General features: G+C 60.7%; 53 protein-coding genes, 1 pseudogene and 1 riboswitch (1 of these 55 only partly in view). Of the genes and pseudogenes, 29 read left to right on the plus strand and 25 right to left on the minus strand.

What is annotated here, in order from left to right; translation table 11 throughout:
* Positions 1-314 precede the first annotated feature (314 nt).
* The gene (locus BMY45_RS23965) at positions 315-620 is read left to right on the plus strand and encodes a hypothetical protein (RefSeq protein ID WP_092402426.1); all 306 of its coding nucleotides are present in this window, start codon (positions 315-317) and stop codon (positions 618-620) included.
* Positions 621-756: 136 nt separating this feature from the next.
* Here the strand turns inward: BMY45_RS23965 and BMY45_RS23970 are convergent, their stop codons facing one another.
* On the minus strand, positions 757-1,128 hold the full coding sequence (locus BMY45_RS23970) for a PH domain-containing protein (protein ID WP_092402428.1): 372 nt from the start codon (positions 1,126-1,128) through the stop codon (positions 757-759).
* 447 nt (positions 1,129-1,575) lie between these two features.
* Here BMY45_RS23970 and dctP point away from each other — a divergent pair, with 447 nt between their 5' ends.
* The 5 genes from dctP (at position 1,576) to BMY45_RS23995 (ending at position 7,800) form a co-directional block, all read left to right on the plus strand.
* A complete protein-coding gene (dctP, locus tag BMY45_RS23975) occupies positions 1,576-2,571 on the plus strand; it encodes a C4-dicarboxylate TRAP substrate-binding protein DctP (RefSeq protein WP_092402430.1) in 996 nt (331 codons plus the stop codon).
* A 66-nt stretch (positions 2,572-2,637) separates the two neighbouring features.
* Positions 2,638-3,270: a TRAP transporter small permease gene (locus BMY45_RS23980; RefSeq protein ID WP_092402432.1), complete on the plus strand. Its 633-nt coding sequence runs from the start codon at positions 2,638-2,640 to the stop codon at positions 3,268-3,270.
* A complete protein-coding gene (gene dctM / locus BMY45_RS23985) occupies positions 3,267-4,550 on the plus strand; it encodes a C4-dicarboxylate TRAP transporter large permease protein DctM (protein WP_092402434.1) in 1,284 nt (427 codons plus the stop codon). The genes BMY45_RS23980 and dctM overlap by 4 nt, the downstream gene beginning before the upstream one ends.
* A gap of 106 nt (positions 4,551-4,656) precedes the next feature.
* On the plus strand, positions 4,657-5,652 hold the full coding sequence (locus BMY45_RS23990) for a TRAP transporter substrate-binding protein (protein WP_092402436.1): 996 nt from the start codon (positions 4,657-4,659) through the stop codon (positions 5,650-5,652).
* A 240-nt stretch (positions 5,653-5,892) separates the two neighbouring features.
* Positions 5,893-7,800 (plus strand): alkaline phosphatase D family protein, encoded by a 1,908-nt coding sequence (locus tag BMY45_RS23995; protein WP_092402438.1) that lies wholly within the window; start codon positions 5,893-5,895, stop codon positions 7,798-7,800.
* Positions 7,801-7,943: 143 nt separating this feature from the next.
* On the opposite strand, the gene BMY45_RS24000 is transcribed toward BMY45_RS23995, so the two are convergent.
* From BMY45_RS24000 to BMY45_RS24020, 5 genes are all read right to left on the minus strand, one after another.
* Positions 7,944-8,444 (minus strand): methylated-DNA--[protein]-cysteine S-methyltransferase, encoded by a 501-nt coding sequence (locus tag BMY45_RS24000; protein ID WP_092402440.1) that lies wholly within the window; start codon positions 8,442-8,444, stop codon positions 7,944-7,946.
* Positions 8,445-8,628: 184 nt separating this feature from the next.
* Positions 8,629-11,358 carry a winged helix-turn-helix domain-containing protein gene (locus BMY45_RS24005; protein WP_092402442.1) on the minus strand — a complete coding sequence of 910 codons (2,730 nt, stop codon included), beginning with the start codon at positions 11,356-11,358 and terminating at the stop codon, positions 8,629-8,631.
* Positions 11,359-11,769: 411 nt separating this feature from the next.
* Positions 11,770-13,134 (minus strand): DUF1329 domain-containing protein, encoded by a 1,365-nt coding sequence (locus tag BMY45_RS24010; protein WP_092402444.1) that lies wholly within the window; start codon positions 13,132-13,134, stop codon positions 11,770-11,772.
* A 25-nt stretch (positions 13,135-13,159) separates the two neighbouring features.
* On the minus strand, positions 13,160-15,025 hold the full coding sequence (locus BMY45_RS24015) for a DUF1302 domain-containing protein (RefSeq protein ID WP_092402446.1): 1,866 nt from the start codon (positions 15,023-15,025) through the stop codon (positions 13,160-13,162).
* 335 nt (positions 15,026-15,360) lie between these two features.
* Positions 15,361-17,043: a fatty acid--CoA ligase gene (locus BMY45_RS24020; protein ID WP_092402448.1), complete on the minus strand. Its 1,683-nt coding sequence runs from the start codon at positions 17,041-17,043 to the stop codon at positions 15,361-15,363.
* A 269-nt stretch (positions 17,044-17,312) separates the two neighbouring features.
* Between BMY45_RS24020 and BMY45_RS24025 the strand changes: the two genes are divergently transcribed.
* Both BMY45_RS24025 and BMY45_RS24030 read left to right on the plus strand, forming a co-directional pair.
* Positions 17,313-18,227 carry a glycosyltransferase family 2 protein gene (locus BMY45_RS24025; RefSeq protein ID WP_092402450.1) on the plus strand — a complete coding sequence of 305 codons (915 nt, stop codon included), beginning with the start codon at positions 17,313-17,315 and terminating at the stop codon, positions 18,225-18,227.
* A complete protein-coding gene (locus BMY45_RS24030) occupies positions 18,224-18,841 on the plus strand; it encodes a CatB-related O-acetyltransferase (RefSeq protein ID WP_092402452.1) in 618 nt (205 codons plus the stop codon). Before BMY45_RS24025 ends, BMY45_RS24030 begins: the two co-directional genes overlap by 4 nt.
* 41 nt (positions 18,842-18,882) lie before the next feature.
* Here the strand turns inward: BMY45_RS24030 and BMY45_RS24035 are convergent, their stop codons facing one another.
* Entirely contained in the window at positions 18,883-19,512 is a 630-nt protein-coding gene (locus BMY45_RS24035) for a LysE family translocator (protein ID WP_092402454.1), read from the minus strand.
* A 277-nt stretch (positions 19,513-19,789) separates the two neighbouring features.
* Here BMY45_RS24035 and BMY45_RS24040 point away from each other — a divergent pair, with 277 nt between their 5' ends.
* The 3 genes from BMY45_RS24040 to BMY45_RS24050 all read left to right on the plus strand — a co-directional run bounded on the left by BMY45_RS24040 (position 19,790) and on the right by BMY45_RS24050 (position 22,634).
* Complete coding sequence (locus tag BMY45_RS24040; protein ID WP_092402456.1) at positions 19,790-20,755, plus strand: 2-hydroxyacid dehydrogenase; 966 nt, start codon at positions 19,790-19,792, stop codon at positions 20,753-20,755.
* A gap of 33 nt (positions 20,756-20,788) precedes the next feature.
* Complete coding sequence (locus BMY45_RS24045; protein ID WP_092402458.1) at positions 20,789-21,787, plus strand: class I SAM-dependent methyltransferase; 999 nt, start codon at positions 20,789-20,791, stop codon at positions 21,785-21,787.
* 51 nt (positions 21,788-21,838) lie between these two features.
* Positions 21,839-21,959, plus strand: a riboswitch (yybP-ykoY riboswitch).
* 90 nt (positions 21,960-22,049) lie between these two features.
* A complete protein-coding gene (locus BMY45_RS24050; protein WP_092402460.1) occupies positions 22,050-22,634 on the plus strand; it encodes a TMEM165/GDT1 family protein in 585 nt (194 codons plus the stop codon).
* A gap of 131 nt (positions 22,635-22,765) precedes the next feature.
* On the opposite strand, the gene BMY45_RS24055 is transcribed toward BMY45_RS24050, so the two are convergent.
* Complete coding sequence (locus BMY45_RS24055; protein ID WP_047229426.1) at positions 22,766-23,581, minus strand: M48 family metallopeptidase; 816 nt, start codon at positions 23,579-23,581, stop codon at positions 22,766-22,768.
* A 1,302-nt stretch (positions 23,582-24,883) separates the two neighbouring features.
* Between BMY45_RS24055 and BMY45_RS28700 the strand changes: the two are divergent.
* Together BMY45_RS28700 and BMY45_RS28705 are read left to right on the plus strand one after the other, a co-directional pair.
* Positions 24,884-25,078, plus strand: a pseudogene (locus tag BMY45_RS28700) (HAMP domain-containing protein); the annotation flags it as partial.
* A 114-nt stretch (positions 25,079-25,192) separates the two neighbouring features.
* Positions 25,193-25,936 carry a methyl-accepting chemotaxis protein gene (locus BMY45_RS28705; RefSeq protein WP_371913974.1) on the plus strand — a complete coding sequence of 248 codons (744 nt, stop codon included), beginning with the start codon at positions 25,193-25,195 and terminating at the stop codon, positions 25,934-25,936.
* Between the two features lie 106 nt (positions 25,937-26,042).
* Here the strand turns inward: BMY45_RS28705 and BMY45_RS24065 are convergent, their stop codons facing one another.
* The 3 genes from BMY45_RS24065 to BMY45_RS24075 are packed head-to-tail and all read right to left on the minus strand — an operon-like array spanning position 26,043 to position 27,157.
* On the minus strand, positions 26,043-26,666 hold the full coding sequence (locus BMY45_RS24065; RefSeq protein WP_092402464.1) for an SOS response-associated peptidase: 624 nt from the start codon (positions 26,664-26,666) through the stop codon (positions 26,043-26,045).
* Positions 26,667-26,701: 35 nt separating this feature from the next.
* Positions 26,702-26,962 carry a putative signal transducing protein gene (locus BMY45_RS24070; protein WP_092402466.1) on the minus strand — a complete coding sequence of 87 codons (261 nt, stop codon included), beginning with the start codon at positions 26,960-26,962 and terminating at the stop codon, positions 26,702-26,704.
* A gap of 12 nt (positions 26,963-26,974) precedes the next feature.
* Positions 26,975-27,157 carry a CPXCG motif-containing cysteine-rich protein gene (locus tag BMY45_RS24075; protein ID WP_092402468.1) on the minus strand — a complete coding sequence of 61 codons (183 nt, stop codon included), beginning with the start codon at positions 27,155-27,157 and terminating at the stop codon, positions 26,975-26,977.
* Positions 27,158-27,297: 140 nt separating this feature from the next.
* On the opposite strand from BMY45_RS24075, the gene BMY45_RS24080 reads away from it, so the two are divergent.
* Positions 27,298-28,464 carry a 1-acyl-sn-glycerol-3-phosphate acyltransferase gene (locus BMY45_RS24080; RefSeq protein WP_092402471.1) on the plus strand — a complete coding sequence of 389 codons (1,167 nt, stop codon included), beginning with the start codon at positions 27,298-27,300 and terminating at the stop codon, positions 28,462-28,464.
* A gap of 206 nt (positions 28,465-28,670) precedes the next feature.
* Here BMY45_RS24080 and BMY45_RS24085 read toward each other — a convergent pair whose 3' ends face one another.
* A complete protein-coding gene (locus BMY45_RS24085) occupies positions 28,671-28,952 on the minus strand; it encodes a hypothetical protein (protein ID WP_092402473.1) in 282 nt (93 codons plus the stop codon).
* A 361-nt stretch (positions 28,953-29,313) separates the two neighbouring features.
* On the opposite strand from BMY45_RS24085, the gene BMY45_RS24090 reads away from it, so the two are divergent.
* Positions 29,314-29,520 (plus strand): hypothetical protein, encoded by a 207-nt coding sequence (locus BMY45_RS24090; protein WP_047229420.1) that lies wholly within the window; start codon positions 29,314-29,316, stop codon positions 29,518-29,520.
* A gap of 169 nt (positions 29,521-29,689) precedes the next feature.
* Here the strand turns inward: BMY45_RS24090 and BMY45_RS24095 are convergent, their stop codons facing one another.
* Positions 29,690-30,274, minus strand: coding sequence for a YajG family lipoprotein (locus BMY45_RS24095; RefSeq protein WP_047229419.1), 585 nt, complete (start codon positions 30,272-30,274; stop codon positions 29,690-29,692).
* Between the two features lie 205 nt (positions 30,275-30,479).
* On the opposite strand from BMY45_RS24095, the gene BMY45_RS24100 reads away from it, so the two are divergent.
* Positions 30,480-30,713, plus strand: a complete 234-nt coding sequence (locus BMY45_RS24100) for a hypothetical protein (RefSeq protein WP_092402475.1) — start codon at positions 30,480-30,482, stop codon at positions 30,711-30,713.
* A gap of 739 nt (positions 30,714-31,452) precedes the next feature.
* Complete coding sequence (gene mqo, locus BMY45_RS24105) at positions 31,453-32,961, plus strand: malate dehydrogenase (quinone) (RefSeq protein ID WP_092402477.1); 1,509 nt, start codon at positions 31,453-31,455, stop codon at positions 32,959-32,961.
* A gap of 135 nt (positions 32,962-33,096) precedes the next feature.
* Here the strand turns inward: mqo and BMY45_RS24110 are convergent, their stop codons facing one another.
* Complete coding sequence (locus BMY45_RS24110) at positions 33,097-33,384, minus strand: PA4642 family protein (RefSeq protein ID WP_047229416.1); 288 nt, start codon at positions 33,382-33,384, stop codon at positions 33,097-33,099.
* A 62-nt stretch (positions 33,385-33,446) separates the two neighbouring features.
* Positions 33,447-33,932, minus strand: a complete 486-nt coding sequence (locus BMY45_RS24115) for a hypothetical protein (RefSeq protein ID WP_092402479.1) — start codon at positions 33,930-33,932, stop codon at positions 33,447-33,449.
* A gap of 319 nt (positions 33,933-34,251) precedes the next feature.
* On the opposite strand from BMY45_RS24115, the gene dauA reads away from it, so the two are divergent.
* Positions 34,252-35,991: a C4-dicarboxylic acid transporter DauA gene (gene dauA / locus BMY45_RS24120; RefSeq protein WP_092402481.1), complete on the plus strand. Its 1,740-nt coding sequence runs from the start codon at positions 34,252-34,254 to the stop codon at positions 35,989-35,991.
* Between the two features lie 139 nt (positions 35,992-36,130).
* Here dauA and BMY45_RS24125 read toward each other — a convergent pair whose 3' ends face one another.
* Positions 36,131-36,604: a WbuC family cupin fold metalloprotein gene (locus BMY45_RS24125; RefSeq protein WP_092402483.1), complete on the minus strand. Its 474-nt coding sequence runs from the start codon at positions 36,602-36,604 to the stop codon at positions 36,131-36,133.
* Positions 36,605-36,607: 3 nt separating this feature from the next.
* Positions 36,608-37,165: a hypoxanthine-guanine phosphoribosyltransferase gene (locus BMY45_RS24130; protein WP_047229412.1), complete on the minus strand. Its 558-nt coding sequence runs from the start codon at positions 37,163-37,165 to the stop codon at positions 36,608-36,610.
* Between the two features lie 175 nt (positions 37,166-37,340).
* On the opposite strand from BMY45_RS24130, the gene upp reads away from it, so the two are divergent.
* Together upp and BMY45_RS24140 are read left to right on the plus strand one after the other, a co-directional pair.
* Positions 37,341-37,979: a uracil phosphoribosyltransferase gene (upp, locus tag BMY45_RS24135; protein WP_030138594.1), complete on the plus strand. Its 639-nt coding sequence runs from the start codon at positions 37,341-37,343 to the stop codon at positions 37,977-37,979.
* A 2-nt stretch (positions 37,980-37,981) separates the two neighbouring features.
* Positions 37,982-39,256 carry a uracil-xanthine permease family protein gene (locus BMY45_RS24140; RefSeq protein WP_092402485.1) on the plus strand — a complete coding sequence of 425 codons (1,275 nt, stop codon included), beginning with the start codon at positions 37,982-37,984 and terminating at the stop codon, positions 39,254-39,256.
* Positions 39,257-39,373: 117 nt separating this feature from the next.
* On the opposite strand, the gene hemH is transcribed toward BMY45_RS24140, so the two are convergent.
* On the minus strand, positions 39,374-40,399 hold the full coding sequence (gene hemH, locus BMY45_RS24145) for a ferrochelatase (protein WP_092402487.1): 1,026 nt from the start codon (positions 40,397-40,399) through the stop codon (positions 39,374-39,376).
* A 13-nt stretch (positions 40,400-40,412) separates the two neighbouring features.
* Positions 40,413-41,312: a TIGR01777 family oxidoreductase gene (locus tag BMY45_RS24150; RefSeq protein WP_092402489.1), complete on the minus strand. Its 900-nt coding sequence runs from the start codon at positions 41,310-41,312 to the stop codon at positions 40,413-40,415.
* A 197-nt stretch (positions 41,313-41,509) separates the two neighbouring features.
* On the opposite strand from BMY45_RS24150, the gene BMY45_RS24155 reads away from it, so the two are divergent.
* From BMY45_RS24155 to BMY45_RS24180, 6 genes are all read left to right on the plus strand, one after another.
* Entirely contained in the window at positions 41,510-42,496 is a 987-nt protein-coding gene (locus tag BMY45_RS24155; protein WP_092402491.1) for an NAD(P)/FAD-dependent oxidoreductase, read from the plus strand.
* Between the two features lie 171 nt (positions 42,497-42,667).
* Entirely contained in the window at positions 42,668-43,630 is a 963-nt protein-coding gene (locus tag BMY45_RS24160; protein WP_092402493.1) for a YbgA family protein, read from the plus strand.
* The gene (locus tag BMY45_RS24165) at positions 43,630-44,568 is read left to right on the plus strand and encodes a MerR family transcriptional regulator (protein ID WP_092402495.1); all 939 of its coding nucleotides are present in this window, start codon (positions 43,630-43,632) and stop codon (positions 44,566-44,568) included. The genes BMY45_RS24160 and BMY45_RS24165 overlap by 1 nt, the downstream gene beginning before the upstream one ends.
* Positions 44,569-46,014 (plus strand): deoxyribodipyrimidine photo-lyase, encoded by a 1,446-nt coding sequence (gene phrB / locus BMY45_RS24170; RefSeq protein WP_092402497.1) that lies wholly within the window; start codon positions 44,569-44,571, stop codon positions 46,012-46,014. It begins immediately after the preceding gene.
* A 147-nt stretch (positions 46,015-46,161) separates the two neighbouring features.
* Entirely contained in the window at positions 46,162-46,935 is a 774-nt protein-coding gene (locus BMY45_RS24175; RefSeq protein ID WP_092402499.1) for an SDR family oxidoreductase, read from the plus strand.
* A 28-nt stretch (positions 46,936-46,963) separates the two neighbouring features.
* Positions 46,964-47,269: a YkgJ family cysteine cluster protein gene (locus BMY45_RS24180; RefSeq protein WP_092402501.1), complete on the plus strand. Its 306-nt coding sequence runs from the start codon at positions 46,964-46,966 to the stop codon at positions 47,267-47,269.
* Between the two features lie 117 nt (positions 47,270-47,386).
* Here the strand turns inward: BMY45_RS24180 and BMY45_RS24185 are convergent, their stop codons facing one another.
* The 6 genes from BMY45_RS24185 to hemA form a co-directional block, all read right to left on the minus strand.
* A complete protein-coding gene (locus BMY45_RS24185) occupies positions 47,387-47,905 on the minus strand; it encodes an acyloxyacyl hydrolase (protein WP_092402503.1) in 519 nt (172 codons plus the stop codon).
* Positions 47,906-48,018: 113 nt separating this feature from the next.
* On the minus strand, positions 48,019-48,810 hold the full coding sequence (murI, locus tag BMY45_RS24190; protein ID WP_092402506.1) for a glutamate racemase: 792 nt from the start codon (positions 48,808-48,810) through the stop codon (positions 48,019-48,021).
* Complete coding sequence (locus tag BMY45_RS24195; protein WP_092402507.1) at positions 48,803-49,561, minus strand: molybdopterin-synthase adenylyltransferase MoeB; 759 nt, start codon at positions 49,559-49,561, stop codon at positions 48,803-48,805. Before BMY45_RS24195 ends, murI begins: the two co-directional genes overlap by 8 nt.
* Positions 49,555-50,385, minus strand: coding sequence for a peptide chain release factor N(5)-glutamine methyltransferase (gene prmC, locus BMY45_RS24200; protein WP_092402509.1), 831 nt, complete (start codon positions 50,383-50,385; stop codon positions 49,555-49,557). Before prmC ends, BMY45_RS24195 begins: the two co-directional genes overlap by 7 nt.
* Before the next feature lie 14 nt (positions 50,386-50,399).
* Positions 50,400-51,482, minus strand: a complete 1,083-nt coding sequence (gene prfA, locus BMY45_RS24205) for a peptide chain release factor 1 (RefSeq protein ID WP_047229398.1) — start codon at positions 51,480-51,482, stop codon at positions 50,400-50,402.
* Positions 51,479-52,768 carry a glutamyl-tRNA reductase gene (hemA, locus tag BMY45_RS24210; protein WP_092402511.1) on the minus strand — a complete coding sequence of 430 codons (1,290 nt, stop codon included), beginning with the start codon at positions 52,766-52,768 and terminating at the stop codon, positions 51,479-51,481. Before hemA ends, prfA begins: the two co-directional genes overlap by 4 nt.
* A 172-nt stretch (positions 52,769-52,940) precedes the next feature.
* On the opposite strand from hemA, the gene BMY45_RS24215 reads away from it, so the two are divergent.
* The 3 genes in view from BMY45_RS24215 to ispE are tightly spaced (at most 4 nt apart) and all read left to right on the plus strand, a layout consistent with a single transcriptional unit that may run on beyond the window.
* Positions 52,941-54,665: a tetratricopeptide repeat protein gene (locus BMY45_RS24215; RefSeq protein WP_092402513.1), complete on the plus strand. Its 1,725-nt coding sequence runs from the start codon at positions 52,941-52,943 to the stop codon at positions 54,663-54,665.
* A 4-nt stretch (positions 54,666-54,669) separates the two neighbouring features.
* Positions 54,670-55,287 carry a lipoprotein insertase outer membrane protein LolB gene (lolB, locus tag BMY45_RS24220; RefSeq protein WP_092402514.1) on the plus strand — a complete coding sequence of 206 codons (618 nt, stop codon included), beginning with the start codon at positions 54,670-54,672 and terminating at the stop codon, positions 55,285-55,287.
* A gap of 1 nt (position 55,288) precedes the next feature.
* Positions 55,289-55,758: the 5' portion of a 4-(cytidine 5'-diphospho)-2-C-methyl-D-erythritol kinase gene (gene ispE, locus BMY45_RS24225; RefSeq protein ID WP_092402516.1), read on the plus strand. It continues 382 nt past the right edge of the window; the window shows 470 of its 852 coding nt (coding positions 1-470); its start codon is at positions 55,289-55,291; its stop codon lies beyond the right edge, outside the window.

Consider the following 55,758-nt stretch of genomic DNA (forward strand, 5'->3'; position numbering starts at 1 on the left):
GGGTCTGTGGCTGGCATAGAATCTGTGAACACCGCGATCAAAAACTGTGGGAGCGGGCTTGCTCGCGATAGCGGTCTGTCTACTGGCATTGATGTTGGATGGGCCGCCATCATCGCGAGCAGGCTCGCTCCCACAGGGGATGTGTGGTGGGCTTTCGCTTATAGCGTTCCGATACAAAATCCGGATTCACTTACTTCAATCAGGTCTTGGCGACTGTCAGATATGACAGTGGTCCTCACTGCGGCTCACTTCTAACCTGATCCAGCCTCGCAAGTACGCGAAGCCAATCTTCGATGACCCGCAAGGAGTTCATGATGAACACTAAATACAGCCGCACCCAACCGACCCTGCTGACTCTTTCCCTATTATTGAGCGGCATGACTTTTCAAGCTTTCGCAGCGCAGGGCGAGCCTTGCAACGCGGACAAAGTCGCGCAAGCCAAGGAGTTGAAACCAGGGGGGATGAGTGAAACGGCTCTGTCCGAAGAAGACTACGTAAAGCAGCTGAACCTGGAAGCGGTCAGGGTCACCGGAGTGGCCATGAGCAAAGACACTAAAGATTTCCGTCTCACCGTCGTGACCGACGCAAACAAGAAAGTGATCAATATGTTCTGCGACTGAACGTCCTGAATGGCCCACCACAGACCGCTCATTGGAGTGGTCTGTGTAAGTCACCCCGCCTATGGGCGAATGATCCAGTGCTCAACTCTCCAACTTCACCCTCCGAGTTTTCGTATTCATCCTGGGTCTGCTGACATCAGGTCAGGAGGTGTCTGGAGATCAGTTTGGAGATTTCAACAATGCCCGTCTTGCCGGTGAATTCGAACTTCACCTTCCCCAGGGATGAAAAGTAAATCTCCAGTTCCGAATCCAGGTCGAAGGTGCCGGAGGTTTCTACCGAGTAGGCCACGATGTTTTTATAAGGCAGAGAGGTGAAGTCCTTTTTGCTGCCGGTGATGCCTTGCACGTTCACCGCGATGATGCGTTTGTTGGTGAAGACTACGCCGTCGCGCATGGACTTATAGGCGTCGATGACCTGTTCGCCCTCCAGCAGCAGGGCTGTTACGCGTTCGGCGTACTCGTCGTTTTGCTTGAGCTTGAAGAAGCCTTTGTTGTTGAAGTCGATCATCCGTAAATCCTTATGGGGTTGAACAGCGTTCCAGGCTTCCTGGGCCCATGTAGAGACGGGCGTAGGGATTCTGGCGCAGCTCGGGATGCCGTCACAAGGCCGCGGCCGGCCATTTCGTCCGCTCACCCGGCTAAATCCCCCGCCATCAGGTTCGAGGCAAGCGAACAGGCCAGTAGCCATTATTTCGCTTTTATGGTTTCCTGACCCTCGTTACGGTTGCAGGCTGAAACCTTTCGCCCTGTTTCGGTCCCGATGGTTGTCGCCCCAGCCCTGGAAGGCTCTAACGCACCCTTTTGAGGCGTTAGCCAATACTCGCGATTTTTCCCGTACTGACCGTCACAATCCCCCGGCAAACTGTTTTTCTGCCTAGACTTGCAACTGTCCGCCGTGCGCTGTGTTTTGAATGAGCCCGCACGATAAATACAAAAACAAAGAGGAAACCCCACAATGTTCAAACCTATCTGGAAAGCGCTCGCCTGTACGCTGGCTCTCAGTGCGTTGAGCACGGCCATGGCGGCGGATCCTGTCGTCATCAAGTTCTCCCACGTAGTCGCCGAACAAACGCCCAAGGGCCAGGGCGCGCTGCTGTTCAAGAAGCTCGTGGAAGAGCGTCTGCCAGGCAAAGTGAAGGTTGAGGTGTACCCCAACTCCTCGCTGTTCGGCGATGGCAAGGAAATGGAAGCGCTGCTGCTGGGTGACGTGCAGATGATTGCGCCGTCGCTGGCCAAGTTCGAGCACTACACCAAGTCTGTGCAACTGTTCGACTTGCCGTTTCTGTTCGATGACATCTCCGCCGTGGACCGCTTCCAGCTGAGCCCTGAAGGCCAGAAGCTGCTCAAGTCCATGGAAAGCAAGAACATCACCGGCCTGGCCTATTGGCACAACGGCATGAAGCAGTTGTCGGCCAACAAGCCGCTGCGTGAACCCAAGGATGCCCGTGGTCTGAAGTTCCGTGTGCAGGCCTCGGCCGTGCTGGAAGAACAGTTCAAGGCGGTGAACGCCAACCCGCGCAAAATGAGTTTCGCCGAGGTGTACCAAGGCCTGCAGACTGGCGTGGTCAACGGTGCGGAAAACCCGTACTCGAACATCTACAGCCAGAAAATGCATGAAGTGCAGAAGTACATCACCGAGTCCAACCACGGTGTACTCGACTACATGCTGATCACCAACACCAAGTTCTGGAACGGCCTGGAACCAGAGGTTCGTACTGAACTGGACAAGATCATCAAGGAAGTCACGGCTCAGGTGAACAAGGAAGCCGAGCAACTGAACCAGGACGCCAAGCAGAAGATCGTCGATGCCAAGACCACCGAGATCATCACCCTCACGCCTGAAGAACGCGGCGAGTGGCGCGACAAGATGAAGCCGGTGTGGAAGAAGTTTGAAGGTGACATCGGTGCTGATCTGATCAAAGCCGCCGAAGCCTCCAACAAGGCTCAGTAATGGGTTGGCCGGTGCTGCCGCCTTGGCAGCGCCGGCCTGTCGTCCCCCCTGCAGGAGATGTCATCCATGAACGCCCTTCGGCGCATCTGGGAACACTTCGAGGAAGGTTTCATTGCCTTTCTTCTGGCCGCCATGACGCTGGTTACTTTCGTCTACGTGGTACTCAACAACCTCTACACCGTTTTCTACAGCCTCGGCGACAACTGGCCTGCCGCCAGCACGCCGGCGTTCGCCATTGGCGACAGCATCATGGGCATGGCCCAGGCCATGACCTGGAGCAGCTCGTTGACCAAGGCTCTGTTTGGCTGGCTGATCTTTTTTGGTTTGTCGTACGGCGTGCGCACGGCCGGGCACATCGGCGTGGATGCGCTGGTGAAACTGGCGAGCAAGCCGGTACAACGCATTATCGGCGTCATCGCTTGCCTGTGCTGCCTGACCTACGCCGGGCTGCTGGCCGTTGCCAGTTTTGAGTGGATCAACACCCTGATGATCGCTGAGATCGGCGCAGAGGACCTGGGCCACTTCGGCATCATGCAATGGCACATCGGCCTGATCGTGCCGGTGGGTTTTGCGTTGGTGTTTATCCGTTTCGCGGAAATTCTCGTGCGCATCCTGATGAATCGTCAGACCGGCCTGGGCCTGGCCGATGAAGCAGCCGAAGCCATCAAACTGACCGAACACGAGGAAGACAAGCCATGACCATTGCCTTCCTGTTCATCGCGCTGTTCGTGCTGATGTTTATCGGCGTGCCCATCGCCATTTCGTTGGGACTGGCCGGGTCGCTGACGATCATTTACTTCAGCCCGGACTCGGTGCGCTCCCTGGCGATCAAGCTGTTCGAAACCTCTGAACACTACACGCTGCTGGCGATTCCGTTCTTCCTGCTGGCCGGTGCGTTCATGACCACTGGCGGTGTGGCGCGACGGTTGATCGACTTTGCCAACGCTTGCGTCGGCCACATCCGTGGCGGTCTGGCGATTGCCGCAGTGCTGGCGTGCATGCTGTTTGCAGCGTTGTCAGGTTCAAGCCCCGCGACGGTAGCGGCTGTTGGCTCCATTGCCATTGCCGGTATGGTGCGCTCGGGTTATCCACAGTCGTTCGGCGCCGGCATCGTCTGCAACGCCGGCACCCTGGGCATCCTGATTCCGCCGTCGATCGTGATGGTGGTGTACGCCGCCGCGACCGAAACCTCGGTGGGCAAGCTGTTCATGGCCGGGGTAATCCCTGGCGTGTTGCTGGGGCTATCGTTGATGGTGGCGATCTACATCGTTGCCGTGAAGAAAAACCTGCCGGCACTGCCTCGGGCGACGTTCCGTGAATGGCTGTCCACGGCGCGCAAAGCCCTCTGGGGTCTGCTGCTGATGGTGATCATCCTCGGCGGGATTTACTCCGGGATGTTCACCCCCACTGAAGCGGCTGCCGTTGCGGCGGTGTATTCGGCATTCATCGCACTGTTCGTCTACAAGGACCTCACGTTCCGTGAGACGCCCAAGGTGCTGCTCGAATCGGCCAAGCTGAGCATCATGCTGATGTTCATCATCGCCAACGCCATGCTGTTCGCCCATGTGCTGACCACCGAGCAACTGCCGCAGCAAATCACCGCTTGGGTGATCGAGGCCGGGCTGACGCCGGTGACCTTCCTGCTGGTGGTGAACATCGTGCTGCTGATTGCCGGTGCGTTCATGGAGCCTTCGGCGATCATCCTGATCCTGGCGCCGATCCTGTTCCCTATCGCCATGCAACTGGGCATCGACCCGATCCACCTGGGCATCATCATGGTGGTGAACCTGGAGATTGGTTTGATCACGCCTCCGGTGGGGCTGAACCTGTTCGTCACCTCGGCGGTGACCGGCATGTCGCTGCCCGCGACCATCCGCGCAGCCATGCCATGGCTGATGATCCTGCTGACATTCCTGATGCTGATTACCTATGTGCCATGGATCTCGCTGGCCTTGCCGAACTGGCTGGGGATGAACTAGCCCGGTCAAGACATGCGCAGTGGCGAGGGCATTTGCTCCCTCGCCACTGCGCTGTCGGGCTAAGCCTGCGTGTCGCACCGTCGACCAATAAAAGGGAAGCCTCACCATGCTAAAACCTCTTTGCAAAGCGCTCGTCTGTACCTTGAGCTTCAGCCTGCTGGGCTCAGCCATGGCGGCTGAACCGATCGTGATCAAGTTTTCCCATGTTGTGGCCGAGCAAACGCCCAAGGGCCAGGGCGCGTTGATGTTCAAGAAACTGGCGGATGAACGATTGCCAGGCCGGGTGAAGGTCGAGGTGTATCCCAACTCCACGTTGTTTGGCGATGACAAGGAGATGGAAGCGCTGCTGCTGGGTGACGTGCAGATCATTGCGCGCTCGCTGGCCAAGTTCGATCAGTACACCCGATCCGTGCAACTGTTCGACTTGCCGTTTCTGTTCAACGACATTGCTGCAGTGGACCGCTTCCAGCAGAGCCCGGAAGGCCAGAAACTGCTCAAATCCATGGAAAGCAAAAACATCACGGGGCTGGCTTATTGGCACAACGGCATGAAGCAGTTGTCGGCCAACAAACCCCTGCGTGTCCCCGAAGATGCCCGTGGCCTGAAGTTTCGGGTACAGAGCTCGGCCGTGCTGGAAGAACAATTCAAGGCGGTGGGCGCCAAGCCCCAACCGATGATTTTCTCTGTGGTGTACCAGGGCCTGCGCACCGGCTTGGTCAACGGTACGGAAAACACCTACTCAAACTTCTACAACCAGAAACAGCATCAAGTGCAGAAGTACATCACCGAATCCAACCACGGCATTCTCGACTACATGTTGATCGCCTCGTCCGACTTCTGGAATGGCCTGCCGCCGGATATCCGTACCGAACTGGACAAGATCGTGACCGAGGCCACCGCCTATGCAAACAGTGAGGCGGACCGACTGAACCAGCAGGACAAGCAGTTTATCCTCGACGCCGGGACCACCGAGATCATCAGCCTCACGCCCCAGCAGCGCAACGCCTGGCGCGACAGTATGAAACCGGTGTGGGCCAAGTTCGAAAAAGAAATCGGCCCCGACCTGATCAAAGCCGCAGAAGCGTCCAACCAGGCGCAGTGATGCAACAAAGCCCAGTGAACCCCGTGGCGAGGGAGCTTGCTCCCGCTGGGGTGCGAAGCCCCCCCAAAAAATCTGACTTTGCGGTGTGTCAGGTTAAAGGTTGGGGCTGCTGCGCAGCCCAGCGGGAGCAAGCTCCCTCGCCACAAGAGCTGGAGTACATCGCCTTTTCAGCGAATCCCAGCTACGCAGCGCATTGCGTTATGATCCCCGCCTCCATCGGAGCCAGAGCTTTACCCGCGAATGTTGCCGTCCTCATCTGACATCTCCCCTGCCCTGCCCCCTGTCCTGGTCGGCCCGCTGCTGCGGCGGCTGGAGCCGACGCGGCTGGTGATGTGGCTGGTGGGTACACGCCCCCTCACGTTGACCCTGCGTGTAGACGGTCTGGGCGATCTCACCCTGGACGCCCCGCGTTGCACCGTTGTGCCGGTGGGGCAGCAGGCTTTTGTGCACCTGATCGATGTACGACTCGACACCGCCCTGCCCCAGGACGTGGCGATTGACTACGACCTGCTGATGGACGGCGCCCCCATTGCCGAATGGGCGCCCCATCTGTTGTATGGCCAGGCGCAGTGTCCGAACTTCGTCCTGCATTCGCGTATCGATCAATTGGTCCATGGCTCCTGCCGCAAACCCCACTACCCGACCAACGACGGCTTGCTCTGCGTCGACCGGCTGTTGGCACAAGCCCCGCAGCAGCGACCGGCGTTGTTGATGATGAGCGGTGATCAGGTCTACGCCGATGACGTCGCCGGGCCGACACTGCGGGCGATTCATGCGTTGATCGAACGGCTGGGGCTGTTCGAGGAATGCCTGGACGGCGCGGTGGTGGAAGACAGCGCCAAGCTCTATGAACACCCGGCCAGTTACTACCACCGCGCCGATTTATTACCAGCGCTGGACAGCAACGAAACCCTGCGCGAACGGTTTTTCGGCGGGGCCCGCAAGCCGATATTCACCAGCAGCAGCGCCGACAATCATCTGGTGACCTTCGCTGAAGTCATGGCGATGTACCTGTTGGTGTGGTCACCTGTGCCGTGGACGCTGATCGACCCGCAACCACCGCAACTGACCGCCGAGCGGCGCCAGCGCTACGACCTGGAACAGCAGCGCATCGAGGGGTTCAAGACAGGTCTTGGGGGCGTGGCGCGGGTGTTTGCACACCTGTCGTGCCTGATGATTTTCGACGATCACGACATCACCGATGACTGGAATTTATCCGCGCAGTGGGAAGAAACGGCCTACGGCCACCCGTTCTCCAAGCGCATCATCGGCAACGCACTGATCGCCTACATGCTCTGCCAGGGCTGGGGCAACAACCCGGACGCGTTCGATGACGTAATCCAGCAAACCCTGGCCCTGAGCGACACCGCCCGGGACCGCTACCTGGACAGCGGCCCGCAGGACAAACTGATCGACACACTGCTGGGTTTCCAGCAATGGCACTATGTGCTGCCGACCACCCCGGCCCTGGTGGTGCTCGACACCCGCACCCGCCGCTGGCGCAGCGAGCGCAACCTCAAGCAGCCTTCGGGACTGCTCGATTGGGAAGCCTTGAGCGAACTTCAGCAGGAACTGCTGGATCATCCCTCGGCGATCATCGTTTCACCGGCGCCGATCTTCGGTGTGAAGTTGATCGAAACCGTGCAGCGGGTGTTCAGTTGGTGCGGTTATCCGCTGCTGGTGGACGCGGAAAACTGGATGGCCCATCGCGGCGCGGCGCAAGTGATCCTGAATATTTTCCGGCACTCGCGTACACCCGGCAATTACGTGGTGCTGTCCGGGGATGTGCATTATTCCTTCGTCTATGAGGTGCTGATCCCACACCGCAAGGGCGGCCCGCGCATCTGGCAGATCACCAGCAGCGGCATCAAGAATGAGTTCCCGCCGGCGCTGCTGGAATGGTTCGATCGCCTGAACCGTTGGCTCTACTCGCCCCGCTCGCCCCTGAACTGGTTCACCAAGCGCCGCAGCATGCGCATCATTCCTCACACCCCGGAACACGCCGAGGCTGGAGAGCGGTTGTGGAACTCGGCGGGGATCGGGCAGGTGTTCTTCAATGAACAGGGGCAGCCGACGCAGATATTCCAGCACAACGCCAACGGCAAACCGCCGACGCGCATGCTGGCGCCGCAAGAGCCTTCGGCCTGAACCGAGTGGGCACTGCACAGAATTTGTGGGAGCGAGCCTGCTCGCGATGGCTCATGTACAGCCAGCATTTTTGCAAGCTGACACTCCGCTATCGCGAGCAGGCTCGCTCCCACAGGGTTTAGTGGCGCTCCACATTTAAGCACTCAAAACACCAACTGCAGCGTCTGCTGACCTTCCAGGCTCAGGAGGAACTGTTTGGCCGCAAGGCCGCCCGCAAAGCCAGTGAGGCTGCCGGAGGTGCCGATGACGCGGTGGCAGGGGGCGATGATGGAGATAGGGTTGCGGCCGTTGGCGGCGCCTACCGCCCGCACAGCCGTGGGCTGGCCGATCTGGATGGCGATGTCGCGGTAACTGCGGGTTTCACCGAAGGGAATCGTCAGCAGTGCCTGCCAGACCCGGACCTGGAATTCGGTGCCGGCAAAGTCCAGTTCCAGATCAAAGTGCCTGCGCTGGCCGGAGAAATATTCCATGAGCTGGCGTTCGGTTTCCTTGAGGATCGGGTGCTGACTGTCCTCTTCCAAAGGGCCAAGGCGCACGCGGTTGAGACCCCCGTTTTCCCAGAGGATGGCCGCCAACTTTGTATCCCGGGCGACGAGGATCAACTCGCCCACGGGGGATGGGATGGTTTTGTACAGGGGTAACATCAGGTATTGACCTCTGACTGGCTTTTTGTGGCGAGGGGATTTATCCCCGCTGGGCTGCGTAGCAGCCCTAAGACCTGCCGCCTCGATGTGTCAGACTGATTGGTTAACTGCTTTGGGGCTGCTGCGCACCCCAGCGGGGATAAATCCCCTCGCCACAGGGACCTCATGTCATGCCACTTTACCTCTAGCCCAACAACCCCAACACCTTCGCTCGCGCAACGGCCTGGGTGCGGCGCTCCACGCCAAGCTTACTGTTGATGTGGCTGGCGTGGGTCTTGACCGTGTGCAGCGAGATGAACAACTGCTCGCTGATTTCCTGGTTCGAACAGCCTTGGGCAATCAATTGCAGTACCGCACGCTCGCGACTGCTGAGGGTTTCGACGGGGGCCGATGAATCGGCAGCCACCGTCGACGGCAGGCGCTCGAGCAGGTTCTGGCGCAAGGGACTGGGTGGTGCGCGCAACAGTTGCTCGCGCAGCCACTCCCGATGTTCGCCCAGCAACCATTCGAACGGCTGCAGCACACCGCCAGCGGCGGCTTCGAGGGCTTGGGCCAGGGTACTGCGGGCTTCGGGTTCGCGACCGACGCTCAGCAGCAAGGCGACCTTCTGGTTGAGCGCCATCACACTGAGCATCTGCCGGCCGGTTTGCTGGCCGTGTTCAAGCAAGGCATTGAGCCGTCCTTCGGCCAACATGGGCTGGCCCCGGATGGACTCCAGCACCGCCTGTTGCAGTTCGACATGCAGCGGCAGTTGCGGGTGGAATTCCGGCGGCGCGGCGGCCCGTTCACCGGTGTAGGTCTGCCCCAACCGCGCCAGCCAGGCTTCGGCCAGGTCGGTACGGCCCTGAGCCAGCCAGAGTTCGCATTTGACCAGGGTGATCATCGCCAGGTAATAAATCGGCGGCACATCCCAGATATGCATCAGGCGTTCAGCTTCGGCCAGTTCGGCAAAGGCCCGGGCGAATTCGCGAGCGTGGCCTTCAATCCGCGCGATCACGCAGTGGCCGATCAACACACTGATGTCGCGGCACGCCCGCGCTTCGGTGAGACCGGCCTGTAAGCGCGCCAATCCGGCCTGGGGCTGCATGCGCAAGGTCAGCAGGAACCCTTCGTACAGAATCAATCGCGCCCGCACGGCATACAGCCGTTGCGGCGAGAGCGCGTGCAAACGTTGCAGGCCTTGATGCACTTCATCGAGCGCCCGCAGGATCTCCCCTCGCGCTTGCAAAACCCGAGCCCGGTCGTAATGGGCCAGGGCCTCGAACAACGGGTTACCAACGCGCTGCGCCAGCTCCAGGGAGTCACGGTTCAAGGCCCGGGCGCGCCACAGGTCACCGTCGGCAATCGCCAGGTTCGACAGCGTGGACAGGCACATCAGACGTTGGCCATAACGCTTCTGCGGCAGGCTCTCCAGGGCTTCGGTGCAGTAACGCACCGTGGCCTCGCGATCGCCACGGCCACGGGCAATGATCCCGCTCAGGGCCAGCCATTGGGCAAGCATGGATTTTTGCGCGGTGGCCGAAGGCGCCGGCAGGAACCGGCTCAGGTGGGCGGCCAGTTCTTCAGCGGCGTCCAACTGGCAGGCCAGCCCCAGCGCCCAGCTGTACAGCACGATCAAACGCGGTGTGCTGATGAGCAGGCTGTCGGGCAAGTCCATTTTCCAGCGCAGCAACATGCCGACGTTCTGCTCGGCCAGCAATTGCTCCTCCGAGAGGTTCTGCACCAGGTTCGCCGCCACATCCAGATGCCCGGCCCGCAGCGCCTGTTCCACGGCCTCGTCGATCAGGCCCTGGGCATTGAACCAGCGGCAGGCCCGCAAGTGCAGGGTCGCAGCCGGCACCATGGCCGGCGCACTGGGACGGCTGCGCAGCAAATCGGAAAACAGATGGTGGTAACGGTACCAGTGGCCATGCTCGTCCAGCGGCACCAGGAACACCTGGTGCGCCGCCAGATACTCCAGGATTTCGGCGCTGTCATGGGCTTCGCGCACGGCATCACACAGTTCGCTGCAGAAACGCTCCTGGGATGCGGTGTCATAGAGAAACGCCTGCACTTCGGCGGGCAGACAGTCGATGACTTCCTCAAGCAGGTAATCGCGAATCAGCCCTTCGCCGCCATGCAGAGCCTGGGGCATGCGGCCCTCAGTCCCGGCCTCGGAAGCGGCCAGCAACCAAAAGCGCAGCCCGGCCACCCAGCCTTCACTGCGCTGGATCAGGCTCTCCAGGGCTTCCCCGCGCAACGAACTGCTGTGGTGCTGCAGCAGGGTCTGGGCTTCTTCATGAGTCAGGCGCAAGTCCTGTTCGTTCAGTTCGAGCAATTGGCGTGACAGACGCAGACGCGCCAGATGCCAGTCCGGGCGCTGTCGACTGGTGACCAGCACCAGCAAACCTTCGGGCAGATGATTAAGGAAAAATTGCAGGCAACGGTCCAGCACCGGGCTTTGGGCCAAGTGGTAGTCGTCGAGCACCAGCAGCAAGGGTGTATCCGGCGACAGATGCGCGGACAGTTCATCCAGCAGGCCGTCGAGCCACTCTTCGAATGCGAAAGGTTGGTGGCGCTGGCGCATTTTCAGCAGCCCCAACGCCCGACCTCCCAACTGCGGGAAGAACGCCTGGAGCCCTTCGAGCAGCCGCTCCAGAAAGCGTCCCGGGTCGTTGTCCCTGGCACTGAGCCCCAGCCAGAGGCTTTGCCAATGGGCCGGCAGGCTCTGGCAGAACTCCACCGCCAGTGAACTTTTGCCGAACCCGGCCGGGGCGCTCACCAACAGCAAGCGGCCTCCCAACCCCGCACTCAAACGCTCGCACAACCGCGGCCGCACGACGTGACCATCGGGCAAGGGCGGGCGGTAGAAACGCCCGTCCTGAACCGCGACGGCAGTGCGGGCAGAACCCGGAAGTGAAGACAGATCAGTCATGGCCGGCTCTTGTTGGAGTGCGGGTGGCGGCGTTGCCGATGTCCGCAGACTAGCGGTAAACGAAGAGGTATTGAAGGGAGCTGCTACAAATGGCTACAAAAAGGCTACAAGCCGACCGACTCGAAGAATTCAGGCAGCCACCGCTCTTGTGGCGAGGGAGCTTGCTCCCGCCGCGCTTTGTAGGAGCTGGCGAAGCCTGCGATCTTTTGATCTTTCGCTTGGGATTTAAGCGTCAGGGAAAAGATCGCAGCCTCGTTGCACTCGACAGCTCCTACACAGCTCCTACACAGCTCCTAGAAGGCTCATTCAGCGGGAGCAAGCTTCCTCGCCACAGGGGATTTGTGTTGGTCAAAAAAAACGCCCCGAACCAGTCGGGGCGTTTTTCGAGGATGCGGCCTCGGGTGAAGCTGTTTAGCGGATACCCTCCTGGCGCAATGCGTTGGGAGTGAACTCGGCGGTGCTGGCAGTGAAGCCGAAGTCATAGGCCGATTTCTCTTCGTTCTTCATGCCCAGCGCCAGATAGCGGCCGGACTGCAGATCGTAGAGGGTTTCCAGGGCATACCACGGCACTTGCTTGTCGTAGTAGTTCTCGGCATGGGCCTCGGCAACGCGCCACAGTTGGCCACGACCGTCGTAATGGTCGATCACCGCGGCTTGCCAGGTGTCTTCGTCGATGTAGAAGTCACGCTTGGCGTAGATGTGGCGTTGGCCTTCCTTCAGGGTCGCGGTCACATGCCAGACACGACGCAGCTCGTAGCGAGCCAGGTCCTGGTTGATATGGCCGGCCTTGATGATGTCGGCGTACTTGAGCTGAGGCGAATCGATCTTGTAGCTGTTGGAGGCAATGTACAGTTCTTTCTTGCCCACCAGTTTCCAGTCGTAGCGATCCGGCGCACCGTTGTACATGTCCAGGTTGTCGGAGGTACGCAGGCCGTCGGCGGCGGTGCCCGGGCCGTCATAGGAGACCTGTGGCGCACGGCGCACACGGCGCTGGCCGGCGTTGTAGACCCACGCAGAACGCGGTTCCTTCACCTGGTCGAGGGTTTCGTGCACCAGCAGTACACCACCGGCCAGACGCGCCGGCGCGGTGACTTGCTGCTTGAAGTAGAACAGGATGTTGCCAGGGTTGGCCGGATCGAAATCCTTCATTTTGTCGCGGAACACGAACTGGTCCCGGAAGTACACCAGGCTGTAGGAGCCGTTTGGCTGCGGCGTGGCCTGGGTCACCAGGCGGGTCACGCTGCCGCCGCGATAGCGGGTGATGTGGTTCCAGATCACTTCCACACCGCTCTGGGGAATCGGGAACGGCACCGCCGTCTCGAAGTTCTCCAGACCGTTACCGCCGGACACCAGCTTGGTGTTCACCGCGTTTTTCTTGATGGAGGCATACACGTCATCCGGCACGGTGGCGCCGCGATGGGATGGGTAGACCGGCATCTTGAAGGATTCCGGGTAGCGCTTGAACATTGCGTACTGGCCCGGCGCGAGCTTGTCTTTGTACTGGTCGACGTTCTGCGCAGTGATGGTGAACAGCGGTTGTTCACTGGCAAACGGGTCGGACAGGAAACCCTTGCTGTCCACGCTGCCGGCGTTCTTGGCCATGGGTTTCCAGGCCGGAATCGAACCGTCGGCATTGCCGGCCATTTCGGCGCCCATCGGCGTCAGGCTTTTGCCCAGTTTGTCGGCTTCGGCGGCAGGCACAGCCGCCATGACGCTGGCAGCCAGCAGGGATAGCCCCAGAACACCGACCTGCAACAGACTCTTTGTTATTTTCATAGTGTGTCGTCCTGAAATACTGTGCTTAGAAGGTCACGCCAACGCTGAGCGCCAGGAAGTCGCGATCGTCCACGGTGCTGAAGTCACCACCAAAGAAGTTGGTGTAGGCCAGGCTCGCGTTGTAGGTGTTCTGGTACTCGGCATCCAGTCCGAGGCTGACGGCTTTGCGGCCTTCTTCAAAGTTGGCGCCCGGGCCTGGCGAGTAGCCTTTTACGTCATGGGACCAAGCCACGTTGGGCTTGAGGTTCACGCCGGCGAACACGTCCGGGTATTCCCAGATGGCGCGGGCACGATAGCCCCAGGAAGTGGAGGTGGTGAAGCCATCGTTGTTGCAATTGCTGTTCACATCGGCACTGGTCTGGCCGCCACCTGCCGCGGTCGAGCCATTGAGCACGTTACAGAAATTGTTAGGCAGTTCGCCTGGGCCAAACACCGGGTCGCGGCCATAACGAGCGTCGGATTTGCTTTCCAGGCCGCCCACGTAGGTCACGCCGACTTCGCCTACCAGGGTCAGACGGCTGGCGCCCATGACCTGATCCAGGAAGTGGGTGAACGTGGTCTGGAACTGAGTGATCTCTTTGCGGTTATAGCCATGCAGGTCCTGACCTGGGGAGCCAGGGAGTACCGAAGCATTGCCAAGCCCTGGAAGTGGCGTCACACCGGCGAAAAGAATGTCCGTGGTGCTCAGTTGCACCGGGGCGTTCGGACGATAGCTCAGTTCACCGCTCCACGCCGTACCGGTAGGCAAGGTGGTGGAGAAACTCAAACCGTAGAGACGGATGTCTTCAGGGTATTCGATGAAGTAGTTCGAGTTACCCGCCACCAGCAGAGGTGACAGCGCGGCGAACGCAGGCGGCAAGCTGGCAGCCAGGTCAAAGATGGACTGCGGAGCACCGGTGGCACTGAAAATCGGCGCACGGCTGTGGTAGTTCATGAAGTAGGCACCGAACTCGGTGTCCAGCGGCTCGAACATGTACTTGAACGACACGCCCCATTGGCCGCTGTCGCGAGCATCGCGATCCGGACCGCGACGCACCAGCACCCCTTCTTCGTTGACGTCGACGCCGAGCGCCTCCGCTGGACCGAGTGCGGCCGCCGGCAGCGTAGAGCGCTTGTTCAGTACCCGCAGGTTATCGTTGCAACCATCGGCAACCACGTCCGGCTGCGAGAAGAACGTACCGCAGTTGTCCACCACGGTCTGGTCCCACTCCAACTGGTAGAACGCCTCGGCCGACAGGTTGTCGGTCAGGCTCTGGGACACATAGAACATGTTGACCGGAATCAGGCCTTCCTTGACCTCGGCACCAGGACGACGGAACGCCGACACGTCGACCGGGTTGATCGAGTTGATCCCGCCCTGGATGAAGGTGCTTTCACCCCAGCTGACCACCTGTTTGCCCAGGCGAACCGAACCTGGCTGATCGCCAATGGCGTAGTTGTGGTAGATGAAGGCATCGAGGATCTGCCCGCCGGAAGACTTGGCGCCTTCCTTGCGGTTGCTGTCGCTGATGTCCTTGTACAGACGATGTTCGTCCTTGAGTTCGAAGTCGTACCAGTACTTGCCGCGCACAAACACGCCGGTATCGCCGTACTTGAGTTCCAGATCGTGGATACCCTTGAAGATCTTCGAAAAGGTTTCCCCGCGCTTGAAGTTCAAGTGACCGTCGTCGGAGGTCTGGGACAGGCCCTTGCCGCCGTTGTTGACGCCGATCAGGTCCCGGTTGGCCTTGGCCGTGGACCAGCTTGCGCCTACCGACAGGGCCGAGTCGAACTGGCCCTCGATTTCACCGATGTTGAAACTGACGCCGAATGCTGGCCCGGCGAGCGAAGAGGCGAGACTGACCGCCAGAGGCAGTTTTGCCCGGCGCCAGAACGTGTTTGCTGAGGTCATCGACGCTACTCCATGTGCTTTTATTTTTATGGCAGTCAGTATTTTCCAAGAACACTTTCAACGGCTGGGAATGGCAACGTTGCGCCCCGTTCAAAGTCGCATCGCCCGTTTAGTGCGTGCGCCCCGTTCTTGAAAATCCTTAAACGGACTATAGCCAGCAGGTAGTACGGCTTGATCCCTCTAAAGTGTGATTTGCAGCCCGCGACCACTCTGGAACAGTCCTTTCGCCAGGCCGACAGATGTCGGCACGGCAAGGATGGCTGAAATTTTCGGTTTGACAAGGCAAGCGCTTGCTTGGTGGGGCTGCCGTGCCCTTTTGGGCACGGCAAAAACGTTTAAAGCGTCGACAGGAAGGTGCTGTTATTGCTCTGCCATTCGGTGATGTCGATACGGATACGCTTCTTGTCGAGCTTGCCGACGCTGGTCTTGGGAATTTCCGTAACAAGGGCGATCTGGCTCGGGATCGCCCACTTGCTCAGGTGCCCCAATTCGACGAACGGCTTGAGATGTTCCTTGAGCTCGCGAGCCCCGATCTGATGCCCTTCGCGGATGACCAGCAAGGCAAATGGGCGCTCGCCCCACTGCGGATCGGGAATACCCACCACTGCTACTTCGCGTACCGCCACGTGACGGCTGATGAGGTCTTCCAGGTCCAGGGACGAGATCCATTCACCGCCAGTCTTGATCACGTCCTTGATGCGGTCGCGAATATCGATCACGCCCATGCTGTCCAGCGTGGCGACATCGCCGGTGTGCAGCCAGCCGCCGGCCCAGAGCTCGGCGCCCTTCTGCGGCTCGTTGAAATAACCCTCGGTGAGCCACGGTGCGCGCAGCACCAGCTCGCCCTGGGTCTCACCGTCAGCGGGCAGAAAACGCCCCTCGGAGTCGACAATTGCCGCTTCCACCAATGGCCCTGGTACGCCGGCCTTGATCCGGTAGGTGATGCGTTCGTCTTCGCTGCCGGCCATCAATTCGTCGTTGAGGTGGGCGCAAGACACCAGCGGGCCGGTTTCCGACATGCCATAGGCGGCGGTGAGCTGGATGCCCCTGGCCTTGGCCGCTTCGTACAGGCTTCGGTTCAGGGCGCTGCCGCCAATGACGATTTTCCAGCCGCCAAAATCGGTGTCCTGGGCGCCCTTGGCATTGAGGACCATTTGCAGAATGGTCGGCACGCAATGGGAAAAGGTGACTTTCTCCTTGCGCCACAACTGGACCAGGAATTCGGGGTCATAACGGCCGGGGTAGACCTGCTTGAGCCCGAGCATGGTCGCCACGTACGGCAGGCCCCAGGCATGGACATGGAACATCGGCGTGATCGGCATGTACACGTCGTTGGTGCCCAGCAGCCGCACGCTGTCGATGGCGCCCATGATGGTCGACACGCCCATGGTGTGCAGCACCAGTTGCCGATGAGTGAAATACACGCCCTTGGGGTTGCCGGTAGTGCCGGTGGTATAGAACGTGGTGGCGACCGAGTTTTCGTCGAAGTCCTGGAAATCGTAGGCGGGGCTGGCAGCGGCGAGCAGTTGTTCGTATTCGCCCACCAGGTTCGGCAGGTCGGCGGTTTTTTCAGGCAGGTCGGTCAGCAGGAGAGTTTTTTCTACGGTCGTCAGGTGCCCGGCAATCGCCTGGTACAAACCGACGAACTCGCTGTTGACCAGCACGAAGCGGTCTTCAGCGTGGTTCATGGTGTAGAGGATCTGTTCCGGTGACAGGCGCACGTTGATGGTATGGATCACCGCGCCGATCATCGGGATCGCAAACATGCATTCCAGGTAACGATGGCTGTCCCAGTCCATCACCGCCACGGTATCACCGGCCTTGACCCCGGCCTCGGTCAGCACATTGGCCAACCGCGCGACGCGTTCGATCAGAGTCGGGTAGCTGTAGCGCAACTGGTCGCGGTAGATGATCTCGCGGGTTTTCTCGTAACGCGCACCGGACATCAGCAGCCGCTTGATCAGCAGCGGGTATTGATAAGCGCCTTCGGCTGGAGGAATAACGCGAGTCTGCAACATAAGAGTCCCTTTTCTGACTGCACGGTCGTGGCTGGAAGTGAGCACTTTAGAGCGCTGTTACGCGGATCAAATCAGCCAAAGGAATGATTTGATCCGCCCGCAAATACTAGCCTTGAGCCACCTAACCGCAGGTTTTGCACGGTTTATGTGGGTTAAACCTTGTCAGAGTTGGATCCAGCAGCGAGCATAGGTGTCAACGTCGTTACAAAAGCCCGTGGGGAAGTGCTCTCACAGGCTCACCCGACTCCACCCGCTTTTTGCAGAGAATCATGAACACCGACCTGACTTCTTCCCAGGCCATCGCGCCACAGAGTGAGCCGCTCGTGTCGATCGTGGCCCCTTGCTACAACGCCGAGAAATACCTGGAAGAAGCGATCCACAGCATCTTTGCCCAGGATTATCCGAACATTGAGGTCATCGTGGTCGATGACGGCTCCACCGACAACAGCCTCGCCATGCTCCGGCAGTTGCAACAGACCTACGACTTCCAGCTGTACTCCCAGGAAAATCAGGGTGTCAGCGCGGCGCTCAACCACGGGCTGAAGTACGCCAAGGGCGATTACATCTCGACCCCGGACCTTGACGACATCATGTTGCCCCACTCCGTCGGGCTCCGTGTCCAGTACCTGAACGAGCATCCGCAGGTCGGTTGTGTCGGCGCGCTGATCATCTACATGGACAGCGAAGGCCAGACCATCAAGGAGCAACAGCGCGACCATATTCAGGTGCATACCTTCGACGATCTTCTACGCAGCGCTGCGGTAATCGGCGCGCCAACGGCGCTGTATCGCATGAGCGCACTGCGCGACGCCGGTTTTTATGATCCGCTGCTGCGGGTCCAGGATTTCCAGATCACTTTGCGGATCGCCCACAAAGGTTATGAAATTCATGAATTGCCGGTTTGTGTGACACGCTATCGACGCCACCCCAATAACCTGTCGAGAAAATACCGGTTGATGCTCAAGGCCGACCTGCAGGCTATCGAGCCCTATCGAGCCCACCCTGCCTACGGTGCGGCTCGTACGGTGCTGGTCCACAAAGCGCTGAAGTACGCGGTGGTCGAAGACCGCAAAGAAGCCTGGCGGCTGCTGCGCAGCATCCCGTGGCGCCACCTGAACGCAACCAGCCTGAAGCGCTTCAAGCGACTGGTCTTGCGACGCCCGACAGCGAGGCCTCGTCCTTGAATTTTTTGAAAAAACTCAAAGAGCGCAAAGTACGCAAGCATCTCAAGCGCCTGGAGAAACTCGAGAGAGCGCCGGAAAAAATCCGTTTGCGCTATCCGAAATACCAGATTGGTGTGGGCACATATGGCATTCCCGAAGTCATGGAGTTCGGCGACGACACGATCCTCAAAGTCGGCTCTTATACCTCGATCGCTCAAGGCGTGAAAATTCTGCTGGGTGGCGGGCATCGCACCGACTGGGTCAGCACCTTTCCGTTCCCGCTGATGATCGAACAGGCCCAGGGTATTCCGGGCTGCAACCCGACCAAGGGCGACGTGGTGATTGGCAGCGACTGCTGGATCTGCGCCGAAGCGATGATTCTGTCCGGGGTGACCATCGGCCATGGCGCCGTGGTCGCGGCCGGCGCCGTGGTGACGCGTGATGTCGCGCCATACGCCATCGTCGGCGGCAACCCGTGCCGGTTCATTCGCTGGCGCTTTGAGGAACCGGTGCGTCAGGCCTTGCTTGAATCAGCCTGGTGGGACTGGCCGATGGAGGAGGTCAAAGCGGTGTCGCCACTGCTGTGCAGTGACAACATCGACGCCTTTCTGGAGTACGTTCGTCAACGCCGTTGACCGTCCCCTGGCGGGTGTGGAGACGATCACATCAAAACCGATCAGTGAGACTCGGTAAACGCCAGCTTTACGCCAATGGCAATGAGGACAGCGCCCATGGTCCGGTCGAACCAGTGGCCCATGCGGGCAAACCCGGCGCGCACTCGCTGTTGGCTGAACAGCATGGCCACCAGGCAGAACCACACTGCCGTCGCCACCGCCAGGTACACGCCGTAGCCGGCCTGGACTGCCAGGGGCGTATGAGGGTTGATTACCACGGTGAACAGCGACAGGAAAAACAGCGTCGCCTTGGGGTTCAGGCCATTGGTGACGAAACCCGAGGTGAACGCGCCACGGGCGGTACGTTCGCCAACCTCTTTGTGCAGATTGTCCGCCGTCGGCTTGACCGGTTGCGCTCGCAGGGCCTTGAAGCCGATGTACAGCAGGTAGGCGGCGGCAGCCCATTTCAGCGCGTTGAACAACACGATCGATTGCGACACGATCAGGCCAATACCCAGCAGCGAATACCCCACATGCAGGAAAATCGCCGTGCCCACACCCAGCGCCGTCCAGGTGCCGGCGCGGCGGCCATGGGTCACGCTCTCGCGCACCACCACGGCAAAATCCGGCCCGGGGCTGGCCACGGCCAGCAGGTGGATCAGGGCGACGGTGAGGAATTCGGTGAGGTACATGGGGGCTCCTGGAGAGTAGGCCTTTGTAAAATGAATACCGTGGCAAGGGTGCTTGCTCGCGCTGACGCTGTAGGAGCTGACGAGCGAAGCGAGGCTGCGAGCTTTTTACGGTCCATTGAGTCTTGAGCGAAAGATCAAGAGATCGCAGGCTTCGCCAGCTCCTACAGGTCCAGCGGGAGCAAGCTCCCTCGCCACGGGTGTTCGGCGCCTGGGCCGCCATTCATCTGATAGGCTCGCCACATTACGCCTTCGATTCCTCAGATAAAAGGTACAGCTGATGACAAACACCGGCCGCGCAGTTTTCCTCGATCACCCTTCCCTGGACCTCGGCGATCTGGACCTGGGACCGCTGCGCAACTGTTTCAGCGAACTGCAACTGTTCGCCCGCACGAGCCGGGATGAAGTGAGCGAGCGGCTCAAGGGCGCCACGGTGGCGATCACCAACAAGGTCGTGATCGATGCGACTGCCATGGCCGCCAACCCCGAACTGAAATTGATCCTGATCAGCGCCACCGGCACCAATAACGTCGACCTGGACGCCGCCCGCCAACACGGCATCACCGTGTGCAACTGTCAGGGTTACGGCACGCCGTCGGTGGCCCAGCACACGATCATGCTGTTGCTGAATCTGGCGACCCGCCTGGGCGACTACCAAAAGGCGGTGGCCGAGGGCCGTTGGCAGCAGGCGTCGCAGTTTTGTCTGCTGGACTACCCCATCGTCGAACTGGAAGGCAAAACCCTCGGGTTGCTGGGTCATGGCGAACTGGGCAGCGCCGTCGGGCGATTGGCCGAAGCCTTCGGCATGCGCGTGCTGTTGGGGCAGATCCCCGGCCGCCCTGCCCGTCCCGACCGCTTGCCGCTGGATCAACTGTTGCCGCAGATCGATGCCCTGACCTTGCACTGTCCGCTCAACGAACACACGCGCAATTTCATCGGCGCGCGGCAACTGGCGCTGCTCAAACCCGGCGCCTTTGTGCTCAACACCGCCCGCGGTGGCCTGATCGACGAACAGGCCCTGGCCGATGCCCTGCGCAGCGGTCATTTGGGCGGCGCGGCCACCGATGTGCTGAGCGTGGAGCCACCCACCCAGGGCAACCCGCTGCTGGCCGCCGACATTCCACGGTTGATCGTCACGCCCCACAACGCCTGGGGCAGCCGCGAGGCGCGGCAACGGATCGTCGGCCAACTGACGGAAAACGCCCTGGGCTTTTTCAGTGGTACAGCGCAGCGAGTCGTCAGTTGATAAACTGCCGCACTTTTTTTCAAGGAGCAGACCATGGATCCGCGCAGTGAAGTACTGCTTCGTCAAGCCGAGTTATTTCAGGGTTCAGTCTTGCTGGCCGGCCTGCCCGCCGACGATCTGCTCGGTCGCTTGCCCCAAGCCCATGGCTGGTGCTGGCACGCCGGTGATCAGGCCGCGCTGGATGCCCGTTTCCCCGAGCGCAGCCACTTTGGCGTGAACGTGCCGGCCCGTGAGTTCGAGACCGCCGTGGTCTTCCTGCCCAAGGCCAAGGACCTGACCGATTACATCCTCAATGCCGTGGCCTCGCGCCTGGCCGGTCGCGAGGTGTATCTGGTGGGGGAAAAGCGCAGCGGCATCGAAGGCGCGTCCAAGCAGCTCAACGCCTTCGGCAAACCGCGCAAGCTCGACAGCGCGCGCCATTGTCAGCTATGGCAGGTCACCGTCGCCGACGCCCCCGAGGCCAAACCTTTGGAAAGCCTGGCCCAAACCTACGAACTGCCCCTGGCCGAAGGCGCGCTGAAGGTCATCAGCCTGCCGGGGGTGTTCAGCCATGGTCGCCTGGATCGCGGCAGTGCGCTGTTGCTGGAACACCTGGATAAACTGCCCAGCGGCCACTTGCTGGATTTTGGCTGTGGTGCCGGCGTGCTGGGGGCGGTGGTCAAGCGCCGCTATCCGCACAACACCGTCACGCTGCTGGACGTGGATGCGTTCGCCGCCGCCAGCAGCCGCCTGACCCTGGCCGCCAATGGTCTGGAGGCCGAGGTGCTGACCGGCGACGGTATCGACGCCGCGCCCATGGGATTAAGCGCGATTCTGAGTAACCCGCCGTTCCATGTCGGCGTGCACACCGACTACCACGCCACGGAAAATCTGCTGCGAAAAGCAGCAAAACATCTGAAAAACGGCGGCGAACTGCGCTTGGTGGCAAACAGTTTCCTCAAGTATCAGCCGCTGATCGAAGAGCATCTGGGCGTGTGCGCGATCAAGGCCGAAGGCCAGGGTTTCCGCATCTACCGGGCCAAGCGCGGCTGAAGCAAATTTAAGAAACAGCACTTGCCCAATCGGATTTGCCTAGGCAGAATCCGCTCCGTCCTAGGGGAGTAGTCTCCCGCGAGCGCCATGCTCGCCCGGCATACGTCAACATACTTGGTCAGCAGACCATGGCGTATGCGGCCCAAGCGTCCACGCAGATGGTCGCTGGGTTTGACAAGACCTATGACACGCACACCTTACCCGGGGCGGGAAGGCTGTACGTGTCATAGCCGTGTCGACCCGCCCCTCTAGGAATCACCTGATGCTGGACTCTTTCCTCGTACCTACCGCTATCGTTGCGCTGGCCGAAATCGGCGACAAGACGCAACTGCTCGCGCTTATTCTCGCGGCTCGCTTTCGCAAACCCTGGCCCATCATTGCCGGCATCGTTGCCGCCACCTTGGCCAACCATGCGGCAGCCGGAGCGGTGGGCGCCTGGGTCGGTAGTATTTTCTCGGACGCGGTCCTGCACTGGATCCTGGCGGTGAGCTTTGCCGCCACAGCGCTGTGGACGTTGGTGCCGGACAAACTGGACAATGACGAAGCCAGTACGGCCCGCAAGTTCGGACCTTTCCTGACCACGCTGATCGCGTTCTTCCTGGCGGAAATCGGCGACAAGACCCAGATCGCCACAGTGATGCTCGCCGCGCAGTACCCGGAACTGTGGCTGGTGATCATCGGCACCACCGTGGGCATGCTGATTGCCAACGTGCCGGTGGTATTGGCCGGTAACTTCGCCGCTGAAAAGCTCCCCCTGACGCTGATCCGCCGCCTGGCCGCCTCGGCATTTTTTGTGCTCGCGATCGTTGCGGTGTACAAGGCGATGCAGAGCAGTGGGTGGGTTTGATCAGGTTGATACAGGCTCTTGTGGCGAGGGAGCTTGCTCCCGCTGGGTTGCGAAGCAGCCCTAAGCTTTTGCGGCCGCTACGCGACCGAGCGGGAGCAAGCTCCCTCACCACAAAGAAACAGCCTTAATACTTATTTCCGGGCTTGCTGATAAAGCGGCATTACCTTCGGAATCGCCGCCTGCAATGAAGCGATCCGGCTGCTGGACGACGGGTGGGTGCTCATGAACTCCGGCGGCGCGCCTTCCGAAGCCTTGGCCATCTTGTTCCACAACGTGATTGCGGCATTCGGGTCGTAGCCGGCGCGAGCGGCCAGTTCCAGGCCGATCAGGTCAGCTTCGTTTTCGTTCCCACGACTGTTGGGCAGGGTCATGCCGTAGTTGGCCACGGTATCGGCCAGCGCCAGGCTGTCCTGGCCCAGACCGAACAATGCACCGGCGCCCTGCTTGGCCATTTCGATGCCGTAGGCCTTGGACATCGCTTCGCGGCCGTGCTCGCGCAAGGCGTGGGCGATTTCATGGCCGATGATCGCGGCGATTTCATCGTCAGTGAGCTTGAGCTTGTTGATCAAGCCGGTGTAGAAAATGATTTTGCCGCCGGGGCCGCAACTGGCGTTGAGCTCATCGCTTTTGATCAGGTTCACTTCCCAGTTCCATTGCGCCGAATCCGGGCGGAACACAGGTGCCTGAGCGATCAGCCGACTGGAAATGGCCTGGACGCGCTTGGCATCGCTACTCGTCTTGTCCAATACACCCTTGGCGCTCGCTTCGCCCATGGTCTTTTGGTAGGACTGGGCGTACATCTGATTGACCTGGTCGGTGGACAGCATGCTGAACATGTATTGCTTGCGCTCCACGCCCACGGCTCCGCCGCTGGTGGTGTTGACCGACTGGCAACCGGCAAGCAGCAAGCCCACACTCAGTGCACTCACCATCAATATCTTGTTCATGTAAGAAGCTCCCTGGAAACGTGGGCGTATCCTAGGCGCTGATTTGTATCGGCGCCAGATACATAGCGTGGGATTACAGTTTTTTCAGACAGACCCTACTCCAGTCCATTTACGACACCCAGAAAGCCAAAACAGTCATCCGACGAACAGCGCCTCATGCCGGGCCAAAGAAACGCCGATACAGGCTCAGACGTCATTCCCGCGTCCGGAGCCTTTATGAAATTCAAATCGATCCAGTTTTCCGTGGCCGCTCTGGCCGGCGCCATCATCCTCAGTGTGGTCGGCGCCCTGGTGCTGTACGCGCTGTTTGCAGGCGCCCGAACCCAGGAGATGGTGCAACAGCGGACCAAGGCGCAGTTCGAGCATCTGATCGAACAACGCCTCGACGCGCTGGCCCGCACCCAGGCAAGCCTGATCCAGCGGGAACTGGAGGCGCCGCTGTTGCTTGCCCGGGGCCTGGCGACCACCAATGCCTTGATGGGCATGAATGGCACGGACGGCAACGCGCAATTGAAGGTGCCCCGCGAGCAGATGATCAGCCTGCTGCGCGAAACCGTGGTGCGCAACCCGAAGATTCTCGGCGCCTACATTGCCTGGGAACCGAACGCTATTGACCACGATGACGCCAATTACGTGAACAGCCCGGTGCTGGGCATGGAAACCGATGGGCGCTTCCTGCCCTGGTGGTTTCGCAACCAGGACGGCACCCTGGGCCTGGAAAAGCTCGCCGATGTGACGGACCAGAAACTGCTGTCCACCGGTATTCGCGCCAGTGAGTACTACCTGTGCTCGCGGGACAGCAAGAAAGCCTGCGTGATCGACCCGGCGCCTTATCGCGTCGGCGACACCATGACCATGCTCGCCTCGTTCATCGAACCAATCATGGTCGATGGCCAGTTCCAGGGCATCGTCGGCGCCGACTTGTCGGTGAACTTCATCCAGGACATGCTCGTCGCTGCCGACCGCCAGCTGTATGAGGGCGCCGGGGAAATGGCGTTGCTCTCCAGCAATAACCGCTTGGTGGCCTTCACGAAGGACCCGTCCAAACTGGGAGAGAAGGCCAGCGACCTGCTGGACGCCAATGAGCTGGACAACCTGTCCAAGCTCAGCGTCGGCCAGGTGCGTTACGACGTCGATGAAGCCCATGGGCACATCGAGGTGTACATGCCGTTCGGCATCGGTGAGACCGAAGCCCGTTGGACGCTGATGCTGCAACTGCCGCTCAATGCGGTGATGGCCGAACTGCAAGCGTTGCAGAAAGACCTGGACGCGCAACGCCAGACCGACATCTTCGGCATGGCCATGGTGGGCCTGGTGATTGCCGGCATCGGCCTGCTGGTGATCTGGCTGGTGGCCCACGGCATTGCCCGTCCCCTCAAGCAAATGGTGGCGATGCTCGATGACATCGCCCAGGGCGAAGGCGACCTGACCCGTCGTCTGGTGAGCGACCGCGCGGATGAACTCGGCGCAATCGCCAAGGGCTTCAATACCTTCCTGAGCAAGTTGCAAGGGATGATCACCCAAGTCGTCACCTCGGTGCAGAGCGTCAGCGACTCCTCGGAGCACACTGCCGACATCGCCATCCGCACCAACCAGGGCGTGCACAAGCAAATGGTGGAGATCGATCAGGTCGCCACCGCCGTGCACGAGATGACCGCCACCGCCCAGGACGTGGCCCGCAACGCGACACAGGCCGCCCAAGCTGCTGGTCACGCAGACCAGGCCGCAAGCCAGGGCATGCAGATCGTGCGGGACACTTCCACCTCCATCGGCGCCCTGGCCGTGGAAATCGGCAAGGCCGTGAGCGTGGTGCAGGCTCTGGCCAAGGACAGTGAGAACATCAACGCAATTCTCATCGCCATCCGCGGGATCGCCGAACAGACCAACCTGCTGGCCCTCAACGCGGCCATCGAAGCGGCTCGTGCCGGTGAACAGGGGCGTGGATTTGCGGTGGTGGCCGATGAGGTGCGCAACCTGGCGCAGAAAACGCAGCAGGCCACTGAAGAAATCCAGACGATGATCCAACAACTGCAACAAGGCACCCGGGATGTGGTGCGGGTGATGGAAGACAGCCAGCACCGCACTGACGAAAGCGTGCAACATGCGGCGAAAGCGGCCCAGGCCCTGGAGACCATCACCCAGGCGGTGTCGGTGATCAACGACATGAACACCCAGATCGCCAGCGCCGCCGAGGAACAAAGCGCGGTGGCCGATGACATCAACCGTAACGTGATCAACATCGGGCAGGTGGCAAATGAAGTGGCGGGCGGCGCGGACGAATCCAGCGCGGCCAGTGCGGACTTGACCAAACTGGCGGAGCAGCAGCGGCGGTTGATCAATCAGTTCAAGGTCTGATCCAAAGGCCCCATCGCGAGCAGGCTCGCTCCCACAAGGAATTGGCGGTGAGCCCACTGTGGGAGCGAGCCTGCTCGCGATGAGCCCAGCACAGGCGCCTCAACACTCAAGCCGGCGTCAGGCACTCCGGCCCATTGAGCTTCGGATCATTGACCATGTTGGCCAGCACCCGCTCGCGCAATGCCGCCGGTTCACTGGCCAGCAAGCCTTGCAATACATGCAAGGGCGTCTCGGGATCGAGCCACAGGCGCTGGCCCTCTTCATCCAGAATCAACGGCCGGCGCTGCCCCGCCGCTGGCTGGGTGATGACGGCGGTGCTCAGCCACACCTGTTCCTGCACGGGATAGGCTTCCCAGATCGCGGCGAAAAACAACGAAGAGCCCTCACCCGGCGTCAACCAGTAAGGGCGTTTGCGCGTACCACCGCGCCATTCATAGAAGCCGTTGGCCGGCAGCAGGCAGCGGCGCAGGCGCAGGGCTTCACGAAACATGGGCTGCTCGGCCACGGTTTCGGCCCGGGCGTGAGCCGGAGTACGGGACAGGTCGGTCAGCCACGGCGGCGTGAGGCCCCAGCGGGCCCGGGCCAGTTCGCGCTGCCCCTCAGCGCCGGCGCGTAGCATCAGCACCGGATCGTTGGGCGAAATATTCCATTGGGCCTTCTGGTCGGCGGGGAAGCCGGGCAAGGCCGCGAAGGCGGGGTTCCAGCGAAACAGGGCATAACGTCCACACATGGGGCAACACGACTCTTGATCAAACGGTCGCCAGCCTAACAGACCAATGTGCCGGGGTAACTGTCCGGCTCATCGCCGGGCAATGGCAGCGCGGCATTGTAGGCGGCGATCAGCTCCCGGGCGTATTGCGCCTGGTCGTCCTCCACCGCCAGCCCCAGCAGGCCATGCATCGGCAACTCTCCCGCACCGCCCACCAGGTCACGGCCCACCAAGTGGGCGGTGATGCCTTCACTGGCGAGCATGCCCTGGAGCAGTTCGCCTTCCATCAGGTTTTCCAGCTCGTAGATTCGCTGCATGGACGGCCCCCATCATTCGTTTTCACTGAAGACTTCCAGACGCCATTCTTCATCGTGGACCCGCAGGACGAAGGTTATCGGTCGGCAACAGACCTGACAGTCCTCGATATAGGTCTGATCGCCGCCGGACAGGTCCACCAACGTTTCCACTTCCTCACCACAATACGGACATTCATACGGAGCGGTTTCCAGCATCGCGGTCTCCCGGGTGACTTGTGCGTATAATCGCCGGTCTATTTGCAGGGCTATTTTTGTCTGGCTGATCTTTCAGGCCGTGCCCTTTCGGTTTTTTCGATCGAACCTTTACTTACCCTAGCCGTTTCCTACAAGAGAGCATGATGGGCGAATTCGATGCCATCCGACCTTACGACGACAGCGAAGTCCCAGCGGTGCTGGCACGGCTGCTCGGCGACAAGGCGTTTCTAGATATCCTCACCCACTTCCGCTTCCCACGCCTGGCCGGGGCTTTGGGCTGGATGCTCAAGCCTCTTATAGCGCAAAGGTTGCGCCGTGAGTTCGCCGGCGTGACATCGGTCGCCACTTTGCAGGACAAAGTGGAGTTCTATGTCGACCACACGATCGAGCGTGCCACCGATGGCGTGACTTACACCGGGGTGGAGCAATTCAAATCCGGTAGCGCGTACCTGTTCATCGCCAACCACCGCGACATCGTGATGGACCCGGCTTTCGTCAACTACGCCGTGTACCACGCCGGCTTGCCGACGCCACGCATCGCCATCGGCGACAACCTGCTGCAGAAGCCCTTTGTCAGCGATCTGATGCGCCTGAACAAAAGCTTCATCGTGCACCGCTCCATCACCGGACGGCGGGAAAAAATGGCCGCGTACCAGTTGCTCTCGGCCTACATCAATCACTCGATCCGCAACGACTGCGCCTCGATCTGGATTGCCCAGGCCGAGGGCCGGGCCAAGGACGGTGACGACCGCACCGAATCGGCGATCCTCAAGATGTTCCACATGAGCCGCAAGGACGAGCCGTTCGGCGAGGTCATCCAGTCGCTGAACCTCACGCCGGTGTCCATCAGCTACGAATACGACCCGTGCGACCAGGCCAAGGCTCGCGAGCTGTACATCCGCGCCACCACCGGCACCTACACCAAGGCACCGGGCGAGGACGACGTGAGCATTGCCAAGGGTATTACCGGCTACAAGGGTCGGGTCCACGTGAACTTCGCCGCGCCGATCACCGAGCTGTTCGAGGACACCAAGCAACTGGCTCAGGAAATGGATCGGCAGATTCTCGGCGGCTACCGCCTGTTCCCGGTGCATTACCTGGCTTACGCCCAATGGACCGACGCCGACCCGCAGTTGCAGGTGCCGACAGCGGCCCAGGTATTCGACGCCGACGAACTGGCCAAGGCCCAGGAGGAATGGCAACGCCGACTGGACGCTTGCCCGGCGGAGCACCGGCCATTCCTGGTGCTGCAATATGCCACGCCGGTGCGTAATCAGTATCGGGTCAAGGCGGGGTTGGCGCTTTAAGCGATGGACACCGGTTCCCTGTGACGAGGGCGCTTGCTCTCGCTGGGTTTGTGTAGTCGCTGCCGAAGGCTCGGGCCGCGTTCGGACGATCTTTTGATCTTTCGTTTGGGGTTCGTGCCTGGGGGAAGATCGCAGCCTCGTTGCACTCGTCAGCTCCTACAGGGCGCAGCCCAGTGGGAGCAAGCGCCCTCGCCACGGGCATTTCATCAGAACTGCGTGCTGATCCAAGACACCAGCAACGCCAGCGCCAGGCAAGCAAAACCAAAACGATAGAAAAACCGGTTCATGCGCTGGGTCGCCAGATCCAGCAGCGCTTCGAATCGCTCGTTGCCTTCGCGATTACGCGCTTCCAGGTAGGCCCGCGCCCGTTGTTCACGGCGGCGTGTGGCATGCAGCACCCAACCGCCCGGGCAGGCAAACAACAATGCCAGCAGGTTGATCAGTTTGGCGGGGTGAGCAGCGAACAACGAAAACAAATGCAGCGACATCACAAACCTCAAGCTATGAACGGACGGGACGCGCCCGGGACCTACGAACGGCGTGAATTCTACCGAAAGCCTGCGCCCCTACCCCACTTTTTCCGACCAATAACGATCCCCTTGCCCTGCAATGCCATGTTCCTTTGTGGCGAGGGAGCTTGCTCCCGCTGGGGTGCGAAGCGCCCCCAATGAAGCTGAGGCAATCAACCTGAGACACCGCAGCGACAAGTTTGGGGCTGCTGTGCAGCCCAGCGGGAGCAAGCTCCCTCGCCACAGGATCCGCCAGCAAGCACTGGGTAATTTCTCACGTCACGGTTTCGTCATCTGAATAGGCCACCCTGTCGCCCTTCAAACCTGCCCGGAACCCACCATGCTCCACGCCGAAAACCAGGATCGTCTCTATCTCATCAGCCCGAGCGACGAACAACAGAACCTCGTCGGCAGCCTGTCCTTCAACGTGCAGGATCGGCATTGGCTGGTGTATTGCGCCCTTGGCGGCCATCAACACGCCGACCTTCCGGAGACCGATCTGCTGACTGGGATCAGCGTGCTGGAGCTGTATTCCCAGGCTGCATGACGGCTTCACTCTGTGGGAGCAAGGCTTGCCCGCGATGAGAACGGCACCTTCGACAATGCGGTGAAGGACAGATCGCTATCGCGGGCAAGCCTTGCTCCCACAGGTTTGCTTTCACATATCTGATCGCAACCACTGGGCCATTGCAGCCCAGGGTCATGTGGTCGATACCTTACTCAGCCAGCACCTGACCAATGGTCGGGTCCTTGAACAGGCGTGTCAGGGCATCGCTCAACACGTCGCTGACCAGCTTGGTGTTGGTGTCCTGGTTAGGCGCCATGCCGAAGCGCTGGTCCAGCGAAGCACCGTAACGACCGCTGTAGCGACGATTGGCGTTCTGCACCTCGGAACGGAAGGTCGCGCCGATGGTGGCTTCGGTCACATACATGCCTTCCTTGGGCGACTGGTACTTCAATTCGGCCAGGGTGACGGTCAGTTGCGGTGCATTCATCGCGTTGGCGGTAGGGGTGAAGCCCAGCAAACGTACCGCCGCTTCGGCCTGGGCCTGCAGCTTGGGCAGGATCTGCGCGCCCTGCACCGTGATCACACTGGTTTCCGGGTACAGCCCACCGCGGGTGCCGAGGGTTGGCGAGGGGCGACCATCCACCACCCGCACCACCACCGGCTGGCCGCGGCCCACGGGCGCCAGCTGGGCGTTGAGCTTGGGCTCCGGGTTAAGTTGTTGCGGGCTATGGGCGCAGCCGACGAGGGCCAGACTGGTCACAGCGATCAAACCGAACAACAGGCGTTGCAACATGCTCTTCTCTCCAGAATCGGGCACAAACAGGCCCGCAGTATAGCGGTGCGCCATGGCGGTGAACTAGCGCTGCACGATGAATACTCAAATGTCTGACACCCCATGGGAAAACTGCTTCGTGTCATGCCATTGTCATGATCCTTACACCGGCATGTCATGGCCTCCTGTCAGCCTTGGCACAAGCTCCCCGACACGGTGTCCGACCATGCGTTTTCTCATTTCCCTGTTCACCCCGCGCCCACAGCACCGCTGCTTCGCCCTGCTGGACCGCAATGGCCGTTGCCAGGCATTCAAGCAATGCAGCCTGCAGCCCATGGGTGAAGGTTGGGTGGAAATCGAAGAGATTCGGCTGAACTGGCTGCACCAGCCATTGCCCGCCAGCGCCCGCGTGCAAACCCTTGGCGCTCGCCCACGCAACCGTCAACTGTTGGCCGTCTGACCGGATGGCTAATAAAAGTCATTAAACACGACCATTTCCCTGCGTTTCTTCGATACAATCTGCCCCCGATTATAAGGACGTCTCCTGATCGGGCCTCGCAACACCGCTAATGCGCTGGTATTGGCACCCCGCACCGCCCACAGAGAGCCGCCCACACAGATCGAGTGAAGCTGGCGCGCTTGCTGTTTTTCAAAGCAAATCACCACTTTTCGCGAATCTGCAGAGCTGTCATTACGCTCGGTCACTGAGCTGTCTGCCCGTTTTGCCTGTCATGTATTACATGGGGGCAAACCTAACCGGGCGCGGTGCCAGGCTGGGACAGCCCTTTTTTGAGGTTCACGTCTTCAAAAGAGCGTGAAAAAACGGGTTTTCACAACTTCACGAGAGTGTGGCGAGCAAATGAATAGTTTTGCGTCTGAACAAGCACCATTAGCGTCTGAAACAGCCCAACGACACAGGACCGCCTATCGCTCAAGAACCGGCGCCTGAAGCCTGTCCGCTACGGATTTGGTTGCACGAACGGATGTCTCGGCCATAAGTCGAATTGCCTGCCCGGCGCTTAAATGAGTTCATGGGACTCTGAGGCTAGGCTGCATGCATCCGCGGTAGTTGCGAAAAATTGCGAAGATTCGGACATGGCGATCCTGGCCATGGATACCTGGGGCGCAACTGACCTGCCCCGCCACTTCCTGGCCGCCATGCCGACAATTTGGTGCTGCAGATTTTGGAGACGCGTTAAATGGCGCATAACGAAGCAGTCGATGTAGTTCTGGTAGGGGCCGGCATCATGAGTGCCACCCTGGCCGTGCTGCTCAAGGAACTCGACCCCGCGATCTCGCTGGAAGTCGTCGAGTTGATGGATTCCGGTGCCGCGGAGAGTTCCAACCCGTGGAACAATGCCGGCACCGGCCACGCCGGGCTGTGCGAGCTGAACTACACGCCCCAGGCGGCCGATGGCAGTGTCGACATCAAGAAAGCCGTGCACATCAACACCCAGTTCGAGGTGTCGAAGCAGTTCTGGACATACCTGACCAAAAAAGGCACGTTCGGCTCATCCAAATCCTTCATTGCCCCCGTCCCGCACCTGAGCTTCGTGCAGGGTGAAAAAGGCGTGTCGTTCCTGAAAAAGCGCTTTGAGCTGATGCGCCAGCATCACGCCTTCGCCGACATGGAATACACCGAGGACAAGGCCCTGATGGCCGAGTGGATGCCGCTGATGATGCCGGGCCGGCCAGCTGACGAAGTCATCGCCGCCACCCGCGTCATGAATGGCACCGACGTCAACTTCGGCGCCCTGACCAACCAGTTGCTCAAGCACCTGACCAGCGCCCCGGACACCCAGGTCAAGTATTGCAAGCGCGTCACCGGCCTCAAGCGCAATGGCGCTGGCTGGACCGTCAGCATCAAGGACGTCAATTCCGGCAGCAGCCGTGAAGTCGATGCCAAATTCGTCTTCCTGGGTGCCGGTGGTGCGGCGTTGCCGCTGCTGCAAGCGTCGGGTATCGAAGAAAGCAAAGGCTTCGGTGGCTTCCCGGTCAGCGGCCAGTGGCTGCGTTGCGACAACCCGGAAGTGGTCAAGCATCACCAGGCCAAGGTCTACAGCCAGGCCGCCGTGGGCTCGCCACCGATGTCCGTGCCGCACCTGGACACCCGCGTGGTCGATGGCAAGAAATCCCTGCTGTTCGGGCCATACGCCGGTTTCACCACCAAGTTCCTCAAGCATGGTTCGCTCATGGATCTGCCGCTGTCGGTACGTGCCGGCAACATCGGCCCGATGCTGGCCGTGGCCCGGGACAACATGGACCTGACCAAGTACCTGATCAGCGAAGTGATGCAGTCCATGGAGCAGCGCCTGGAATCCCTGCGTCGCTTCTATCCCGAGGCGAAAGCCGAGGACTGGCGCCTGGAAGTGGCCGGCCAACGGGTTCAGATCATCAAGAAAGACCCGAAGAAAGGCGGTGTCCTGCAGTTCGGCACCGAACTGGTGGCGGCCAAGGACGGCACCCTCGCCGCCTTGCTCGGCGCATCGCCCGGTGCTTCGGTGACCGTCTCGATCATGCTGGACCTGATCGAGCGCTGCTTCCCGGACAAAGCCAAGGGAGAATGGGCGAGCAAACTCGCAGAGATCTTCCCGGCGCGGGAAAAAGTGCTGGAAACCGACGCGGCGCTGTATCGCAAGGTCAATGCGCAGAACAACGTCGCCCTGGAACTGGTTGAACAAAGCAGCGAGACACCCAGCTTCGCTTGATTCCACCGCATAAAAAAACGCCCCGTTCTTTCTGAGAGCGGGGCGTTTTTGTTTAACAGATCGCAGGCTTCGCCAGCTCCTACAGGAAAAATCGCATGCCCCTGTAGGAGCTGGCGAAGCCTGCGATCTTTTGACCTAACCGCGAGCCTTGTTGATCAACTCGATGTATTCCTCGGCATTACGCTGGTCCTGGATCAGCGCCACGAAATCGTTGCCGTGCTCATCCTTGCCATTGAGGTCGTAGCCGGCCTCGACGAAAAACGTCAGAAAGCGCTCGAAGTCGTCGACCCGCAGGCCACGGTAGGCCTTGATCAGTTTGTGCAGCGACGGCGAAGTGGCATCGACCGGATCGAAATTGAGGAACAGCTTGATCTGCTCATCGCCAATCTCGTCACCAATCACTTGTTTCTTGTCTTTACGCATTGCCGGGCTCCAGCTCGCACAGTTCACGGGGCGGGCAGTTTACCCCCGGCAGGCCTCGGGGCTCAACGCGGGCGTACAGCGCCGGTGTGCAGGTCGGCCCATATATGACCGTTGGCATAGCTGAGGAACTGCACGTACACCGTGTCGTTGCGCAGCAGATCGATCACCACTTGATACTGGGCCTGTGGATAAGACAGCGTCAGAGTCTTGCTCGCCTCGTCGAAGGCAGGTTTTTTCAGGCTTTTGCTTTCGCCATCGAAGTTCAGGATCACCTGGTTGAGGGTGGCGCCTTTATTCAGGGGTTTGCCTTTGAGACGCACCAGCAACGGCGATGTAACCGGTATCGGTTGCTGGTTGGACTGACGCTGATTGCCTAGCACTACCGAATACTCGGTGACCTGGAGCAATTGCTGGTGTTCGGGTTGTTCCTGACGTACCGCCAGATCATCGGGGGGCAGAAATTGACTGTGCATCGGCGCGCCAACGGCTGCCCACGATAGGCTGGACATCAGCAGCAGAGCGGCGCAGCGGCGGGTCAGTACACTCATGACAGGCTCCAGGGTCTTGGCCCGGCACTCTAGCATGAGCCCAGGCGCTAAAAATAACGATCCAGGTCAATACATCCGCGCCACGAGCACGGCATACTCAAGGAGCCATCAGCCCTGACATCACATGATGCCCCTTGTGGCGAGGGGATTTATCCCCGCTGGGCTGCGCAGCAGACCTGAACCGGATACTAGGTGAATCAGACAGATCACCCCACCCGACGGGGGCTGCTATGCAGCCCAACGGGGATAAATCCCCTCGCCACGGGTTAGGTGTTTGCCGTGAATTCGGTATTTGCCCCGCTCATTTCGTGGAGTGCCCATGTCTTTCTCCGCCCCACCCTTATTCGCTGCCTGGCGCCAAGCCTGGCGCGCCGGTTATACCCTCGAACGCCTGCGCGGCGATCTGGTGGCCGGACTGACCGTCGGCATCATTGCCATCCCCTTGGCCATGGCCCTGGCCATTGCCGTCGGTGTCCCGCCGCAGCATGGCTTGTACACGGTGCTGGTGGCCGCCCCCCTGATCGCCCTCACTGGCGGCTCGCGTTTCAACGTGAGCGGGCCGACAGCGGCGTTCGTGGTGATCCTGCTGCCCATCACCCAGCAATACGGCCTGGGTGGCCTGCTGCTGTGCACGATGCTGGCGGGCATGATCCTGATCGCGCTCGGCCTGATGCGGGCCGGGCGGCTGATCCAGTACATTCCTTATCCGGTCATTCTCGGCTTTACCGCAGGCATCGGCGTGGTCATTGCCACCCTACAACTCAAAGACCTGCTGGGCCTGACCACGGTCGGCAACGCCGAGCATTACATCGAGCAACTGGGCGCCTTGATCACGGCACTGCCCAGTGCCCGGCTCGGCGACGGCCTTATCGGCCTCATCTGCCTGGCGGTATTGATTATCTGGCCGCGCTTCGTCCCCCGCATTCCTGGTCATCTGGTAGCCCTGCTGGTGGGAGCCCTGTTGGGGCTGGCACTGGAAAGGGGCGGATGGCAGATCGCGACACTGGGCGAACGTTTCAGCTACGTGGTCGACGGCATCAGTTACCCCGGCATCCCGCCATTTTTGCCGAGTTTCGACTGGCCTTGGAACCTGGCGGACAGTCAGGGTCGCCCCTTGGGACTGTCCTACGATCTGATCCGCCAATTGCTGGCGCCAGCCTTCGCCATCGCCATGCTCGGCGCCATTGAATCGCTGTTGTGCGCGGTGGTGGCCGACGGCATGACTGGCAGTAAACACGACCCCAACGCCGAACTGATCGGCCAGGGCCTGGGCAATCTGGTGGCGCCACTGTTCGGCGGCATCACTGCCACGGCGGCGATTGCCCGCAGCGCCACCAATGTGCGCAGCGGCGCGTCTTCGCCATTGGCCGCGATCATTCACAGCCTCGTGGTGCTGGGAGCCATTGTGCTGCTGGCGCCGTTGTTCAGCTATCTGCCCATGGCAGCGCTGGCGGCGTTGCTGGTGATGGTGGCCTGGAACATGAGCGAAGCCGGACACGTGCTGCACACCTTGCGTATCGCCCCACGCAGTGACGTGCTGGTGCTACTGACCTGCCTGAGCCTGACCGTACTGTTCGACATGGTCCTGGCGGTCGCCGTAGGCCTGCTGCTGGCCGCCGGGCTGTTCATCAAACGCATGAGCGAGCTGACGGACACCGCCGAACTGCCGCGCCATTTCCATCAGGCCCTGCTGGACATGCCCGAGCACGTTCGCTGCTACGCCATTCGCGGACCGCTGTTTTTCGGCGCGGCAGAAAAGGCCCTGGATGTGCTGCGCAAATTCGATCCGGGGATTCGGGTGATGGTGGTGGAAATGAGCGCCGTGCCGATGCTGGACATGACTGCGCTGGCGGCTTTTGAAAGTATCCTCAAGGACTACCGCAAGCAGGGCATCGGCCTGATTCTGGTGGCAACCGCGCCACGGGTACGCCTGAAGTTGCGCCGCGCCGGCATCCATCGCGAACAGCGTCAACTGGCGTATGTGCAGACCCTGGAGCAGGCACGGGTCAAGAGCGAGCAATGGCTGGCCGGTAGCCCTGCTCACTCGAGGCCGGCCTGATTGATCTGTGACCATGGAGCTTTTTGTGGCGAGGGAGCTTGCTCCCGCTTGGGTGCGTAGCACCCACCTGCAACTGGGGCTGCTGCGCAGCCCAGCGGGAGCGAGCTCCCTCGCCACAGAAGCCTCGCTACCGCACCGCTCAGTCGAACTGCGCGCGCATCCAGGCTTGATATTCAGCCACCCCCACTTCGCCTTCGCGGGGCGCCCAATGGGCCAGTTCACCGTCACCTACCGGGCGGTAAGGCCCGGCCTTGCACTCGAACATCAGGCTGTCGGCTTGCAGCACCACTAAACCGTGGTACACGCCCGCCGGCAGGTCGACACCGAGGCAATCGCCACCGGCCTGCAGGATACGCTTGTCCACCACCGTGCCGGTTTCATCAAAGATCAACACGCCGAGCCGGCCCTTGAGTACCAGCAAGGTTTCAGCCTTGTCGGCACTGAGGTGGCGATGAGGTGGAATGTAGGTGCAAGGCTGCAAGCCAACCGCCATGCGATGGCAGGGCTCGTCCATCTGATGAAAGTTATGGTGTTGCCGCCCGCGAGGACTGGCCGTGGCTTTCTCGGCCAGTTCGTTGAACAGCGCTTGATCCAGAAAGCCCGGTTGGTTCATCGATTACATTCCTTTGACGGCGAAAATACCGTTGGCGTTGCGCCAGTAACCTTTGTAGTCCATGCCGTAGCCGAAGATGTAGCGGTCGATGCACGGCAGACCGACGAAATCGGCTTTCAGGTCCGGACGAGCCTTGCGGTCGTGGTCCTTGTCGATCAGCACGGCGGTGTGCACGGCGCGGGCACCGGCGTGTTTGCAGAAGTCGATGATGGCGCCCAGGGTGTGACCTTCGTCGAGGATGTCGTCGATGATCAGCACGTCGCGGTCGATGAATGAAACTTCCGGCTTGGCTTTCCAGAACAGGTCGCCACCGCTGGTTTCGTTACGGTAACGAGTGGCGTGCAGGTAGGACGCTTCCAGCGGGAAATTCAGGTAGGTCAGCAGCTTGCCGGAGAAAATCAGCCCACCGTTCATGACGCAGAACACCACCGGGTTGGAATCGGCCAACTGGTCGTTGATTTGCGCACCGACACGGGCGATGGCCGCTTCGACTTCGGCTTCGGTGTACAGGCAGTCAGCCTCTCGCATGATTTGACGGATATGCTCGAGATCAGCGGACATGGCGCTCTCCAGGGGAGGTTGAGGGAGGGACGGGTTCGGAAAAACGGGCAAAGGTACGCATCCCGCCCGGCCAGATCAAGCGTTTGTGGACTAACGTTCTGTATTGTCTATAGGACAACACCCTCGGATAGATTAATCTAGGCCGGTTTTTTTGCCCGCCGCCGGAGCTTTCCCCATGCCCATCCTCGAGATCCGCCACCCGCTGATCAGACATAAACTCGGCCTGATGCGCCGCGCCGACATTAGCACGAAGAACTTCCGCGAACTTGCCCAGGAAGTCGGTGCACTGCTCACCTATGAAGCCACCAAGGACCTGCCGCTGGAGTCCTATGAAATCGACGGTTGGGCCGGCACGGTCCAGGTGGAAAAAATCGCCGGCAAGAAGATTACCGTGGTGCCGATCCTGCGTGCTGGCATCGGCATGCTCGAAGGCGTGCTGAGCCTGATCCCGGGCGCCAAGGTCAGCGCCGTGGGCGTGGCCCGCAACGAGCAGACCCTGCAGGCTCACACCTACCTGGAAAAACTGGTGCCGGAAATCGACGAGCGCCTGGCCATGATCATCGACCCGATGCTCGCCACCGGCAGCTCCATGGTCGCCACCATCGACCTGCTGAAAAAAGCCGGTTGCCGTGACATCCGCGCCATGGTGCTGGTCGCGGCCCCCGAAGGCATCAAGGCGGTGGAAGACGCTCACCCCGACGTCACCATCTACACCGCTTCGATCGACCAGAAACTCAATGAACATGGCTACATCATCCCCGGCCTGGGCGATGCAGGCGACAAGATTTTCGGCACCAAGCAGAAGGACGCTTGAGCATGCAGGATGAGTTCAACGATCCGCTCTGGCGCCAGGTTTTGTCCGGCGCGCAGATGCTGTTCGTCGCCTTCGGCGCGCTGGTACTGATGCCGCTGATCACCGGGCTGGACCCTAACGTAGCGCTGTTCACGGCGGGCCTGGGGACAATCCTGTTCCAGATCGTCACCGGGCGTCAGGTGCCGGTATTTCTGGCATCGAGCTTTGCCTTCATCACCCCGATCATTCTCGCCAAGGGCCAGTTCGGCCTGGCCGCGACCATGGGCGGGGTGATGGCGGCCGGTTTCGTCTACACCTTCCTGGGCCTGGCGGTGAAGGTCAAGGGCACCGGATTCATCGACCGCTTGCTGCCGCCGGTGGTGATTGGGCCGGTGATCATTTCCATCGGCCTGGCCATGGCACCGATTGCCGCCAACATGGCCATGGGCAAGGCCGGTGACGGCAGCGAGCTGATTGCCTACCAGACGGCGATGCTGATCTCGATGCCGGCGCTGCTCACCACCCTGATCGTCGCGGTGTTCGGCAAAGGCATTTTCCGCCTGGTGCCGATCATTTCCGGCGTGCTGGTGGGGTTTGCCATGGCGTTTTATTTTGGGGTGGTAGACACCGCCAAGATCGCCGCCGCACCGTGGTTCGCCCTGCCGGCCTTCACCGCGCCGGAATTCAACTGGCAAGCGATCCTGTTCATCGTACCGGTAGCCCTGGCGCCAGCCATCGAGCACATCGGTGGGGTCATCGCCGTGGGCAGCGTGACCGGTCGCGACTACCTGAAAAAACCCGGCCTGCACCGCACCCTGCTCGGCGATGGCGTCGCCACCACGGCAGCTGGCCTGTTCGGCGGCCCGCCTAACACCACCTACGCCGAAGTCACTGGCGCGGTAATGCTGACCAAAAACTACAACCCGAAAATCATGACCTGGGCGGCGATCTTCGCTATCAGCCTGGCCTTCATCGGCAAGTTCGGCGCGCTGCTGCAAAGCATCCCGGTGCCGGTGATGGGCGGGATCCTGTGCCTGTTGTTCGGTTCGATCGCGGCGGTGGGCATGAACACGCTGATCCGCCACAAGATCGACCTGAGCGAAGCGCGCAACCTGGTGATCGTTTCGGTGACGCTGGTGTTTGGTATCGGCGGTGTGCTGGTGGGCACCGGCACCGGCCCGGACGACTTCGGCCTCAAAGGCATCGCGTTGTGCGCGGTGGTGGCGATCGCCCTGAACCTGATCCTGCCGGGCAATGACGGCTGGAAGCACAAGAAGGCGGATGAGCCGCTGCTATAAATCAGCCTGTACATAATGTGGCGAGGGAGCTTGCTCCCGCTCGAGTGCGAAGCGCTCGCTAAGTTTGGGGTCGCTGCGCAACCCAGCGGGAGCAAGCTCCCTCGCCACAGGCTTGTATTACAACGCGATCGGCGCCCGCTCACACAGGGTGCTCAACGCCTGCGCCCACTGCGCATCATCATTGAGACATGGCACCAGCACTAACTCCTCCCCGCCCGCCTCACGAAATTGCTCGCGCCCGCGATCACCGATTTCTTCCAGGGTTTCGATGCAGTCGGCCACGAACGCCGGGCACATCACCAACACTTTTTTCACGCCATTTTTAGCCAGTTCATCCAGGCGCGCTTCGGTGTAGGGTTCGATCCACTTGGCGCGCCCCAGGCGCGACTGGAACGACACCGACCATTGGCCATCCTTGAGCCCCATGCGCTGGGCGAACAGGTCGGCGGTGCGAATGCATTGTGCGCGGTAACACGTCGCCATGACCTCAGGCGGCGCATTTTTGCAGCAGTCGGCGTCCTTGAAGCAATGGAAACCCGTGGGGTCGAGCTTGGTCAGGTGCCGCTCCGGCAAGCCATGGAAGCTCAACAGCAGATGGTCGTAATCCTGCATCAGATACGGTTTGGCGCTGGCAACCAGGGCGTCGAGGTATTCCGGCTGATCGTAGAACGGCTGGAGAATCGAGAACTGCACATCAAGCTTCTTCTCGCGCACCACCCGCTTGGCTTCTTCGATCACCGTGGTGACCGTGCTGTCGGCAAATTGCGGATACAACGGCGCCAACGTGATCTTCTTGTGACCCTGGCTTGCCAGGCGCACCAGGGTCGACTCAATGGACGGCTCGCCATAACGCATCGCCAACTCAACCGGCCCTTGGGTCCATTGCGCAGTCATGGCTTGTTGCAAGCGACGGCTGAGCACCACCAGCGGCGAGCCTTCGTCCCACCAGATCGACGCATAGGCATGGGCCGATTGCTCGGGGCGCTTGATCAGGATCAGCGATACCAGCAAGCGCCGCACCGGCCACGGCAGGTCGATGACGTAAGGGTCCATCAGAAACTGATTGAGGTAGCGGCGCACATCGGCCACCGAAGTAGAAGCAGGCGAACCCAGATTCACCAAAAGCAACGCGTGATCGGTCATGCAACGTCCTATTTCAAAGGCGGTCCGACAAATCGTCGAGAGCCGCATGCAAATCAGTGAACCGGAAAGTGAAACCCGCCGCCTGTAATCGGGCCGGCGTTGCGCGCTGGCCGCCCAGCAACAACAGTGACAATTCGCCGAGTGCAACCTTCAGCACCAGCTCCGGCATCGGCACCACGGCCGGCCGATGCAACACGCTCCCCAGGGCCTTGGCAAAATCGCGGTTACGCACCGGGTTCGGCGCGCAGGCATTATAAGGACCGCTGGCCTCATCGCGGTGCAGAAGAAAATCAATCAGAGCGATTTGATCGGCGATGTGAATCCACGGCATCCACTGCCGACCATTACCAATACGCCCGCCCAACCCCAGTTTGAACGGCAGCAGCAGCCGCGACAAAAAGCCGCCGTCGGCCGACAGGACCAGGCCAGTGCGAACCAGTACCACGCGTATACCCATGGCCTCGGCGCGCTGCGCGGTCTCCTCCCAGGCGATGCACAACTGACTGGCAAAGTCCTCGCTCACCGGTCCCGAGTCCTCGCTCAGCTCACGCTCGCCACCGTCGCCGTACCACCCCACCGCGGAACCGGAAATCAATACCCCGGGTTTGTGCTCGCAACGCTCCAGCCATGCCAACAACACTTCTGTCAGGGTGATGCGACTGCTCCACAACAACATTTTGCGTTTGTGGCTCCAGGGTCGATCCGCTATCGGCGCCCCCGCGAGGTTGACCACCGCATCCACCGGCTCGGCAATCTCCTCGAGCCTGGCGATACCCCGCACTTGCGCGCCGCAGATCTTCGCCACTTCTTCGGGGCGACGACTCCACACCGTCAAGCGATGGCCCTGCTCCAACCAGTGGCGGCAGAGCTGACGTCCGATCAAACCAGTACCGCCGGTCAGCAATATGTGCATGAAGTGTTCCTCGCATCGCGTTTTACCCAGCCCATTAGTCTATTTTTATAAGCAGGGATTTTTCGTATCAGGCAGGGTCTGTGTTTAACAATAGGTCACCCTGTCAAAACGCGAACGGTAAAACTTATACCAAAAACCCTAATTGTACAGGTTTAAACGACGGCGTAGTCTGTACAGTAAAGGTAAACGAGGCCCTCATGACTGTACCTATCGCAATCATCGGCACCGGCATCGCCGGACTTTCAGCCGCCCAGGCCCTGACGGAGGCCGGGCATGTCGTTCAACTCTTCGATAAAAGCCATGGCAGTGGCGGACGCATGTCCAGCAAGCGCAGTGATGCCGGCGCACTGGACATGGGCGCGCAGTATTTCACCGCCCGCGATCGCCGCTTCGTGATGGAAGTCCAGCGTTGGCAAGCCCAGGGCTGGGCGGCGGAATGGACACCTCAGCTTTATCATTTCAAGGATGGGCAACTGAGCCCGTCGCCGGATGAGCAGACCCGCTGGGTCGGCACCCCGCGCATGAGCGCCATCACCCGCGCCCTGCTTGGCGAGTTGCAGGTGCAGTTCTCCTGCCGCATCACCGAGGTGTACCGCGGTCAGGAACATTGGCACTTGCAGGACGCGGAAGGCTTCACCCACGGCCCCTTCGGCCAGGTGGTGATCGCCACGCCCGCGCCCCAGGCCACTGCATTGCTGGCGGCCGTGCCAAAGCTGGCCGCAGTGGCGGCGGGCGTGAAGATGGACCCGACCTGGGCCGTGGCCCTGGCCTTCGAAACACCGCTGGATACCCCCATGGAGGGCTGCTTCGTCCAGGACAGCCCCCTCGACTGGCTGGCTCGCAACCGCAGCAAACCGGGACGCGACAGCACACTCGACACCTGGGTGCTGCACGCCACCAGCGACTGGAGCCGCCAACACATCGACATGGCCAAGGAGGCAGTGATCGAACACCTGCACGGCGCCTTCGCCGAGTTGCTGCACAGTGCGATGCCTGCTCCGAGCTTCAGCGTGGCCCACCGTTGGCTTTACGCACGCCCCGCAGGCACCCACGAGTGGGGCGCCCTGGCCGATGCCGACCTGGGTATGTATGTCTGTGGCGACTGGTGCTTGTCCGGCCGCGTCGAAGGCGCTTGGCTAAGCGGTCAGGAAGCCGCCCGCCGTCTGCACGCCAGCCTGCAATAAAACCTGCGATCGCGCGTCACCCGCTGCTGTCGAACCAGGCAGCAGCCTGTCTGCGACAAAACCACATCGCCTCCACACGCAAAAGCGGTTGACTTGTGCTCGTTCGGATCTATGATGAAAATGTTGTACACAAATGTTATTTTGTACAAGATTTGAAATCAGAGGTCGCCCATGCCCCAGGATGCCGTCGCCAAACCGAAAATCGCTATCAGCGCCTGCCTGATGGGCGCTGAAGTTCGCTTCAACGGCGGACACAAGCAATCGCAGCTATGCAGCCGCACCTTGGTTGAATACTTCGACTTCGTGCCGGTCTGCCCTGAAGTCGCCATTGGCCTGGGCATCCCTCGCGAGCCGATCCGACTGATGGGCAATCCCGAACGACCCGACGCGGTTGGTACGGTCCGGCATGAGCTCAATGTAACCCGGCCATTGGCCGACTACGGACACCAGATGGCCGAGGAACTGGATGACATCTGCGGCTACATCTTCATGCAGAAGTCGCCGTCCTGCGGACTGGAACGGGTCAAGGTCTACGATCACAACAGCGTGCCACAGGACGGCGGCGGACGCGGCATCTATGCCCAGGCGTTTTGCGAGCGCCATCCCGACTTGCCGGTGGAGGAAGACGGGCGCCTGAACGACCCGGTGCTGCGGGAAAATTTCCTGACCCGGGTATTTGCCTACGCGGCGTGGCAAGCGCTACGCCGCCAAGGCCTGACACGCCATGACCTGATCCACTTCCACTCGCGCTACAAATATCTGTTGATGGCCCATAACCCGGTGCAATACAAGGCCTTGGGCAATCTGCTGGGTAATATGGGCAAGGCCGACCCTGACGAACTGGGCGCGCGCTACTTCAGCGCCCTGATGGCTGCCTTGAAGAAATGCGCCACCCGGCGCACTCACACCAATGTGCTGCAACACCTGAGCGGTTACCTCAAACGCGCCATCAACGCTGGGGACAAACAGGAAGTGCAGCACCTCATCGGGCAATACCGCCTCGGCATCGTACCGTTGGTGGTGCCACTGACCTTGCTCAAGCATCACTTGCGCCTGCATCCCGATCCCTATTTGGCGCAGCAGGTCTACCTGCAGCCGCACCCGGAAAACCTCAGTCTGCGAAATGCCATTTAATGAAAAGCGAACCTGATTCCAGCGCCAGCGAAGACCTGGGGGCCGACTTCGCCCAAGCCCTGGCGCAGGGCTGGCTACCCATACGCGAAGTCGCCCGCCAAACCGGCGTCAATGCCGTCACGCTAAGAGCCTGGGAGCGCCGCTACGGCCTGATCGTGCCGCACCGTACACCCAAGGGCCACCGCCTGTTCAACGCCGAACATGTGCAACGCATTTTGAGCATCCTCACCTGGATTGATCGCGGGGTGGCGGTGAGCAAGATAAAACCGCTGCTCGACATGCCGCAGCCACCCAGCGAACCGTTGGAAAACGATTGGCAGCGCCAGCGCCACGCCCTGTTGCTGGCAGTCACGCAACTGGCCGAGCGTCAGGTCGATGACTTGGTCAACCAGGCCATGGCGCTTTATCCGCCCTGGACGGTGTGCGAACAGTTGTTGTTGCCTTTGCTGGCCGAGCTGCAATTGCGCTGGCAAGGCCAGTTCGGTGCGCAGTTGGAGCGGGTGTTTTTATACTCCTGGCTGCGCAGCAAATTCGGCAGTCGGATCTACCACAACAATCGTCAGTTGCGCGGTGCGCCATTGCTTCTGGTCAACCATTCGGACCTGCCCCTGGAGCCCCAATTGTGGCTTAGCGCCTGGCTGGCCAGCAGCGCCGATTGCCCCGTGGAAGTGTTCGATGGGCCGATACCCGCAGGCGAACTGGCCTTGGCCGTCGAACGCCTCAAAGCCCGCGGGGTGCTGCTGTACTCCAGTAACGCGCTGAACCTGTCCCAACTGCCCAAGCTGATCAGTGGGGTGGATTGCCCGATCATCATCGCCGGCCCGGCCGCATCGATCCATCACGCCCGGTTATCCACAGGCATCTCGACCGATAACCTGACGTGGGCCGAAGATCCGTTATCGGCTTACCGCGAACTGAGTCGCAGAGAACTTATTTGAATGAAAAACCCCACGCAACTGATCTGGCTGCGCAGCGACCTGCGCCTGCACGACAACACCGCCCTCGCCACCGCAGCGGCCCGCGGGGCATGTGTGGCGGTGTACCTGCCGAGCCCGGAACAATGGCGGGCCCATGACGATGCGCCATGCAAGATCGACTTTTGGCTGCGTAACCTCACCTCGTTGAGCACTGCCCTGGGGGCGTTGAACATCCCGCTGCTGATCCGCCACGCTGCGCGCTGGGATCAGGCACCGCAGATTCTGCTCTCGCTGTGCCGCGAACTGAAAATCGACGCCGTCCATGTCAATGAAGAATACGGCTTGAACGAAACCCACCGAGATGCCGAAGTTGCCCGGACGTTGCAGGGCCAGGGCATCGAATTTCACAGTCATCTCGACCAGTTGCTGTTCAAGCCCGGCAGTGTGCTGACCAAAACCGGCACCTATTTCCAGGTGTTCAGCCAGTTCCGCAAGGTCTGTTACAACCGCTTGCACGTGTCCCTGCCAAGCCTGGTCGCCAAACCGGCCCGGCAGGCACCCACCGGCATTGTCAGCGACCCGGTGCCCACGCAAGTCGAAGGCTTCTCGCCGGCGAGTGAAACGCTGCGCGCCCTCTGGCCAGCCGGTGAAAACGAAGCCCAGCGGCGCCTGGACACCTTCGCTGAGCAACACCTCGATGATTACCAGAGCGAGCGCGACTTTCCCGCCAGGCCTGGCACCAGCCAGCTCTCGGCGTACCTGGTGGCCGGCGTAATCTCGCCGCGCCAATGCCTGCATGCGGCACTGCAGGCCAACCAGGGTGAATTCGAGAGCGGAAATGTCGGTGTTATGACATGGATCAATGAATTGCTCTGGCGTGAGTTCTATAAACACATTCTAGTGGGCTATCCACGTGTGTCTCGCCATCGCGCGTTCCGCCCGGAAACCGAAGCACTGGCCTGGCGCAACGCCCCCGAAGAACTGGAAGCCTGGAAACAGGCACGCACTGGCTTGCCGATCATCGACGCGGCCATGCGCCAATTGCTGGAAACCGGGTGGATGCACAACCGTTTGCGGATGGTGGTGGCGATGTTTCTGACCAAGAACCTGCTGATCGACTGGCGCGAGGGTGAGCGCTTTTTCATGCAACACCTGATCGACGGCGACCTGGCCGCCAACAACGGCGGCTGGCAGTGGAGCGCCTCGACCGGGACGGACGCGGCGCCCTGGTTCCGGATCTTCAACCCCTTGAGTCAATCGGAAAAATTCGACAGCCAGGGATTGTTCATCAAACGCTGGTTACCTGAACTGAACGATCTCGACAAGCAACAGGTCCATAACCCAAACATGCAGGGCGGATTGTTTGGTGTGGCGGATTATCCTCCCGCGATTGTCGACTTGAGTCAGTCCCGGGCGCGTGCACTGCAGGCGTTCAGAAACCTGCCAACCCGACAAGCAAGCACTTGAGCAGTTGAGCAGTTGAGCAGTTGAGCAGTTGAGCAGTTGGGCGATCAGCGAACATGAAATTACTGACCGCCCGATGCAATTTCAAACCTTCGGCCATACAGTCTTACATCATGCTCGCGCGCGTTACTCGGTCAAAAGGGATGTGGAATGGGTCTAGAAACTCGAAAACGATACTGGCTGACCGGTGCCGGCAATGGCGTCGGCGCTTCATTGGCAGAAGCAATACTCAAAACCGGTGCGTATCTGGCCGTGAGTTCGCGCTCAGTGCAATCGTGTGAAGACCTTTCGGCGCGTTATCCGGGACAAGTACTGGCGGTGCCTGGCAACTTGACCGACAGCCAGACCGTACGCGAGATCGGCGAACAGATTGCCCGGCAGTGGGGCTCGCTGGATACCGTGATTCTCAATGCCGGAACAGCCGAATACATCGACGGCCAACCCGCCGACCCGTTGATCATCGAACACATCGTGCGCAGCAACCTGATGGCGGCCAGCCTCTGCATTCGTACCGCCTTGCCACTGCTGCGCGCAGGCAACCTGTCCCATCTGGTGGGCATTGCCAGCCCGGTGACTTACCTGCCGCCGTCGTATACCGAAGCCGACGGCAAAGGGATGCGTCTTGTGTTCGAGTCGGCTCGCGTCGACCTGGCGGCCGAAGGCATCGACGTGACGCTGGTTCACCCCGGCTTGGACAGCCCTTCGCGCAGCCCCGACGATTGTTTTCCGGCCCCAGTCCAGTGGACGGCCGAAACGGCGGCACATCACGTGCTGACACAACTGGTCGAGCGCCCCCCTGAAGTGGCACTCGCCGTTTCATCCATGACCGCACTCTGGCCGCTACCTTCATCGACCGAGTCGATGCCCACTGACGTCGACTCGCATAAAGCGGGTAACGGGTGCCCGATCAAGGGACAACCCTGAGGGGCCCGGTTGCCTTACACTGCGCGCCATGAAAACCATCCCTGTCCATCAAATCCCCCAGCCTGCCGTCACTTGTTCGACGTGCGCGGCGTGCTGTTGCCAGCTGGAAGTGATGCTGATCACTGACACTGGCGTGCCCGAACGCTTTATCGACACGGACGAATGGGGCGGGGAAGTGATGTTGCGGCTCGATGATGGCTGGTGCGCGGCGCTGGATCGCGACAGCATGATGTGCACGATCTACGAAAAGCGTCCGCTGATCTGCCGCGAGTTTGAGATGGGCGCTCCGGAATGTATTGAGGAACGCAAAGGGATTGCGACGGCGTATCAGTAGCCAATCAAGGCACTGACTGTGGGAGCGGGCTTGCTCGCGAAAGCGTTGGGTCAGGCACGTTCCTATTGACTGACCCAACGCTTTCGCGAGCAAGCCCGCTCTCACAGGACCGAGGTGTTACAGCGGCATCGTGTAGTGCAGGGCGTAACTTTCGACACCGTCGTTGGTCGACTTGATGCCGGCGTTGGAGTAATGAGTGGCGCGAATACCCACTTCATGTCCACCGTTGAAGCGCAGGCCCAGGCCGATGCGATCCTCGAACTGGAAAGCAGTCCCCAGTTGGTTGTTTTCCACTTGGGTGTTCTCGAATAACGCCACACCGATACCCGCTTCGATGTAGGGTCTTACGTTCTGACCGGCAAACTCATACACAAACACGGGCGAGAATGAGAGGCTGTGGTTGCTGGACGCCTCATCCCCTTCCCAGTACGTATAGGCACCACTCCAGTAGCCAGTCAGGCGACCGACGTCACTCTGCCACCAGCTCTTGTCCCAGTCGAACTGCATGCCCAAGCGATAGGTCATGGTCGACTCGCCGGTCTGCCCTACCCCAAACTCCACACCTGCCGCTTGTGCGGTGTAAGTGTGCCCCAACAATGCAGCCGCAAGTGCAGCCAAACAGAATAAACGCTTCATTAGAAACATCCTTTTCCGAACAGACTTAGTTAGTTTTGTTACAAACAGACAAAGCTATAGAAATCCGCGTTAAAACAGAAGTTCAGCCCGATTTAGGCATTTTTTATGTTTTTTTACAGACTGAAGCTTCGCACAATGCCAGACGAATTCCATAGCGCGGGTAGGATATTTCTTAAATGTATCGGATCAGCGCTACTCCAGAACCGCGTTTCGCTGGCGGGCCCGGCAGCCAGGAGCCTGCGCTCAGCGAGCAGGCGTTGAAGTTGCCGGGCAACGGCGGCACCGGTGTCGATCAGACTGATGTGCGCGGGGACCATTTGCTTGAGCAATGGTTTGAGGAAGGGATAGTGCGTACAACCCAGGATCAACGTGTCGCAGCCGGCGGCCAGCAACGGTTCGACATAGCCCAGCAGCAATTGACGCAGGGCCGGACTATCGAGATCGCCGGCTTCAATCAGCTCAACCAGCCCGGGACATGGTTGGGTGATCACCCGCACATCGGTGGCAAAGCGATCCAGTAATGCGGCGAATTTGGCGCTTTGTAATGTGCCGGTGGTTGCCAGCACCCCGACAATGCCGCTACGGGTGGCGGCGGCCGCCGGTTTGACCGCCGGCTCCATGCCGACAATGGGCCAGTGGGGATAATCGCGACGCAAATCGGCGACGCCGGCGACCGTCGCGGTATTACAAGCCACCACCAGCGCCTTGGCGCCTTGATGATGGAGAAAGTCGGCGATGATTGCACACCGCTGCCGGATGAACTCCGGGGTTTTCTCGCCGTAGGGAATATGCCCACAGTCTGCAACGTAGAGCAGTGACTCATTGGGTAACAACCGGCGGATCTCGCCCAGTACCGACAGGCCGCCGACACCCGAATCGAACACACCGACCGGCGCTTCACTCATGCTGGCTGCCACCACAGACGCTGCACCCCGGATCACGCTTGACCCTCAGCTGACGAAAACGGCTGCCCAGGGCGTCGATCAACAGCAGGCGGCCCACCAATGGCTCGCCGAAACCGGCCAACAGCTTCAAGGCTTCAAGGGCTTGCAGACTGCCTACCAACCCCACCAGCGGCCCGAGCACGCCGGCTTCGCTGCAGGTCAATTCGGCTTCACTGCCGTGGCCGTAGAGACAGTGATAGCAGGGGCTTTCCGAGCGGCGCGGATCAAACACGGATAACTGCCCTTCCAGGCGAATTGCCGCACCGCTGACCAGCGGTTTGCCCGCTGCGACACACGCCGCGTTTACCGCTTCGCGGGTGGAGAAATTGTCGGAACAGTCCAGCACCACATCCACCGCCGTGACGGCAGCAGACAGGCTGTCTTCGTCCATTGCCTGTGGGTGAGGCACCAGCGTGATCTCGGGGTTGAGTGCCGTCAGGCGGCGCATCGCCGAATCGACCTTGCTCAGGCCCACACTGTCGGTGTCGTGGATGATCTGGCGTTGCAGGTTGGTCAGGTCGACCGTGTCGAAATCCGCCAGGTGCAATTCACCGACGCCAGCAGCAGCCAGGTACAGCGCCACTGGAGCCCCGAGTCCGCCGAGGCCGACGATCAATGCACGGCTGTGCTTGAGTCGCAGTTGCCCGTCGATGTCGACGTGCTGCAACAGAATTTGCCGGCTATAACGCAACAGCTCCTGATCGTTCAGCACGGCAGACGCCCCAGGCTGATACGCTCATGCCCGCCCAGGTCCTTGCGGCTGTGGACTTCAGTAAACCCTTGGGTTTGCAGCAGATCACGCACCGCGTCAGCTTGATCGTAACCGTGCTCGAGCATCAACCAGCCACCCGCTTTTAGATGATCGGGGGCCTGGGCGATGATCGTGCGCAAATCATCAAGCCCGTCGTGTCCTGCCACCAGGGCACTGGCCGGCTCGAACCGCACGTCGCCCTCGGCCAGGTGAGGATCGGTCGCGGCTATATAGGGTGGGTTGCTGATGATCAGCTCAAAACGCTCGCCGTCCAAAGCGCTGAACCAGTGGCTGCTCAGCACCGTGACGTTGCGCAGGTCCAGGCGCTGGCGATTGCGTTCGGCCAGGGCCACCGCCTCCAGCACACGGTCGACCGCGCTGACTGTCCAGGCCGGGCGCTCGCTGGCCAATGCCAGGGCAATCGCGCCGCTGCCGGTGCCCAAATCCAGAACCCTGGCCGGTGTGGCCGGCAGCAAGGCCAGCGCGGTTTCCACCAGCAGTTCGGTGTCGGGGCGCGGAATCAAGGTGTGGGGCGCCACTTCCAGGTCGAGGTTCCAGAAACCTTGCTGCCCGAGGATATAAGCCACTGGTTCGCCAGAACGACGGCGGCGCAGATATTCAGAGAACAACAACGCCGCTTCGCTTGGCACAATTCGCTCGGGCCAGGTGTGCAGGAAGCTGCGGGACTTGCCCAGTGCCGCGGCCAGCAGCAATTCGGCATCCAGTCGGGACGTGGGCGAATCCGGCAGCTCGGCGGCGCGTAACAAACTGGCGATGATGGTCATATGTTCACCTGTGCTTACTCGCCAATCGCGGCCAACTGGTCGGCCTGGTATTCGGCCAGCAACGGTTCGATGACCGCATCGACGCCGCCAGCGAGAATTTCGTCGAGCGAATACAACGTCAGATTGACGCGATGGTCGGTGACCCGGCCCTGGGCAAAGTTGTAGGTACGAATCCGCTCCGAGCGATCTCCCGAGCCCACTAACAGCTTGCGTTCGCTGGCGATGGCGTTGGCCGCAGCGCTGGTCTGTTGATCGTTGAGCTTGGCCGACAACCAGGACATGGCGCGCGCACGGTTCTTGTGCTGGGAACGTTCTTCCTGGCACTCGACCACAATGCCCGAAGGCAGGTGAGTGATACGGATCGCCGAATCGGTCTTGTTGACGTGTTGACCGCCCGCCCCCGAGGAGCGGTAGGTGTCAACCCGCAGGTCCGCCGGGTTGATCTCGATGGCTTCCTGCTCGTCGGGCTCAGGCAAAACCGCCACGGTGCAGGCCGACGTGTGGATACGCCCTTGGGATTCGGTGGCCGGGACACGCTGCACGCGGTGGGCGCCGGATTCGAATTTCAGCTTGCCGTAGACGTTGTCACCTTCGACCCGGGCGATGACTTCTTTATAGCCGCCGTGTTCGCCTTCGTTCTCCGAGAGGATCTCCACCCGCCAACCGCGACGCTCGGCGTAACGCGAATACATGCGGAACAGGTCCCCGGAGAATATCGCCGCTTCATCGCCGCCGGTGCCGGCACGGATCTCGAGAAACACATTGCGACCGTCATTCGGATCCTTGGGCAACAACATGCGTTGCAGGTTGCTTTCAAGCTCGAGCAACTGCTCCTTGGCTTCACGGACTTCCTCGACCGCCATTTCGCGCATGTCCGGATCGCTGTCCTTGAGCAACGCCTGGGCGCCTTCAAGGTCGCCCTGCACTTTGAGCAACTGTTTATAGGTGGCGACGATCGGCTCGACTTCGGCGTATTCCTTGGAATACGTGCGGAACTTGTTCTGGTCGGAAATGACCTCACCATCGCCCAGCAAGGCGGTCAGTTCCTCGAAACGATCCTGGAGAATGTCCAGTTTATTGAGCAGTGACGCTTTCATTGCGATTTTTTATCCGAAAAGCTATCCGGTGAACCCTCACCGAGGGCAAAGAGTTCCTGGGCCATGGCCAACGCATCGAGGCGGCCTTCGGCGGTCAGCTTCTTGAGCTGGACACTGGGAGCGTGAAGCAATTTATTGGTCAAGCCACGAGCCAGCTGTACCAGCACCTCATCGGCACTGCCACCGTTTGCCAGCAGGCGCCGGGCCTTCTGCAGCTCTTCGTCGCGCAGGCGTTCGCTCTGCTGACGATAAGCCTTGAGCACGTCCACCGCCGCCAGCTCGCGCAGGCGGACCATGAAATCCTCGGCGCCGATGGTGATCATCTCTTCAGCTGCCTGGGCCGCGCCTTGCCGGCTCTTGAGGTTCTCGGCGACCACTTCGTGCAGGTCGTCGACACTGTAGAGATAAACATCGTCCAGCTCGCCCACTTCCGGCTCGATGTCTCGAGGAACGGCAATGTCCACCATGAAAATCGGTTTGTGCTTGCGCAGCTTCAAGGCGCTTTCCACCGCGCCTTTGCCCAGGATCGGCAACTGGCTGGCGGTGGAGCTGATGACGATGTCACTGTGCACCAGCTCGGCCGGGATGTCCGACAGCAGCACGGCATGGGCGCCGAACTGCTCGGCCAGGGTACTGGCGCGCTCCAGGGTACGGTTGGCGACGACGATACGCTTGACCCCCAGGTCGTGCAGGTGGCGGGCAACCAGGGTGATGGTCTCCCCCGCGCCGATCAGCAGCGCCTGGCTGCGTTGCAGATCGCTGAAAATCTGTTTCGCCAGGCTGACCGCGGCAAATGCCACCGACACCGGGTTTTCGCCGATGGCCGTGTCGGTGCGCACCTGTTTGGCGGCATTGAACGTGGCCTGGAACAGGCGCCCCAGTAGGGGCCCGACCGTGCCGGCTTCGCGGGCCACGGCGTAGGCCGACTTCATCTGGCCGAGAATCTGCGGCTCGCCCAGCACCAGCGAATCGAGCCCGGAGGCAACACGCATCATGTGACGAACGGCCGCATCATCTTCATGCACATAGGCACTGGCGCGCAGCTCTTCAAGACTCAGATCGTGATATTCGGCCAGCCAGCGCAGCACGGTATCGGCCGAAATTTGATCCTGCTCTATATAAAGCTCGCTGCGATTGCAGGTGGAGAGGATGGCAGCCTCGCGGCTCTCGGTGAGTCGGCAAAGCTGCTGCAGGGCCTCAACCAGTTGCTCAGGCGTAAAGGCCACGCGCTCGCGGACGTCTACGGAAGCAGTCTTGTGGTTAATACCAAGTGCAAGGAAGGCCATTCAAGGTCGCTGATAGTGACGTGAAGCCGGCAATTGTCCTACTTCGCCAGATTCAGAACAACCACTCGATATCTATCGCCCTGCCCCGTGCCGTAAATCGACGGGCCGGTTATGTTTGACCGAAGGCTTGTGTCATGATGATCCGACCGCAGGTTAGTCGTCCTTTTCCTATATGAATAGATCTTCCGCGTTGCTCCTCGCTTTTGCCTTGCTCGGCGGCTGTCAGTCCATGGCCCCCGTATCGACAGACGGTACGCCGCCGGTCGAAGACAGCACCCAGGCCCCTGAAAAGCCCAAGGTCTACAGCTCATTCAGCGAAGAAACCATTTTCAGCCTGTTGAGCGCCGAACTGGCAGGCCAGCGCAATCGTTTCGACATTGCGCTGGACAACTATGTCACCCAGGCCATCAACACGCAGGACCCGGGCATTTCCGAGCGGGCGTTTCGCATTGCAGAATACCTGGGTGCCGACCAGCCCGCCCTGGATACCGCACTGATCTGGGCCAAAAACGCCCCGCAAGACCTCGAAGCGCAACGCGCCGCCGCCGTGCAACTGGCGCGGGCCGGACGCTACGACGACTCCATGGTGTATATGGAGAAAGTCCTGCTGGGCAAGGGCGACACCCATTTCGACTTCCTTGCGCTATCAGCGGCCGATACTGACCAGGAAACTCGCAACGGCCTGACTAAAAGCTTCGATCGACTGCTGCAGCGCCATCCCGATAACGGTCAGCTGATTTTCGGCAAGGCCCTGCTGCTGCAACAGGATGGTGACATCCAAGGCGCCCTCACCCTGCTGGAAGACAACCCGCCGCAAGCGGGCGAAGTGGCGCCGATTCTGCTGCGCGCTCGCTTGCTGCAAGGCGCGAACCGCGGCGACGAAGCCCTGCCGTTGCTGGAAAAAGGCATCAGGCAATACCCGGACGACAAGCGCCTGCGTCTCACCTACGCGCGCATGCTGGTGGAAAACGACCGCATGGACGACGCCAAGGTGGAGTTTTCCAGCCTGGTCCAGCAGTACCCTGAAGACGATGAATTGCGCTATTCCCTGGCATTGGTATGCCTGGAAGCCAAAGCGTGGGAAGAAGCCAAGGGTCACCTGGAAGACCTGATTGCGCGGGGAACGCATGTCGACTCCGCCCACTTGAACCTGGGCCGCATCGCCGAAGAACGCAACGACCCCGAGAGTGCACTGCTCGAGTACGCCCAGGTCGGCCCAGGCAACGATTATCTGCCAGCCCAGTTGCGCCAGGCCGATATCCTGATGAGCAACGGCAAAACGGCCGAGGCCCAGAGTCGCCTCGCCGTGCAGCGGGACACCCAGCCGGACTACGGCATCCAGTTGTATCTGATCGAGGCAGAAACCCTGTCGGCCAATAATCAGGGCGACAAAGCCTGGACCGTGCTCGATCGGGCGTTGAAGCAGTACCCGGACGACCTGAACCTGTTGTATACCCGCGCCATGCTGGCGGAAAAACGCAATGACCTGGCACAGATGGAGAAAGACCTGCGCCTGATCATCCAGCGCGATCCCAACAATGCCATGGCCCTCAATGCCCTGGGCTACACCTTGTCCGATCGCACCACCCGATACGCCGAAGCCAAGGTGCTGATCGAACAGGCCCACCAGCTCAACCCGGAAGACCCGGCGGTGCTCGACAGTCTTGGCTGGGTGCATTTCCGCCTGGGCAACCTCGACGAGGCCGAACGCCTGCTGCGCCAGGCCCTGGAGCGCTTCCCCGACCAGGAAGTCGCCGCGCACCTGGGCGAAGTCCTGTGGGCCAACGGCAAACAGCGCGAAGCCCGGCAGATCTGGAGCAAGTTCCTCAAGGAACAGCCCGACAGCCCCATTTTGCGCAGCACCATCAAACGCCTGACCGGATCAGAGACCCTTTAAAATTATGTTTTTGCGCCACTTCATCGTTTTCAGCTTTATCGCCCTGCTCGCCGGTTGCGCCGGCTTCGGCGCCCGAGAATCCGTCCAGGGCCACGGCAACACAGCCCAATGGCGAGAGCACAAGGAACAACTGAGCGGTCTCGACGGCTGGCAAATCGACGGCAAGATCGGCATACGCGCACCGAAAGACTCGGGCAGCGGCACGCTGTTCTGGCTGCAACGCCAGGACTACTACGACATTCGCCTGTCCGGCCCGCTGGGACGTGGCGCGGCGCGCCTGACCGGCCGCCCAGGCCAGGTTTCGCTGGAAGTGGCCAATCAGGGTCGCTACGAGTCACCCTCGCCGGAAGCCTTGCTGGAAGAACAACTGGGCTGGAAGCTGCCCGTATCCCATCTGACCTGGTGGGTTCGGGGCCTGCCGGCACCGGACAGCAAAAGCCGCCTGACCCTCGATGCCGACAGTCGCCTGTCCAACCTGGAGCAGGACGACTGGCAGATCGAATACTTAAGCTACGCCGAGCAAAACGGTTACTGGCTGCCCGAGCGCATCAAACTGCATGGCAGCAACCTGGACGTCACGCTGGTGATCAAGCAATGGCAGCCGCGCAAGCTGGGGCAATGACATGACCGCTGCGCGTCTGACCCTGCCCTCCCCGGCCAAGCTCAACCTGATGTTGCACATCCTGGGCCGTCGCCCGGACGGTTATCACGAGCTGCAAACGATTTTTCAGTTTCTCGACTACGGCGATGAAATCACCTTTGCCGTGCGTGACGACGGTGTGATTCATCTGCACACCGAGTTCGAAGATGTTCCTCACGACAGCAACCTGATCGTCAAAGCCGCGAAAAAACTTCAGGAGCAATCCGGGTGTTCGCTGGGCATTGATATCTGGATCGAAAAAATCCTGCCCATGGGCGGCGGCATCGGCGGCGGCAGCTCAAACGCGGCGACGACTTTGCTGGGGCTCAACCATCTGTGGCAGCTGGGTTGGGACGCCGATCGCCTGGCCGCATTGGGCCTGACGCTGGGCGCCGACGTGCCGGTTTTCGTACGGGGCCACGCGGCTTTTGCCGAGGGCGTCGGGGAAAAACT

It is taken from the genome of Pseudomonas sp. NFACC39-1 (assembly GCF_900110355.1).
GTDB lineage: Bacteria > Pseudomonadota > Gammaproteobacteria > Pseudomonadales > Pseudomonadaceae > Aquipseudomonas > Aquipseudomonas tehranensis.

What these genes read in the sequence shown, in the direction of transcription:
- BMY45_RS23965 (WP_092402426.1), top strand. Translation starts at nt 315, where the DNA reads ATGAACACTAAATACAGCCGCACCCAACCGACCCTGCTGACTCTTTCC.
- BMY45_RS23970 (WP_092402428.1), bottom strand. Translation starts at nt 1,128, where the DNA reads ATGATCGACTTCAACAACAAAGGCTTCTTCAAGCTCAAGCAAAACGAC.
- dctP (WP_092402430.1), top strand. Translation starts at nt 1,576, where the DNA reads ATGTTCAAACCTATCTGGAAAGCGCTCGCCTGTACGCTGGCTCTCAGT.
- BMY45_RS23980 (WP_092402432.1), top strand. Translation starts at nt 2,638, where the DNA reads ATGAACGCCCTTCGGCGCATCTGGGAACACTTCGAGGAAGGTTTCATT.
- dctM (WP_092402434.1), top strand. Translation starts at nt 3,267, where the DNA reads ATGACCATTGCCTTCCTGTTCATCGCGCTGTTCGTGCTGATGTTTATC.
- BMY45_RS23990 (WP_092402436.1), top strand. Translation starts at nt 4,657, where the DNA reads ATGCTAAAACCTCTTTGCAAAGCGCTCGTCTGTACCTTGAGCTTCAGC.
- BMY45_RS23995 (WP_092402438.1), top strand. Translation starts at nt 5,893, where the DNA reads ATGTTGCCGTCCTCATCTGACATCTCCCCTGCCCTGCCCCCTGTCCTG.
- BMY45_RS24000 (WP_092402440.1), bottom strand. Translation starts at nt 8,444, where the DNA reads ATGTTACCCCTGTACAAAACCATCCCATCCCCCGTGGGCGAGTTGATC.
- BMY45_RS24005 (WP_092402442.1), bottom strand. Translation starts at nt 11,358, where the DNA reads ATGACTGATCTGTCTTCACTTCCGGGTTCTGCCCGCACTGCCGTCGCG.
- BMY45_RS24010 (WP_092402444.1), bottom strand. Translation starts at nt 13,134, where the DNA reads ATGAAAATAACAAAGAGTCTGTTGCAGGTCGGTGTTCTGGGGCTATCC.
- BMY45_RS24015 (WP_092402446.1), bottom strand. Translation starts at nt 15,025, where the DNA reads ATGACCTCAGCAAACACGTTCTGGCGCCGGGCAAAACTGCCTCTGGCG.
- BMY45_RS24020 (WP_092402448.1), bottom strand. Translation starts at nt 17,043, where the DNA reads ATGTTGCAGACTCGCGTTATTCCTCCAGCCGAAGGCGCTTATCAATAC.
- BMY45_RS24025 (WP_092402450.1), top strand. Translation starts at nt 17,313, where the DNA reads ATGAACACCGACCTGACTTCTTCCCAGGCCATCGCGCCACAGAGTGAG.
- BMY45_RS24035 (WP_092402454.1), bottom strand. Translation starts at nt 19,512, where the DNA reads ATGTACCTCACCGAATTCCTCACCGTCGCCCTGATCCACCTGCTGGCC.
- BMY45_RS24040 (WP_092402456.1), top strand. Translation starts at nt 19,790, where the DNA reads ATGACAAACACCGGCCGCGCAGTTTTCCTCGATCACCCTTCCCTGGAC.
- BMY45_RS24045 (WP_092402458.1), top strand. Translation starts at nt 20,789, where the DNA reads ATGGATCCGCGCAGTGAAGTACTGCTTCGTCAAGCCGAGTTATTTCAG.
- BMY45_RS24050 (WP_092402460.1), top strand. Translation starts at nt 22,050, where the DNA reads ATGCTGGACTCTTTCCTCGTACCTACCGCTATCGTTGCGCTGGCCGAA.
- BMY45_RS24055 (WP_047229426.1), bottom strand. Translation starts at nt 23,581, where the DNA reads ATGAACAAGATATTGATGGTGAGTGCACTGAGTGTGGGCTTGCTGCTT.
- BMY45_RS28705 (WP_371913974.1), top strand. Translation starts at nt 25,193, where the DNA reads ATGGTGGAGATCGATCAGGTCGCCACCGCCGTGCACGAGATGACCGCC.
- BMY45_RS24065 (WP_092402464.1), bottom strand. Translation starts at nt 26,666, where the DNA reads ATGTGTGGACGTTATGCCCTGTTTCGCTGGAACCCCGCCTTCGCGGCC.
- BMY45_RS24070 (WP_092402466.1), bottom strand. Translation starts at nt 26,962, where the DNA reads ATGCAGCGAATCTACGAGCTGGAAAACCTGATGGAAGGCGAACTGCTC.
- BMY45_RS24075 (WP_092402468.1), bottom strand. Translation starts at nt 27,157, where the DNA reads ATGCTGGAAACCGCTCCGTATGAATGTCCGTATTGTGGTGAGGAAGTG.
- BMY45_RS24080 (WP_092402471.1), top strand. Translation starts at nt 27,298, where the DNA reads ATGATGGGCGAATTCGATGCCATCCGACCTTACGACGACAGCGAAGTC.
- BMY45_RS24085 (WP_092402473.1), bottom strand. Translation starts at nt 28,952, where the DNA reads ATGTCGCTGCATTTGTTTTCGTTGTTCGCTGCTCACCCCGCCAAACTG.
- BMY45_RS24090 (WP_047229420.1), top strand. Translation starts at nt 29,314, where the DNA reads ATGCTCCACGCCGAAAACCAGGATCGTCTCTATCTCATCAGCCCGAGC.
- BMY45_RS24095 (WP_047229419.1), bottom strand. Translation starts at nt 30,274, where the DNA reads ATGTTGCAACGCCTGTTGTTCGGTTTGATCGCTGTGACCAGTCTGGCC.
- BMY45_RS24100 (WP_092402475.1), top strand. Translation starts at nt 30,480, where the DNA reads ATGCGTTTTCTCATTTCCCTGTTCACCCCGCGCCCACAGCACCGCTGC.
- mqo (WP_092402477.1), top strand. Translation starts at nt 31,453, where the DNA reads ATGGCGCATAACGAAGCAGTCGATGTAGTTCTGGTAGGGGCCGGCATC.
- BMY45_RS24110 (WP_047229416.1), bottom strand. Translation starts at nt 33,384, where the DNA reads ATGCGTAAAGACAAGAAACAAGTGATTGGTGACGAGATTGGCGATGAG.
- BMY45_RS24115 (WP_092402479.1), bottom strand. Translation starts at nt 33,932, where the DNA reads ATGAGTGTACTGACCCGCCGCTGCGCCGCTCTGCTGCTGATGTCCAGC.
- dauA (WP_092402481.1), top strand. Translation starts at nt 34,252, where the DNA reads ATGTCTTTCTCCGCCCCACCCTTATTCGCTGCCTGGCGCCAAGCCTGG.
- BMY45_RS24125 (WP_092402483.1), bottom strand. Translation starts at nt 36,604, where the DNA reads ATGAACCAACCGGGCTTTCTGGATCAAGCGCTGTTCAACGAACTGGCC.
- BMY45_RS24130 (WP_047229412.1), bottom strand. Translation starts at nt 37,165, where the DNA reads ATGTCCGCTGATCTCGAGCATATCCGTCAAATCATGCGAGAGGCTGAC.
- upp (WP_030138594.1), top strand. Translation starts at nt 37,341, where the DNA reads ATGCCCATCCTCGAGATCCGCCACCCGCTGATCAGACATAAACTCGGC.
- BMY45_RS24140 (WP_092402485.1), top strand. Translation starts at nt 37,982, where the DNA reads ATGCAGGATGAGTTCAACGATCCGCTCTGGCGCCAGGTTTTGTCCGGC.
- hemH (WP_092402487.1), bottom strand. Translation starts at nt 40,399, where the DNA reads ATGACCGATCACGCGTTGCTTTTGGTGAATCTGGGTTCGCCTGCTTCT.
- BMY45_RS24150 (WP_092402489.1), bottom strand. Translation starts at nt 41,312, where the DNA reads ATGCACATATTGCTGACCGGCGGTACTGGTTTGATCGGACGTCAGCTC.
- BMY45_RS24155 (WP_092402491.1), top strand. Translation starts at nt 41,510, where the DNA reads ATGACTGTACCTATCGCAATCATCGGCACCGGCATCGCCGGACTTTCA.
- BMY45_RS24160 (WP_092402493.1), top strand. Translation starts at nt 42,668, where the DNA reads ATGCCCCAGGATGCCGTCGCCAAACCGAAAATCGCTATCAGCGCCTGC.
- BMY45_RS24165 (WP_092402495.1), top strand. Translation starts at nt 43,630, where the DNA reads ATGAAAAGCGAACCTGATTCCAGCGCCAGCGAAGACCTGGGGGCCGAC.
- phrB (WP_092402497.1), top strand. Translation starts at nt 44,569, where the DNA reads ATGAAAAACCCCACGCAACTGATCTGGCTGCGCAGCGACCTGCGCCTG.
- BMY45_RS24175 (WP_092402499.1), top strand. Translation starts at nt 46,162, where the DNA reads ATGGGTCTAGAAACTCGAAAACGATACTGGCTGACCGGTGCCGGCAAT.
- BMY45_RS24180 (WP_092402501.1), top strand. Translation starts at nt 46,964, where the DNA reads ATGAAAACCATCCCTGTCCATCAAATCCCCCAGCCTGCCGTCACTTGT.
- BMY45_RS24185 (WP_092402503.1), bottom strand. Translation starts at nt 47,905, where the DNA reads ATGAAGCGTTTATTCTGTTTGGCTGCACTTGCGGCTGCATTGTTGGGG.
- murI (WP_092402506.1), bottom strand. Translation starts at nt 48,810, where the DNA reads ATGAGTGAAGCGCCGGTCGGTGTGTTCGATTCGGGTGTCGGCGGCCTG.
- prmC (WP_092402509.1), bottom strand. Translation starts at nt 50,385, where the DNA reads ATGACCATCATCGCCAGTTTGTTACGCGCCGCCGAGCTGCCGGATTCG.
- prfA (WP_047229398.1), bottom strand. Translation starts at nt 51,482, where the DNA reads ATGAAAGCGTCACTGCTCAATAAACTGGACATTCTCCAGGATCGTTTC.
- hemA (WP_092402511.1), bottom strand. Translation starts at nt 52,768, where the DNA reads ATGGCCTTCCTTGCACTTGGTATTAACCACAAGACTGCTTCCGTAGAC.
- BMY45_RS24215 (WP_092402513.1), top strand. Translation starts at nt 52,941, where the DNA reads ATGAATAGATCTTCCGCGTTGCTCCTCGCTTTTGCCTTGCTCGGCGGC.
- lolB (WP_092402514.1), top strand. Translation starts at nt 54,670, where the DNA reads ATGTTTTTGCGCCACTTCATCGTTTTCAGCTTTATCGCCCTGCTCGCC.